At 49.3% G+C, this 57,671-nt stretch carries 53 protein-coding genes, 6 tRNA genes and 1 other RNA gene (2 of these 60 cut by a window edge); 32 read left to right on the forward strand and 28 right to left on the reverse strand.

Features of this window, described 5'->3' with window-relative positions:
* The 7 genes in view from D9597_RS06925 to D9597_RS06955 are tightly spaced (at most 14 nt apart) and all read left to right on the forward strand, a layout consistent with a single transcriptional unit that may run on beyond the window.
* Positions 1–365: the 3' end of an FAD-dependent oxidoreductase gene (locus D9597_RS06925; protein ID WP_130221964.1), read on the forward strand. It extends 751 nt beyond the left edge of the window; only the last 365 of its 1,116 coding nucleotides appear in the window; the start codon falls outside the window, past its left edge; it ends in the stop codon at positions 363–365.
* 5 nt (positions 366–370) lie between these two features.
* On the forward strand, positions 371–1,408 hold the full coding sequence (locus tag D9597_RS06930) for a glycosyl transferase family 2 (RefSeq protein WP_130216897.1): 1,038 nt from the start codon (positions 371–373) through the stop codon (positions 1,406–1,408).
* Positions 1,396–2,163: an NAD-dependent epimerase/dehydratase family protein gene (locus tag D9597_RS06935; RefSeq protein WP_130221965.1), complete on the forward strand. Its 768-nt coding sequence runs from the start codon at positions 1,396–1,398 to the stop codon at positions 2,161–2,163. The genes D9597_RS06930 and D9597_RS06935 overlap by 13 nt, the downstream gene beginning before the upstream one ends.
* Before the next feature lies 1 nt (position 2,164).
* Entirely contained in the window at positions 2,165–2,980 is an 816-nt protein-coding gene (locus D9597_RS06940; protein WP_130221966.1) for a TIM barrel protein, read from the forward strand.
* A gap of 14 nt (positions 2,981–2,994) precedes the next feature.
* Positions 2,995–3,351, forward strand: a complete 357-nt coding sequence (locus D9597_RS06945) for a multidrug transporter (RefSeq protein ID WP_130216894.1) — start codon at positions 2,995–2,997, stop codon at positions 3,349–3,351.
* 5 nt (positions 3,352–3,356) lie between these two features.
* A complete protein-coding gene (locus D9597_RS06950; protein WP_130207322.1) occupies positions 3,357–4,175 on the forward strand; it encodes a glycosyltransferase family 2 protein in 819 nt (272 codons plus the stop codon).
* Positions 4,172–5,482, forward strand: a complete 1,311-nt coding sequence (locus tag D9597_RS06955) for a hypothetical protein (protein ID WP_130221967.1) — start codon at positions 4,172–4,174, stop codon at positions 5,480–5,482. The genes D9597_RS06950 and D9597_RS06955 overlap by 4 nt, the downstream gene beginning before the upstream one ends.
* A 922-nt stretch (positions 5,483–6,404) precedes the next feature.
* Here D9597_RS06955 and D9597_RS06960 read toward each other — a convergent pair.
* A complete protein-coding gene (locus D9597_RS06960; RefSeq protein WP_130216891.1) occupies positions 6,405–6,647 on the reverse strand; it encodes a YfdY family protein in 243 nt (80 codons plus the stop codon).
* 351 nt (positions 6,648–6,998) lie between these two features.
* Here D9597_RS06960 and lpxP point away from each other — a divergent pair, with 351 nt between their 5' ends.
* The gene (gene lpxP, locus D9597_RS06965) at positions 6,999–7,919 is read left to right on the forward strand and encodes a kdo(2)-lipid IV(A) palmitoleoyltransferase (RefSeq protein ID WP_064526419.1); all 921 of its coding nucleotides are present in this window, start codon (positions 6,999–7,001) and stop codon (positions 7,917–7,919) included.
* 322 nt (positions 7,920–8,241) lie between these two features.
* Positions 8,242–8,313, forward strand: a complete 72-nt coding sequence (ypdK, locus tag D9597_RS06970) for a membrane protein YpdK (RefSeq protein ID WP_010723117.1) — start codon at positions 8,242–8,244, stop codon at positions 8,311–8,313.
* Between the two features lie 64 nt (positions 8,314–8,377).
* On the opposite strand, the gene alaC is transcribed toward ypdK, so the two are convergent.
* Entirely contained in the window at positions 8,378–9,616 is a 1,239-nt protein-coding gene (gene alaC, locus D9597_RS06975) for an alanine transaminase (protein WP_000785951.1), read from the reverse strand.
* A gap of 375 nt (positions 9,617–9,991) precedes the next feature.
* Here alaC and ypdA point away from each other — a divergent pair, with 375 nt between their 5' ends.
* The 3 genes from ypdA to D9597_RS06990 are packed head-to-tail and all read left to right on the forward strand — an operon-like array spanning position 9,992 to position 13,308.
* A complete protein-coding gene (gene ypdA, locus D9597_RS06980; protein ID WP_130207334.1) occupies positions 9,992–11,689 on the forward strand; it encodes a two-component system sensor histidine kinase YpdA in 1,698 nt (565 codons plus the stop codon).
* A gap of 14 nt (positions 11,690–11,703) precedes the next feature.
* Positions 11,704–12,438, forward strand: coding sequence for a two-component system response regulator YpdB (gene ypdB / locus D9597_RS06985; protein WP_130221968.1), 735 nt, complete (start codon positions 11,704–11,706; stop codon positions 12,436–12,438).
* A 12-nt stretch (positions 12,439–12,450) separates the two neighbouring features.
* Complete coding sequence (locus D9597_RS06990; protein WP_130221969.1) at positions 12,451–13,308, forward strand: AraC family transcriptional regulator; 858 nt, start codon at positions 12,451–12,453, stop codon at positions 13,306–13,308.
* Positions 13,309–13,310: 2 nt separating this feature from the next.
* Here D9597_RS06990 and ptsP read toward each other — a convergent pair whose 3' ends face one another.
* The 6 genes from ptsP to glk form a co-directional block, all read right to left on the reverse strand.
* Complete coding sequence (gene ptsP, locus D9597_RS06995) at positions 13,311–15,806, reverse strand: phosphoenolpyruvate--protein phosphotransferase (RefSeq protein ID WP_130221970.1); 2,496 nt, start codon at positions 15,804–15,806, stop codon at positions 13,311–13,313.
* Between the two features lie 24 nt (positions 15,807–15,830).
* Entirely contained in the window at positions 15,831–16,868 is a 1,038-nt protein-coding gene (gene ypdE / locus D9597_RS07000; protein ID WP_130221971.1) for an aminopeptidase, read from the reverse strand.
* Positions 16,868–17,953 carry an aminopeptidase gene (gene ypdF / locus D9597_RS07005; protein WP_130221972.1) on the reverse strand — a complete coding sequence of 362 codons (1,086 nt, stop codon included), beginning with the start codon at positions 17,951–17,953 and terminating at the stop codon, positions 16,868–16,870. The genes ypdE and ypdF overlap by 1 nt, the downstream gene beginning before the upstream one ends.
* Before the next feature lie 15 nt (positions 17,954–17,968).
* Positions 17,969–19,216 (reverse strand): PTS fructose transporter subunit IIC, encoded by a 1,248-nt coding sequence (locus D9597_RS07010; protein WP_000985352.1) that lies wholly within the window; start codon positions 19,214–19,216, stop codon positions 17,969–17,971.
* A 21-nt stretch (positions 19,217–19,237) separates the two neighbouring features.
* A complete protein-coding gene (locus tag D9597_RS07015; protein ID WP_000038455.1) occupies positions 19,238–19,564 on the reverse strand; it encodes a PTS fructose transporter subunit IIB in 327 nt (108 codons plus the stop codon).
* Positions 19,565–19,782: 218 nt separating this feature from the next.
* Complete coding sequence (glk, locus tag D9597_RS07020) at positions 19,783–20,748, reverse strand: glucokinase (protein ID WP_130216883.1); 966 nt, start codon at positions 20,746–20,748, stop codon at positions 19,783–19,785.
* A gap of 204 nt (positions 20,749–20,952) precedes the next feature.
* Between glk and D9597_RS07025 the strand changes: the two genes are divergently transcribed.
* Both D9597_RS07025 and ypeC read left to right on the forward strand, forming a co-directional pair.
* The gene (locus D9597_RS07025; RefSeq protein ID WP_130221973.1) at positions 20,953–22,209 is read left to right on the forward strand and encodes an ion channel protein; all 1,257 of its coding nucleotides are present in this window, start codon (positions 20,953–20,955) and stop codon (positions 22,207–22,209) included.
* A gap of 114 nt (positions 22,210–22,323) precedes the next feature.
* Complete coding sequence (gene ypeC, locus D9597_RS07030) at positions 22,324–22,650, forward strand: DUF2502 domain-containing protein YpeC (RefSeq protein ID WP_130216879.1); 327 nt, start codon at positions 22,324–22,326, stop codon at positions 22,648–22,650.
* A gap of 143 nt (positions 22,651–22,793) precedes the next feature.
* On the opposite strand, the gene D9597_RS07035 is transcribed toward ypeC, so the two are convergent.
* Positions 22,794–24,032, reverse strand: a complete 1,239-nt coding sequence (locus D9597_RS07035) for an Nramp family divalent metal transporter (RefSeq protein WP_130216878.1) — start codon at positions 24,030–24,032, stop codon at positions 22,794–22,796.
* Positions 24,033–24,367: 335 nt separating this feature from the next.
* Here D9597_RS07035 and nupC point away from each other — a divergent pair, with 335 nt between their 5' ends.
* Complete coding sequence (gene nupC, locus D9597_RS07040) at positions 24,368–25,570, forward strand: nucleoside permease NupC (protein ID WP_064526382.1); 1,203 nt, start codon at positions 24,368–24,370, stop codon at positions 25,568–25,570.
* A 227-nt stretch (positions 25,571–25,797) separates the two neighbouring features.
* Here the strand turns inward: nupC and D9597_RS07045 are convergent, their stop codons facing one another.
* From D9597_RS07045 to D9597_RS07060, 3 genes are all read right to left on the reverse strand, one after another.
* Complete coding sequence (locus D9597_RS07045) at positions 25,798–27,987, reverse strand: sensor domain-containing phosphodiesterase (RefSeq protein ID WP_130221974.1); 2,190 nt, start codon at positions 27,985–27,987, stop codon at positions 25,798–25,800.
* A 208-nt stretch (positions 27,988–28,195) separates the two neighbouring features.
* Positions 28,196–28,271, reverse strand: a tRNA-Ala gene (locus D9597_RS07055).
* 39 nt (positions 28,272–28,310) lie between these two features.
* A tRNA-Ala gene (locus D9597_RS07060) sits at positions 28,311–28,386 on the reverse strand.
* A gap of 220 nt (positions 28,387–28,606) precedes the next feature.
* Here D9597_RS07060 and D9597_RS07065 point away from each other — a divergent pair.
* Positions 28,607–28,966: a YfeC-like transcriptional regulator gene (locus D9597_RS07065; RefSeq protein WP_130207360.1), complete on the forward strand. Its 360-nt coding sequence runs from the start codon at positions 28,607–28,609 to the stop codon at positions 28,964–28,966.
* Between the two features lies 1 nt (position 28,967).
* The gene (locus D9597_RS07070) at positions 28,968–29,360 is read left to right on the forward strand and encodes a YfeC-like transcriptional regulator (RefSeq protein WP_130216872.1); all 393 of its coding nucleotides are present in this window, start codon (positions 28,968–28,970) and stop codon (positions 29,358–29,360) included.
* Positions 29,361–29,411: 51 nt separating this feature from the next.
* On the opposite strand, the gene gltX is transcribed toward D9597_RS07070, so the two are convergent.
* Positions 29,412–30,827 (reverse strand): glutamate--tRNA ligase, encoded by a 1,416-nt coding sequence (gene gltX, locus D9597_RS07075; protein ID WP_130221976.1) that lies wholly within the window; start codon positions 30,825–30,827, stop codon positions 29,412–29,414.
* Between the two features lie 258 nt (positions 30,828–31,085).
* On the opposite strand from gltX, the gene D9597_RS07080 reads away from it, so the two are divergent.
* From D9597_RS07080 to D9597_RS07100, 5 genes are all read left to right on the forward strand, one after another.
* Positions 31,086–31,161 (forward strand) — tRNA-Val (locus D9597_RS07080).
* A 44-nt stretch (positions 31,162–31,205) separates the two neighbouring features.
* Positions 31,206–31,281 (forward strand) — tRNA-Val (locus D9597_RS07085).
* 46 nt (positions 31,282–31,327) lie between these two features.
* A tRNA-Val gene (locus tag D9597_RS07090) sits at positions 31,328–31,403 on the forward strand.
* 4 nt (positions 31,404–31,407) lie between these two features.
* Positions 31,408–31,483: transfer RNA gene (locus D9597_RS07095), tRNA-Lys, on the forward strand.
* A 30-nt stretch (positions 31,484–31,513) separates the two neighbouring features.
* Positions 31,514–31,639: non-coding RNA, RtT sRNA (locus D9597_RS07100), on the forward strand.
* 49 nt (positions 31,640–31,688) lie between these two features.
* On the opposite strand, the gene D9597_RS07105 is transcribed toward D9597_RS07100, so the two are convergent.
* From D9597_RS07105 to D9597_RS07125, 5 genes are all read right to left on the reverse strand, one after another.
* Positions 31,689–32,573 (reverse strand): LysR family transcriptional regulator, encoded by an 885-nt coding sequence (locus D9597_RS07105; RefSeq protein WP_130216870.1) that lies wholly within the window; start codon positions 32,571–32,573, stop codon positions 31,689–31,691.
* 72 nt (positions 32,574–32,645) lie between these two features.
* The gene (locus D9597_RS07110; protein WP_130221977.1) at positions 32,646–33,902 is read right to left on the reverse strand and encodes a nucleoside permease; all 1,257 of its coding nucleotides are present in this window, start codon (positions 33,900–33,902) and stop codon (positions 32,646–32,648) included.
* A 58-nt stretch (positions 33,903–33,960) separates the two neighbouring features.
* The gene (gene xapA / locus D9597_RS07115) at positions 33,961–34,794 is read right to left on the reverse strand and encodes a xanthosine phosphorylase (RefSeq protein WP_130221978.1); all 834 of its coding nucleotides are present in this window, start codon (positions 34,792–34,794) and stop codon (positions 33,961–33,963) included.
* Between the two features lie 231 nt (positions 34,795–35,025).
* Positions 35,026–35,955: a nucleoside 2-deoxyribosyltransferase gene (locus D9597_RS07120; protein WP_130221979.1), complete on the reverse strand. Its 930-nt coding sequence runs from the start codon at positions 35,953–35,955 to the stop codon at positions 35,026–35,028.
* A 54-nt stretch (positions 35,956–36,009) separates the two neighbouring features.
* Positions 36,010–37,263 carry a nucleoside permease gene (locus tag D9597_RS07125; RefSeq protein ID WP_130221980.1) on the reverse strand — a complete coding sequence of 418 codons (1,254 nt, stop codon included), beginning with the start codon at positions 37,261–37,263 and terminating at the stop codon, positions 36,010–36,012.
* A gap of 602 nt (positions 37,264–37,865) precedes the next feature.
* Between D9597_RS07125 and D9597_RS07130 the strand changes: the two genes are divergently transcribed.
* Positions 37,866–38,864: a bile acid:sodium symporter family protein gene (locus D9597_RS07130; protein WP_130207366.1), complete on the forward strand. Its 999-nt coding sequence runs from the start codon at positions 37,866–37,868 to the stop codon at positions 38,862–38,864.
* On the opposite strand, the gene D9597_RS07135 is transcribed toward D9597_RS07130, so the two are convergent.
* From D9597_RS07135 to zipA, 3 genes are all read right to left on the reverse strand, one after another.
* Positions 38,861–39,079, reverse strand: coding sequence for a DUF3820 family protein (locus D9597_RS07135; protein WP_111948453.1), 219 nt, complete (start codon positions 39,077–39,079; stop codon positions 38,861–38,863). The two genes, D9597_RS07130 and D9597_RS07135, sit on opposite strands and share 4 nt — an antisense overlap.
* Position 39,080: 1 nt before the next feature.
* Positions 39,081–41,096, reverse strand: a complete 2,016-nt coding sequence (gene ligA / locus D9597_RS07140; RefSeq protein ID WP_130221981.1) for an NAD-dependent DNA ligase LigA — start codon at positions 41,094–41,096, stop codon at positions 39,081–39,083.
* Between the two features lie 70 nt (positions 41,097–41,166).
* Positions 41,167–42,147: a cell division protein ZipA gene (gene zipA / locus D9597_RS07145; protein WP_130221982.1), complete on the reverse strand. Its 981-nt coding sequence runs from the start codon at positions 42,145–42,147 to the stop codon at positions 41,167–41,169.
* 229 nt (positions 42,148–42,376) lie between these two features.
* On the opposite strand from zipA, the gene cysZ reads away from it, so the two are divergent.
* From cysZ to crr, 5 genes are all read left to right on the forward strand, one after another.
* Positions 42,377–43,138, forward strand: coding sequence for a sulfate transporter CysZ (gene cysZ, locus D9597_RS07150; RefSeq protein ID WP_130207372.1), 762 nt, complete (start codon positions 42,377–42,379; stop codon positions 43,136–43,138).
* A gap of 184 nt (positions 43,139–43,322) precedes the next feature.
* Positions 43,323–44,294: a cysteine synthase A gene (cysK, locus tag D9597_RS07155; RefSeq protein ID WP_000034402.1), complete on the forward strand. Its 972-nt coding sequence runs from the start codon at positions 43,323–43,325 to the stop codon at positions 44,292–44,294.
* 382 nt (positions 44,295–44,676) lie between these two features.
* Positions 44,677–44,934, forward strand: a complete 258-nt coding sequence (gene ptsH / locus D9597_RS07165) for a phosphocarrier protein Hpr (RefSeq protein ID WP_000487600.1) — start codon at positions 44,677–44,679, stop codon at positions 44,932–44,934.
* A gap of 44 nt (positions 44,935–44,978) precedes the next feature.
* A complete protein-coding gene (gene ptsI / locus D9597_RS07170; RefSeq protein WP_000623129.1) occupies positions 44,979–46,706 on the forward strand; it encodes a phosphoenolpyruvate-protein phosphotransferase PtsI in 1,728 nt (575 codons plus the stop codon).
* A 40-nt stretch (positions 46,707–46,746) separates the two neighbouring features.
* Positions 46,747–47,256 carry a PTS glucose transporter subunit IIA gene (crr, locus tag D9597_RS07175; RefSeq protein ID WP_000522247.1) on the forward strand — a complete coding sequence of 170 codons (510 nt, stop codon included), beginning with the start codon at positions 46,747–46,749 and terminating at the stop codon, positions 47,254–47,256.
* Positions 47,257–47,297: 41 nt separating this feature from the next.
* Here crr and pdxK read toward each other — a convergent pair whose 3' ends face one another.
* Positions 47,298–48,149, reverse strand: coding sequence for a pyridoxine/pyridoxal/pyridoxamine kinase (gene pdxK, locus D9597_RS07180; RefSeq protein ID WP_130221983.1), 852 nt, complete (start codon positions 48,147–48,149; stop codon positions 47,298–47,300).
* 103 nt (positions 48,150–48,252) lie between these two features.
* Between pdxK and D9597_RS07185 the strand changes: the two genes are divergently transcribed.
* Positions 48,253–48,621, forward strand: coding sequence for a YfeK family protein (locus D9597_RS07185; protein WP_130221984.1), 369 nt, complete (start codon positions 48,253–48,255; stop codon positions 48,619–48,621).
* 2 nt (positions 48,622–48,623) lie between these two features.
* Here D9597_RS07185 and cysM read toward each other — a convergent pair whose 3' ends face one another.
* The 6 genes from cysM to ucpA form a co-directional block, all read right to left on the reverse strand.
* Positions 48,624–49,535, reverse strand: a complete 912-nt coding sequence (gene cysM, locus D9597_RS07190) for a cysteine synthase B (protein ID WP_130221985.1) — start codon at positions 49,533–49,535, stop codon at positions 48,624–48,626.
* Positions 49,536–49,668: 133 nt separating this feature from the next.
* The gene (cysA, locus tag D9597_RS07195; protein WP_130221986.1) at positions 49,669–50,766 is read right to left on the reverse strand and encodes a sulfate/thiosulfate ABC transporter ATP-binding protein CysA; all 1,098 of its coding nucleotides are present in this window, start codon (positions 50,764–50,766) and stop codon (positions 49,669–49,671) included.
* Entirely contained in the window at positions 50,756–51,631 is an 876-nt protein-coding gene (gene cysW / locus D9597_RS07200) for a sulfate/thiosulfate ABC transporter permease CysW (RefSeq protein ID WP_000852686.1), read from the reverse strand. Before cysW ends, cysA begins: the two co-directional genes overlap by 11 nt.
* Positions 51,631–52,464 carry a sulfate/thiosulfate ABC transporter permease CysT gene (gene cysT / locus D9597_RS07205; protein WP_032225900.1) on the reverse strand — a complete coding sequence of 278 codons (834 nt, stop codon included), beginning with the start codon at positions 52,462–52,464 and terminating at the stop codon, positions 51,631–51,633. The genes cysW and cysT overlap by 1 nt, the downstream gene beginning before the upstream one ends.
* On the reverse strand, positions 52,464–53,480 hold the full coding sequence (cysP, locus tag D9597_RS07210; protein ID WP_130221987.1) for a thiosulfate/sulfate ABC transporter substrate-binding protein CysP: 1,017 nt from the start codon (positions 53,478–53,480) through the stop codon (positions 52,464–52,466). Before cysP ends, cysT begins: the two co-directional genes overlap by 1 nt.
* A 157-nt stretch (positions 53,481–53,637) precedes the next feature.
* The gene (gene ucpA, locus D9597_RS07215) at positions 53,638–54,429 is read right to left on the reverse strand and encodes an SDR family oxidoreductase UcpA (protein WP_000517431.1); all 792 of its coding nucleotides are present in this window, start codon (positions 54,427–54,429) and stop codon (positions 53,638–53,640) included.
* A 229-nt stretch (positions 54,430–54,658) separates the two neighbouring features.
* Here ucpA and murQ point away from each other — a divergent pair, with 229 nt between their 5' ends.
* The 3 genes in view from murQ to pbp4b are tightly spaced (at most 3 nt apart) and all read left to right on the forward strand, a layout consistent with a single transcriptional unit that may run on beyond the window.
* The gene (murQ, locus tag D9597_RS07220; RefSeq protein ID WP_130221988.1) at positions 54,659–55,555 is read left to right on the forward strand and encodes an N-acetylmuramic acid 6-phosphate etherase; all 897 of its coding nucleotides are present in this window, start codon (positions 54,659–54,661) and stop codon (positions 55,553–55,555) included.
* A 3-nt stretch (positions 55,556–55,558) separates the two neighbouring features.
* Positions 55,559–56,983: a PTS N-acetylmuramic acid transporter subunit IIBC gene (gene murP, locus D9597_RS07225; protein ID WP_130221989.1), complete on the forward strand. Its 1,425-nt coding sequence runs from the start codon at positions 55,559–55,561 to the stop codon at positions 56,981–56,983.
* A gap of 2 nt (positions 56,984–56,985) precedes the next feature.
* Positions 56,986–57,671: the 5' portion of a penicillin binding protein PBP4B gene (pbp4b, locus tag D9597_RS07230; protein ID WP_130221990.1), read on the forward strand. 619 nt of this gene lie beyond the right edge of the window; the window shows 686 of its 1,305 coding nt (coding positions 1–686); the start codon lies at positions 56,986–56,988; its stop codon lies beyond the right edge, outside the window.

Genomic DNA, 57,671 nt, shown 5'->3' on the forward strand with positions numbered 1-57,671 from the left:
TCCCACCAGCTCAACTACATTCCTTCAGCCATGTTCGATACACCCCCCATTACCAATGGAATGACAGACCAAATAAACCTTACGAGGATGCATATAGAAAGTATGAACTGAATGAACGGCATTCGGCCTGGGGGCATATGATAAGAGATGCCACGCGTTATATCCCTTGTTTGAGTGAATGCCAATATCAAAGCTCTATCTGGGAAGTAAAAACAATCCTTCCACGAAGTGATAGCGATGATTCTCGCCCAATTTTATTTCGCCCGAATTATATATTGAAGGGGCTTCACTGCGTGATGGGTGGGAAAATTGACAATATTTATGATGCTCTACATGAAATAGAACGCGTGATCGAGTTGAGTTGATAAAAATGAAAAGTGAATCTTTTGTATCAGTCGTTATTGTCATTCCAGACCACTTGAATGATATCTATACTCCTTTATCTAAACTAGCCTCACTTCTGGATACGCTATACAGTGATTACGAATTAGTCGTTATAGCACCGGGGTTAGACAATACTAGTGCACAGGTAGAAGATCGTGTGTTGAAGGATATTCCTTGTGTACGAATAATCCAGCTATCCACTCCCGTATTTCATGATGTTGCGTTAGCGGCTGGATTAGAAAGTGCTATCGGTGATTTTGTTGTTTTATGGAATCCACTGGCCGATCCGGTAGAAGTCGTACCTCAAAGTGTTAACAAATGTCGTGAAGGTGCCGATGTCGTAATTGGTGTCTCGAATAGCGTTCGTTCACTACGTTATCGGATACTTCGTCGACTCATGAATGTTGCATTGCGCACCATAGATTATGAGATTCCTTCTAACTCAACGGGGTTACGTTGTTTAAGCCGTCGCGCTGTAAATGCCGTTACTCGAATCGGGCGATTTCACCACCAATTCTATCTTCGTATTCACAAAACCGGCTATCCAGCCGAAGCCCTCATCTACAAACCTCTGAAACAATCAGAGGGCGCCGGGGTAGTAAAATCATTGCATCGATTGATGCACTTGGTAATATTTAACTCCACGAAGCCGCTACGTTGGATGTCTATTCTCGGTTTCGGCGGAAGTCTTGCAGGTTTTCTATTTGCTTGTTATAGCGTGTTGATCCATCTGTTCAGTGGACTTGTTGTTGAAGGCTGGACAACGTCTATATTAGTTGTAACTTCATTATTTATAATTCAGTTCGTCATGATGGCTTTTTTTGGCGAGTATTTGGGACGCCTGCTGGATGAAAGCAACTCACAGGCAGAGTATGCAGTGGTTTATGAACGAACAAGTGAGGTCATGGTTAATACCGATAGGTTTAATGTTATGCACACTTCTCTGTCACCAGAGTCTAATTATGTACAAACTGGTCGTGATGGTTTAACACCACAGGCTATGGGGGAAGAATGGACGCATTGATTGGATATTCCGGTTTTGTCGGTACAACTTTATTAAGACAACGTCGTTTCGATGCACTATATCGCTCAACCAACATCGACGAAATTGTTGGAAAAACATTTGATACTGTAGTTTGTGCCGGTGCCCCTGCACAAAAATGGCTTGCAAATAAAGATCCTGCCGACGACATAAAAAAAATCAATAACCTAATTGAAAAATTAAAAACCATATCTTGTCAAAAATTTATTTTGATTAGTACTGTGGATGTATTTAAAGATCCAGTTAATGTTGATGAGACTACATCAATCGAAACAGAAGGATTGCATGCTTATGGTGCACACAGATATTATTTAGAACAATTTGTTAGCAAACAATTCCCTGACAATCTAATTATACGATTACCAGGCCTCGTTGGGCCAGGTCTCAAAAAAAACATTATCTATGATTTTTTGCATAAAAATAATATTTTACAAATTGAAAGTCGTAGTGTTTTTCAATTTTACCCGATGATCAACTTGTGGCATGACATTAACATTGCGCTACAACATAAATTATCACTGGTACATTTGACTGCGGCACCAATAAGCGTCGCTGATATAGCACAACATAGTTTTGGCTTCGAGTTTTGCAATCACATTCAGGATAAACCTGGATATTACGATATGAAAAGTTGCCATAGCCACCTATTTACTAACGATCATGACTATCAGTATAACCGTCGTGAATCATTGATGGCAATACGCGCTTATGCACAATCTGAAATAGGCAGTAATTAAAATGAGACTTTCAATCTCAGGTTTGGCCTGGAATATAACCAATGATGATTCTATCTGTCACCTACTACATTCCAGACAGATTGATGCAATAGACATTGTCCCTGGGAAATACTTCCCCAATCCGTTAGATGCTAGTGAACGCGAAATATTTGCCGTTCGTAATTACTGGCATGACAATGGAATTTCATTAGTTGGCATGCAATCATTATTATTTGGAACCCAAGGGTTAAATCTTTTTTCAACCAACGAAGTACAAAAAAAAATGTTGGTTCACTTACAGGCTATCAGTCGTATTGCTGCTGGTTTAGGAATTCCAGCATTAGTGTTTGGATCACCTAAAAACCGCGACCGAAAGGGATTATCAGATAGTATCACTATTGAAACTGCAATAAATTTCTTTAATCATCTTGGTGATATTGCACGGCAAGAAGGCGTTTATTTTTGCCTTGAACCTAACCCAGTCTGTTACGGGGCAAACTTTATGATTGACAGTGCTGAAACTGCTTTTGTTGTTCGGCAAGTAAATCACCCAGCAATTAAAATGCAGCTGGATACTGGTGCCATCATAATTAACAAAGAAAATATTAATGATATCCTTCAGCAAGACGCTGACATTATAGGTCATATTCATCTCAGTGAACCAGATCTGGCTCCTTTAGGCTGTAGTGGTGCGAACCATACACATATTGCTAATGCTCTCTATCACGCATTACCGAACTCTATTGCAACAATCGAAATGCTCGATCCACAAAATAAGCATTCGCTCTCCTCTATTGAGGATGCTCTTGATTTCGCAATTTCTCATTATCGCCAGTAGAAAGGGGGAATAGCATGAAGTGGCTCATTTTAATTCTTGGCATATTTTCTAATGCCTCGGCCAGTGTTCTTATAAAATTAGCAATAACCCCTCCCAGAAGGCTCCCAAGTCTGGCTGAACCTCTTGCCGCGCTTGCAAATTGGCCATTATGGTTAGGGATATTTCTATATGGAATTGCCTTTTTGTTATATGCTGTTACACTGGCATTTTTACCTTTGAATGTAGCACACCCAATACTGACCTCTGGTGCAATTGCCTGTGTCGCATTATTCTCTGTCATTATTTTCCGCGAACCAGTTTACTGGTCTACCATTACTGGAATTCTGTTGGTGATGAGTGGTGTCGCCCTTATTACCCTTAAAGTTAAGTAAACATTATGACTGAATTCATATCTCAAACACTTCGCGCCAAATGGCAAGTCCCTGCCTACGAAAACCAAATGTGGCTTGGTAAAAAACACAATTATTGCGTCGTTATCCCCGTAATTAACGAAGGCAATCGTATACATAACCTATTAGCAAGAATGGCTGCCATAAATGTATCAACTTATGCGGATATAATTATTGTTGATGGTGGTAGCACCGATGGTTCTCTGAATCCCAATATCCTACAGGAAAAAGGCGTTCGTGGTCTAATACTGAAAACAGCACCGGGTAAGCTAAGCGCACAGCTAAGATGTGCCTATGCTTTTGCTCTTGAGCGAGGTTATGAAGGCATTGTGACTATTGATGGAAATGACAAAGATGATCCTGTAGCTATTCCACAATTTATCACAGCTCTAAAAAATGGTGTACATTTCGTCCAAGCGTCTCGTTTCCTTAATGGTGGTTTAGCAGAAAATACTCCTCTCACCCGAGATATTGCAATACGTTTTATCCATGCGCCTATGCTTAGTTTCTTTTCAGGATTTAAATGGACAGATACCACTCAAGGATTTAGGGGTTATAGTAGTAAAATGTTGCTTGACGAGCGTGTTGCACCGTTCCGAGATATTTTCTCATCTTATGAACTACTGGCATATCTTTCATACCGAGTCCCACAACTTGGTTATCGTTGCTTAGAAATTCCGACCATTCGTCGTTATCCTAAAGGTGAAATACCTACAAAAATAAATGGAATCAAAGGAAATTTTTCCGTATTGATTGTCTTATTTAAAGCGTGTTTTGGATTTTATAATCAGAGAAAAGGAAAATGAGAAATATAAACATCAGCAGTTATATTATTTTAATAATATTTGGCATGCTAATTTTGGCTATGCGTTATACGACTCCAATCATCAACCCCTGGCTTTATGCGGAAGATGGCGTCTGGGTTGCTAATGCATTGAATCATGGTTGGCTAGAAACCTTCATTAATGCCAGAGAAGATTATTTTGTATTCTTTAATATTTTCTTTTTGTTTGTATCAACATCAATCAGCAGTATTATAAGCGGGAGCCCATTATTACTTCTTCCGCAATCCCTAGCTATAGTATCGTATTTTTTCTATAGTCTAATGGCCGTTATGGCTTTTCATTTAATCATTAAAATATCCAATCCATTATTTTCTATTTTAGCATACTTCATAGCTCTCTTATTGCCTTTAGGTCATTCTCAATCTGAAAATATCGGTCATTTGCTACAAATTGGTTTTTATATGCCAGCTATAGCGAGTGCTCTTATTATACAGAGAGAGTACGTCAATAAAAAAACTGCCAAAATTATTATTGACATAATGATCTGGTTAACTGCCGCAACAAACCCTGTCGTATTTATAATTGTAGGGGGTTATTATTTCTTCAAGTTATTGAATGTTAAAAATAAATATATTTTAATTAAGGATATGCTACCTTTAGCTATATCCATGGTCATATTAGCTTTATTTATACTTCCTCGACTCAATGGTTCTGGTGGACTTGGTGACTATGGTTATAATCCTAATAATATTATTGAAATGGTAACGGCTCGACTACTCCTTTATCCATTTATATTTCCGTGGTACGAAAAATTAAATGATTCAATATCGATAATCCTATCATTTGTATATATTATTTTTTGTACAACAATTATTTTTAAAACTAAAGATATAACAATAAAAAGACATTTACTTACTTTAGCGATCGCACTTTTCATTTGTCTTGTTACGACTGTTTTTGGTAGAATCGGTCTTAGCGATCTCCTGAATAACTATCAAACTACATTTCCCGATAGATATTTTGTAGGAACAAACTTTCTCTCTATCTTATTGTTCATAGCATGTTTATCTCAATGTAATTTCTCAAAGCTAATCAGTTATTTATCTTATTTTATTTCCGGAGTGTTATTGTGTATTTATATTGTGAATGCAGACCTAATATCAGAAAGTGAAATGGCGAAGAAAAACATTTTTTTAAATGATCATTTTTATTATTCAATATGTCACGCTGAAAAAATTGATAACGCACATTCAGCCATACAAATCAAACCAGCAAACTGGGTTATGATTGTTCCAACAAACTTAATTAGCGAAATTCACTGCCACTAAAGTATTGCATGATTTATGCCCCGAAGCAGGGGCTTTAATTTTACTGGTCACTTAATACAAATGACCAGAAACTAGCGATTCTTTTTTTAGCCGATACAGACTCAGAACTTCTTTTTACTTTCCAGATTCAGCTCTTGTATCGTCTTAACTGCTTTGTCCTGATAACGGTCATCTTCTGTATTTTATATTGAATGGCATCCAGACAGACGATAGAACTTTTCCAGCGGACGTTGTTGCCACTGGTTTAACTCAGAAATGGCCTTATTTGTCATGGCGATGATGGTCATAGCGGGCACGCTTAAAGCATATAAATCTTCAATCTCACTGCAGAGATCCTGCAGCGTCCCCCAGGCACAACAAGAGAATGATAATCCGTTCGAGCTTATCGGGGAACGTTATCTGGCGCCTTTTCACTAATTGGGAGTCAACCGAGTGATTAGAGTCGCGTGACGTAGTCCATTCGAAACTGCCCGTTGTGGCTTTAATAATCTTTTACTGGAACCGTTTTTAGATCTGGCTTCCAACTACTGAACCAGACGAGAGCCAAATTCCGCAGTCAATGCAGCTGAGGTTAACTGTTCGATTAAATGGTCTAAATGCCGTCTTCATCCGTTAGCTCCGGGCTGAAGCACCTAAGGGTTTTATCAAAATCGAAGGGCCGGTACATACGTCATTCCTTTCTGAATGCAATTTACTGAAATGCCATAGAATTTCTAACACTCTCTTTTTTCGTGTTTGTACACAATTCTATGCAAAGACCTTTTATCGGAAATGACGTAAAAACGGCCACTAACTCAACAATAACGATCATGTCCAGCCGATTGCTCTAAAGTGGCATTATATGTTCACGAAATGGATGGTCACAGGTGAACAATCTCTTCAGTTGGTGCTCTGAACACCTGCCATTAAAATTTTCGCTCCACTACCGCCTTCCATACCCCACCATAAAGCGAATCATCAATCCGCAGGCTGGTGCAAGAAACATAAATATTCCCGTGACCAACTCATTGCCACTGGTTAACCACATCGTGGAGTAATAAATGAGTGCGGCAAGGATGACCATGCCGAAGAATGAAGAGACAGCAGAAACTACATTTAATACCTGACCGATATATCCGCTAACGCAGACGATACACAGGGCGAGAAACATCCATAAATAAATCATAGCTCAACCTCCTGCCGTGCTAAAAAACGTGTTACTTCAATTGCTCCAATAGTAAGACAATTCTTAACCACTGGCAATTTCAGCAAAATATTAATAAAAACAATATATTATCGACATGACTGTAAATCACTGAAAAATATTCACTTGAGCAATAAATAATCACTAGCTGAAAATAATCAGCTAGTGATAAAATAGAAATACCGTATTCATGCTCCTCGTGGTTATGTCCTGACTAGTCTTTACACTCTTTACAGGAACCATTGTCGTACATGATGGCCCAATCAATTGAGTGTACCGCTGTAGACATGGAATCTTCTGCGATACAACAATTCGTATCTACAGAAGGTAACTATGTTTCCACAATGCAAATTTTCCCGCGAGTTCCTGCATCCTCGCTACTGGCTGACGTGGTTTGGTCTTGGCGTACTCTGGCTTTGGGTACAACTTCCTTACCCTGTTCTGTGCTTCCTTGGCACGCGTATCGGCACAATGGCCAGACCGTTCTTGAAACGTCGCGAATCCATCGCCCGCAAAAACCTTGAGCTTTGTTTCCCGCAGCTTTCCTCCGAAGAGCGCGAGAAGATGATTACCGACAACTTTCGCTCGCTCGGAATGGCGTTGGTAGAAACCGGAATGGCGTGGTTCTGGCCAGATCGTCGCGTGCGTAAATGGTTTGATGTCGAAGGGCTGGATAACCTGCAACGCGCGCAAATGCAAAATCGTGGCGTGATGGTTGTCGGTGTGCACTTTATGTCGCTGGAGTTGGGTGGCCGCGTAATGGGGCTTTGCCAACCGATGATGGCAACTTACCGTCCGCATAATAATCAACTGATGGAATGGGTACAAACCCGTGGTCGCATGCGTTCCAATAAAGCGATGATCGGTAGAAATAATCTGCGCGGCATTGTCAGTGCGCTGAAAAAAGGTGAAGCCGTATGGTTTGCACCTGACCAGGATTATGGTCGTAAAGGTAGCTCCTTCGCGCCGTTCTTTGCGGTAGAAAATGTTGCTACAACCAATGGCACCTACGTTCTCTCTCGCCTCTCTGGCGCAGCTATGCTAACTGTGACGATGGTACGAAAAACCGATTATAGCGGTTACCGTCTGTTTATTACGCCAGAAATGGAAGGCTATCCGGCTGATGAAATTCAGGCCGCCGCCTATATGAACAAAATTATTGAGAAAGAGATTATGCGCGCACCAGAGCAGTATCTCTGGATCCATCGCCGCTTCAAAACGCGTCCGGTGGGTGAAGCCTCGTTATACGTTTAACAAATAACCCAGGCTTTTTCCCTCCTCAGATAAGCCATAATAACATCATGGTTTTTATGGCTTTTTTCTTAAGAATTTTCCCTTCGCTGAATCGTGAATTATTACTTCCAGAAATCAATCTGTCGCCGATATGCGACACTCGTAAGTTACTAAAAGTAAATAAGAAAATGCCACTTGTTTCGATTTAGTTTTAGGCGTACATTAGCGCCGTCTCGAGCCAATATGCTCAGAATTCTGAGGTGATGCCCGCGGGTGTCAGCTCACTGTAACAGGTGTAATGAAGTCATTCAGGCGTAACAGTAATTACGCGGAGAGATGTAAAGTGAAATATTTCTTTATGGGCATTTCTTTTATGGTCATCGTTTGGGCCGGTACTTTTGCCCTGATGATCTAAAAGTAAACTGCGAAACGAAAAACAGGAGCCATCAGGCTCCTGTTTGCATTTCTGGCGATGGTGTTTATTCCGCGTTTTCGTGAATATGTTTGCTGCTGGCGGGCAGTAAACCGTCGGCACGGAACATCGCTTTAATCCCTCTGATGGCCTGACGAATACGATCACGGTTTTCAATCAGTGCAAAGCGTACATGCGTGTCGCCGTAGTCGCCAAAGCCGATGCCGGGTGAGACACAAACCTTCGCTTCGTTAAGCAGCTTCTTGGCAAATTCCAGCGAGCCCATTGCCGCATACGGTTCCGGGATTTTCGCCCAGACATACATCGAGGCTTTCGGCATTTCAACCATCCAGCCCGCTTCATGCAGCCCTTTTACCAGCACATCGCGGCGACGCTTATACTGTTCGGCAATATCACGCACACACTGCTGATCGCCTTCCAGCGCCGCGATGGCGGCAACCTGTAATGGCGTAAAGGTGCCGTAATCGTGATAGCTTTTGATGCGCGCCAACGCGCTGACCAGTGTTTTATTGCCGACCATAAAGCCGATACGCCAGCCCGCCATATTGTAGCTTTTCGACAGCGTAAAGAACTCGACCGCTACGTCACGTGCGCCCGGCACCTGCATGATTGACGGCGCTTTCCAGCCATCGTAGACGATATCCGCATAGGCCAGGTCATGGACCACCAGTACATCGTAGCGTTTCGCCAGCGCCACTACTTTTTCGAAAAACTCCAGTTCCACGCATTGCGCGGTTGGGTTTGACGGGAAGCCAAGGATCATCATCTTTGGTTTCGGATAACTTTCACGAATAGCGCGTTCCAGTTCGTTGAAAAAATCGACACCTTCCACCAGCGGCACTGAACGTACCTGAGCACCAGCAATCACCGCGCCATAAATATGAATGGGGTAGCTTGGATTCGGCACCAGCACCGTGTCACCGTGATCGAGCGTCGCCAGCATCAGGTGCGCCAGCCCCTCTTTCGAACCGATGGTGACGATGGCTTCTGATTCCGGGTCGATTTCAACGTCGTAACGTTCCTGATACCAGCGGGAAATCGCGCGACGTAACCGAGGAATACCGCGTGAGGTGGAGTAACCGTGTGTGTCCGGTCGCTGCGCCACAGTACATAATTTTTCGACAATATGCGGCGGAGTCGCGCCGTCTGGGTTACCCATGCTGAAATCGATAATATCTTCGCCGCGCCGACGCGCAGCCATCTTCAGTTCAGCGGTAATGTTAAAAACGTAGGGCGGGAGACGATCAATGCGCGTAAAGCGACGTTCAGGGCGAGTGTCAGCCATAATTTCCTCAGATTAACGTTAGCGCCCGGACCGTCCGAGCGACGCTGCCACGATGGTGGCTGTTTTGAAAATAGCCTGATTAATTTCTGTCTGTCCAGCGTTTTGGAAAATTTTTATCAATGCGAAAAAAGAGGAACAAAACCTTAAAAACAGGAAAGTCAGATTCGCCAACAAGAAAATTATCACCCATTACATTAACAATATAATTTCAATAAATTTACCTATTAGCTTGATGCTGACAAGAGATGTATTGCCTGTACACCATTTATCTTTCAATCCCCTTTTAAATTTGTGGTTTTTCCTCAAAAGTAGCGCACTGGTCATCAGCCTTCAGGTTACCTATCATAGAGGTTTAAACCTTATTCAGAGTCACCCGTGCACGAAATATTCAACATGCTGCTGGCGGTCTTCGATCGGGCAGCGCTAATGCTTATCTGCCTGTTTTTCCTCATTCGTATCCGCCTGTTTCGCGAGCTGTTGCACAAGTCGGCGCACTCAGCGAAAGAGCTGCTCGCTGTTACCGCCATTTTCTCGATGTTCGCCTTGTTCAGCACCTGGTCCGGCGTACCGGTGGAAGGTTCGCTGGTTAACGTGCGTATTATTGCGGTGATGTCGGGCGGGATTCTGTTTGGCCCATGGGTAGGCATTATTACCGGGGTAATCGCGGGTATTCATCGTTATTTAATTGATATCGGCGGCGTGACGGCTATCCCCTGTTTTATCACCAGTATTCTGGCGGGATGCATCTCTGGTTGGATCAACCTGAAAATCCCTAAAGCGCAGCGTTGGCGCGTCGGTATTCTCGGCGGCATGCTCTGTGAAACGTTGACCATGATTCTGGTGATTGTCTGGGCGCCGACCACTGAGCTGGGGCTGGATATCGTCTCCAAAATCGGTATCCCGATGATCCTCGGCAGTGTCTGTATCGGCTTTATTGTGCTGCTGGTACAAAGCGTTGAGGGAGAAAAAGAAGCCAGTGCCGCGCGCCAGGCCAAGCTGGCGCTGGATATCGCCAATAAAACCCTGCCGCTGTTTCGCCATGTGAATAGCGAATCATTACGTAAAGTTTGCGAAATTATCCGCGATGATATTCATGCCGATGCGGTAGCCATTACCAATACCGATCATGTGCTGGCGTATGTCGGCGTGGGCGAACACAACTATCAGAATGGCGATGACTTCATTAGCCCGACTACCCGCCAGGCGATGAATTACGGGAAAATCATTATTAAAAACAATGATGAAGCCCACCGCACACCAGAGATTCATTCCATGCTGGTGATCCCATTGTGGGAGAAAGGCGTGGTGACCGGAACACTGAAAATTTACTACTGCCACGCGCACCAGATTACGTCATCATTACAGGAAATGGCGGTCGGTTTGTCGCAAATCATCTCTACCCAACTGGAGGTTTCTCGCGCCGAGCAGCTACGGGAAATGGCAAATAAGGCAGAGCTTCGCGCCCTGCAAAGCAAAATTAATCCCCATTTTCTGTTTAACGCTCTGAACGCTATTTCATCGTCGATTCGTCTGAATCCAGACACTGCTCGCCAGCTAATCTTTAATTTGTCGCGCTATCTGCGCTATAACATTGAATTAAAAGACGATGAGCAAATTGATATCAAAAAAGAGCTGTACCAAATTAAAGACTATATCGCCATTGAGCAGGCCCGCTTTGGCGACAAGCTGACGGTTATCTATGATATTGATGAAGAGGTGAATTGCTGTATTCCCAGTCTGCTGATCCAGCCGTTAGTGGAGAACGCCATTGTCCACGGTATTCAGCCTTGCAAGGGAAAAGGGGTTGTCACCATCAGCGTTGCGGAGTGCGGTAATCGGGTCCGTATTGCGGTAAGAGATACCGGGCATGGCATCGATCCAAAGGTGATTGAGCGGGTCGAAGCGAATGAAATGCCGGGCAATAAAATCGGCCTGCTGAATGTGCATCATCGCGTGAAGTTGTTATATGGCGAGGGGCTGCATATCCGCCGCCTGGAACCAGGAACGGAAATTGCGTTTTACATTCCTAACCAACGCACCCCTGTCGCCTCACAGGCTACGTTATTGCTTTGAGCCGGAGTGATATTGTGAAAGTCATCATTGTTGAAGACGAATTCCTGGCACAACAGGAACTTAGCTGGCTTATTAAAGAGCACAGCCAGATGGAGATTGTCGGCACCTTTGACGACGGTCTGGACGTGTTGAAGTTTTTGCAGCATAACCGCGTCGACGCCATTTTTCTGGATATCAATATTCCGTCGCTGGATGGCGTGCTGCTGGCACAAAACATCAGCCAGTTCGCCCATAAGCCGTTTATTGTGTTTATCACCGCGTGGAAAGAACATGCGGTGGAAGCGTTTGAACTGGAGGCGTTTGACTACATTCTCAAACCGTATCAGGAGTCACGGATTACCGGGATGCTGCAAAAGCTGGAAGCCGCCTGGCAGCAACAACAAACCAGCAGTACGCCCACTGTGCCGTTAACGCGTGAGAATGACACCATCAATCTGGTGAAAGATGAACGCCTCATCGTGACGCCGGTTAATGATATCTACTACGCCGAAGCGCACGAGAAAATGACCTTTGTCTATACGCGGCGTGAATCTTATGTGATGCCAATGAACATCACCGAGTTTTGCAGCAAACTGCCGTCGTCGCACTTTTTCCGCTGCCATCGCTCGTTTTGCGTCAACCTGAACAAAATCCGCGAGATAGAACCGTGGTTTAATAATACCTATATTCTGCGGCTGAAAGATCTGGATTTTGAAGTGCCAGTCAGCCGCAGCAAAGTTAAAGAATTCCGCCAGTTAATGCATCTGTAATCGGGAACTTTCATGAAAGCAGCAGGCTTGCCCGCCGATCAACAATTTTTCGCCGATCTGTTCAGCGGCCTGGTGCTTAACCCGCAACTACTGGGGCGCGTCTGGTTTGCCTGCCTGCCCGCCTCACTGCCGGTAGGCAGTTTGTGTATTGATTTTCCCCGACTGGATATTGTGCTGCGCGGCGAATATGGCAATCTGCTGGAAGCAAAGCAGCAGCGTATGGTGGAAGGAGAAATGCTGTTTATTCCGGCGCGCGCGGCTAATTTACCGGTCAACCACAAACCGGTAATGCTGTTAAGCCTGGTGTTTGCGCCGACCTGGCTGGGGTTATCGTTTTACGATAGCCGCACCACGTCGTTGTTGCATCCTGCTCGCCAGATCCAGCTTCCCAGCCTGCAACGCTGCGAAGGTGAAGCAATGCTCACCGCCCTCACCCATCTCAGCCGTTCGCCGCTGGAGCAGAGTATCATTCAGCCACTGGTGTTAAGTTTGCTGCATCTTTGCCGCAACGTGGTCAACATGCCACCGGGCAATTCGCAACCGCGCGGCGATTTTCTCTACCACAGCATTTGTAACTGGGTTCAGGATAACTACGCCCAACCACTCACCCGCGAGAGTGTGGCGCAATTTTTTAATATCACGCCCAATCATCTGTCAAAACTGTTTGCGCAACATGGGACGATGCGTTTTATCGAGTATGTTCGCTGGGTACGAATGGCAAAAGCGAGGATGATTTTGCAAAAATATCATCTGTCGATTCATGAAGTGGCGCAGCGTTGCGGGTTTCCGGATAGCGACTATTTTTGTCGCGTTTTCCGGCGTCAGTTTGGTCTGACGCCGGGAGAGTACAGCGCACGTTTTCAGGGCTAAGTTTAGAAAGTTATTTCCGTTTCCAGCAGCGTCAGAATACTTTGTGCATCTTGCGCGGCGAACAGCGACTGGCGGAAATTTTTATTCACCAGTTTACGCGCCAGCTGCGAGAAGACTTTCACATGATTCATCCCTTCGTTAGCGCCCAGCGTCAGCATGATCACCAGTTCGACTTCGCCCATTTCTGACTGCCAGTCAACCGGTTTCACCAACCGGGCAATGCTGATACTGGAATGACGGATCCACTGTGATTTGGTATGCGGGATCGCCACGCCAAAACCAACGCCAGTGGTGACAATCTCTTCCCGCTGCCAGACATCCTCTTCCAGCTCGAACGGATGTTCAGTACGCCCGTTAACGCCGAGGTTGCCGCACAGAAACTGAATCGCCTGCTCTTTATTGCTAAAGTCCTGATCAACGAAGATATTCTCCAGCGCCAGCAGTGGGCGAACGTCTTCTTCCGGCGTAAACGCGGTGAGTAACGCTTCAATTTCCTGCGCGCTGCGGCATTCACATGCCTGACGCGCCAGTTCCCGACACGCCTCGCTATCCAGTTGACGAAGCTGGCTTTTCACCGCCGGAATGCGCGGGCTACTCATACTCAGCTCATCCAGGCCCAGCCCAAGCAGTAGCGGCAGATAACGGCTTTCACCGCCCAGTTCACCGCAAATGCCTACCCATTTGCCCCGCTGATGCGCAGTGGTAACTATTTGCTGCAACATGCGCAGGAACGATGGCGTAATCGGGTTATACAGCGGCGATACGCGCGGGTTATTACGATCGACCGCATACAGATACTGGGTCATATCGTTGGAGCCGATACTGAAGAAATCGACCTCATCGCAGAAGTGATCGATGATGTAGCACACCGACGGCACTTCCACCATGATCCCAAGCGTAATCGTCTCTGCATGACGCAGGCCATCGCGCTTAAGCTCAACGATCGCTTTCTGGATCTCACCTTTCACCCATAAGATCTGATCAAGGCTGTGGACCATCGGGATCATCAACTGGGCGTTGCCGAAACTGGCAGCGCGCAAAATCGCCCGCAGTTGAGTGCGGAACAGGCCAGCAAATTCCGGATAAATACGTACCGCGCGATAGCCGAGGAACGGGTTCTCTTCCTGGGGAATGTTGAGGTAAGGAATGCTTTTATCACCGCCGATGTCCATCGTGCGGAAGATAATCGGTTTGTCGCCCGCCGCCAGTAATACCTGCTGGTAGGCTTCAAATTGCTCCTGTTCGTCCGGCGCGCTGTCACGATCCATATAGAGCATTTCGGTACGAAACAGCCCGACGCCTTCCGCGCCGTTGGCAAACGCGCCTGGTGCTTCCAGAGCGGTGCCGATATTCGCCGCAATATCAATACGCTTGTTATCACGGGAATAGGCCAACTGCGCGGCGGCCTGCGCCTGTTGTTGCTGACGTTTATCCGCCAGCGTCTGCGCAACCTGATAATAACCGCTCACCGCGTCATCAGGATTTACCGCCAGTACGCCGCACTGGGCGTCAAGCACCGCCGGTTGCCCAGCATAACGGGCAATCGCATCCAGCGGCAGGCCGCTAAGAACGGGGATCGCCGAGGCGCGGGCCAGAATCAGAGTATGCGAGGTGCGCCCGGTTTTCTCCAGAATCATGCCTGCGAGATTTTTCAAATCGAGGCTCAAAAACTGGCTTGGGGTTAAATCTTCAGCCACCAGAATGGTCGGTTTTTCAAGCACCAGATTGTTGCGCGGCTTCAGTTCCGGCCAGGTAATATGCAGCAACTGTTCGCTGATATCACGAATGTCGCTGACCCGCTCGCGCAGATAATCGCTGGCAGAAGCAGAAAGCTTGTCACAAACCTGCTCCATATTGCTGATGATCGCCGCTCCCAGCCCCTGATGCTGTTCTGTCATCAGGCGACGGATATTGCCCGCGAATTCATCATCCTGAATCAGCGACAAATGGGCGCTTAGGATGGTTTTGCTTTCGCCGTCGCGCTCGCGCAGCTGCTGGTTCAGTTGCTCGGCAAGCGTTGCCAGGCTGTGTTCCAGCCAGGTGGAGTCTTGCGCACTGGCCGGGGTTGCCCGATAACTGTCGAGGCTGTTGCTCTGTAACAGAGTCAGCGTACCCACGCCGACGCCGCTTGCCAGCACATTGCCGTACAGTAAATCAGGATTCAGGCGGCTTAATGAACGCGGCAGCGGGTGCGCCGTCAGTTCTGCCTGCGTCGGCTGGACGCTGTCGCTGTCGATAAAGCGCACCTGGATGTACTCTTCCAGCACGCGCCGCGCCTGCTCTTCATCGCTGCCGCTAATGTTCAGGCTGCAACTGTCATTAAATAAGGTGCCGGTGCCAATCAGCGCCAGCGAGCTTTTGGCATCCGCCTTCGCGTTCTGGCGATGGTTGATGAAGGTGATTTCGCTTTGCCACTGGCTGCACTGTTCTTTAAGTTCCCACGCCGGACGGGCATGAAGACCGTTAGGCAAAGGACAGAGAAATTGAATCGTTAGCATAACCGCTCCGGGTTAATCAGGAGATCATCTGAAATCCGTCAGTTGAACAACCGTCTCACGCGTAAGACGTTGAATAAGGGCAGATAAAAGCTGCTGCATCTGCAAAATGTCGCGGCAGTCGGCAATCGATGCGGCGCAATGTCCATGGCGGGTTGCTGGCCCCATCACCACTGTTGGTATGCCAGTACCGGTTAAGTGCACCGCTCCGCCGTCCGTACCGCCGTTGCTGAACATATCGGCCTGCAACGGTACACCAATTTCTGCCGCCACGGTTTCAATCCACGCGGTGAGTTTTGGAGGCGCAATCAGTGACTTGTCGCTTAACACCAGCATCGGGCCGTTACCAATCTGGCGATGGTTAGCCGCGCCATAATCAAAGTTTTTCGCCCAGCAGGCGGTATCAAGCACAATGGCGACATCCGGCGACACCGCGCGGGTGGCAGTTTGCCCGCCGCGTAATCCCACCTCTTCGCTGGAACTTGCCACCAGCCACACTTCCGCAGGCAATTCGGCGCCGTGCAGTTCGCGCAGTAACGTCACCAGCAGATAGCAACCGAGGCGGTCATCAAAGGCTTTCCCCATCACCCGCTGGTGGGGGAGAACCTGAAAAGTAGTATCAAACGTGACGCGATCGCCTGGACGAATTCCCGCCTGCATCACTTCGTCATACGAGCGCGCGCCAATGTCCACGCGCATGGCGCTGACATCATTCCCCTGCCGCTCGCCATCAAGCAGACCGGGAATTTTGCACTCTTCACGGGTAGTGATCCGCACCGACTGCAGCTGGCGGGCAGCCATGCGCACATTGCCAACTGGCAGCACATCAATCGCCCCTTCGCGGGAGACGCTGCGCACCATAAATCCCACTTCATCCATATGGGCGCAGATCATCACTTTCGGACCTGTCGATTCATTGAGGCGGATCAGCACCGATCCCAGGCCGTCAAATCGCACTTCTTTTTGCAGGCGATCCGCTTCTTCCAGCAGGATCTGCCGCACTTCCTGTTCCGAGGAGGCGATCGCATCTGCCTCGCTCAACGCTTTTAATAGCGATAAATCCATTATGCCTCTCCCGTGAGCAACACTGTTTTCGGCATGGCGTAGAGCACTTCTGCGCCTTGCGGGGTGACCAGCACAACATCTTCGATGCGCACGCCCCCTTGCCCTGGCAAATAAATCCCCGGCTCCACGGTCAGTAACATGCCTGGCTGTAGCGTCGTGGTGTCCCGCGGTGAAAAGCGCGGATCTTCATGTACTTCAATGCCGATAGCATGACCGGTGTTGTGACCAAAATAGTCGCCATAACCGGCTTCTGTAATGACCCGGCGCGCGGCATCGTCAACCTGTTGGCAGCGCACGCCGGGGCGAATCGCGGAGATTGCCGCCAGCTGTGCTTGCAGGACAATCTGATACACGTCAAACAGCGGGTGAGATTCGGCGCTCACCCCTTCGCCATTCACCAGCAAGGTGCGCGTCATATCAGAGCAGTAACCCTGATACAGCGCACCGAAATCGAGAGTGACAAACTCGCCTGCTGCAACAATCTTGTCGCTGGCTTTACCGTGCGGCAGCGCCCCACGCCAGCCGCTGGCGACAATGGTGTCAAAAGAGGCTTTTTCTGCGCCCTGCTGGCGCATAAACCACTCCAGTTCAGCGGCTATCTCGCATTCGCTCATCCCCGCCTGAATAAAGCGGCGAATATGCTCTGCGCCACGATCGGCAATCCCACAGGCGAGGCGGATTTTCTCCACCTCCTCTGGCGTTTTGATTTGCTGCAGCACATCCGGCGTGGCGCTTACCAGCTTCGCATTGAGTTCAGACTGCCAGCGGTGCGCGGTTTCCCAACTCACCTGCTGGCCTTCAAAACCGAGCGTTTGCAACTGCTCATCGGCAATGATTTGCCTGACGATGGTGGCAAGCGTGTGCATCGCGTCGAGCAAATGCAGCTGGTAACCTTGCGTGCGGGCTTCTACCTCCGCGTAATAGCGCGAGTCCACCAGAATGTGCGCACTTTCACGGCTAATCACCACATAACCTGATCCGGTGGAGATCCCCAGATGCGGCTGTTTGTTCTGCCGTGAGGAGAGAAGCACCGCATCCAGTTGTTGCGCCTTAAGCCAGTCGCGCAGCGAAGCGAGTAATGTCATCTGGATTTTTCCTTCTTACAGGCTATCGATTAACAATTTGCCTTTGCGGAACATCATCAGACGCAGGAACACCACCATCAGCGCAGTAATGATTGCTCCCAGCGCGATCCCCGCCATATAGACGCCCAGATTAGTGACCAGCGGCCACGCCCAGATAGCGGATTCCGGGAACCATTGCACTGCACCCAGCCAGACAGCAGCGGTGGAACCGACAATCGCGCCAACCATATAGGACGGAATGGCGGTGATGGGGCTTTCCAGCGCAAACGGAATCGCACCTTCACTGATCCCCATAAACGCCAGGAACATCGCGGTTTTACCCTGCGGATAAAGCTGGGCGTTGAACAGGCGTTTGCCGGTTAAACGACGGTCGATAATGGTCGCCAGACCCAGACCAATCGGCGGAATAACGATAGCGATAGAACGCGCGGTGACTGGTAATACATGGTCGGTGGTAAAGCTAAAGGCGACGAAACCAGCTGCTTTGTTGATTGGACCGCCCAAGTCGATTGCGGTCGCCGCAGCAATGCCCATTGCGTACATCAGCGCGCCCTTCTCACCTGCGGCAGTCAGCACGGTACGGATACCGCCGTTGATCCAGCCACCAAATGGGGTGATGACGTAGTACATCGCCAGCATGACAAAAATGGCGGAAAGAATCGGTAGCAAAAATGTGGTTTTGAACGCTAACAGGAAATCCGGTAACTGGATTTTCTGGTTCATCCATTTCACGAGGTAACCCGCGACGATAGAAATAATCAGCGCACCAATGAAGGTAGACGGGACTGGTGAAGAGGTCGCCCACTGCATAGTGCTGGGATCAAAGTTCAGCAGTTGCGTGGGTTGGGTAGACATCAAGCCGCCGATAAACCCAGCCGGGAACGCCAGTTTTCCGCCAATAGAGTTCGCCACAAAAGCGGCAAACATCGGAATGGCAAAACCAAACAATACGCCGCCGAAGGACTGCGACAGCCAGGCAAATTTCAGTAAGGAGAGGTCGAAACCGGAGAATTTCCCGCTATTAAGAGCATCCATGATGCCGATGTCTGCGGGAATTTTAAGCCAGCTATAAGCAATCAGCTGGCTGAAAGCGAGGATCACACCGCCCATAATTAAGGTCGGCACCATGCGTGAAATCCCTGACATCACATGCTGCGGGAGTTCACCCCAGAAGCTGGTTTTAGAGGCCTGCGGATTCTTAACTGCCGCTGCCGCACCGGATGCGCCAGGCACAACGGTTGCACTGCGTTTTTTAATGGCCATAATAATTATCCCTGTCGAATATTACTGTTGTTCAGCGGCAATCATCTCTTCGATTTCTTTGATGATGCCCGCAGCGTTTTTAATTGCGTCCTGCAAAGTGATTTCATAAACGTCGCGTGATTCGAAACGTTCGTTATCTTCTGGTGTTACTGCCACGGAATGAATGATGATGGTCGCTTCGGCGATATCCTGCGCCGTCAGGCGGTTCTGGATACCATCCGCGCCCTGAGTTTCAATTTTCACTTCATAGCCGGCTTCCACCGCCGCTTCTTCCAGCGCCTGGGCGGCCATAAAGGTGTGAGCCAGGCCCATTGGGCAGGCACATAAGGCAATCAGTTTCTTACTCATCGTTATTTCCTCGTTCGTTTATAGTTGACGAATGAAATTATGAACGTGCAAAACAAATTGCCGTTACCAGATAAATAATGCATTTACTGGAGAATTAATCCCGTAGTGCGGAAGTGTGACGCAGGTCGGCCTTGTGAAGAGACACAAAGAAAAATTGAATTAACTGTTTGATTTAAAAGATTATCGGGAGAGTCACCTCCCGATATGACAGGAAGGATTTACAGAATGTGGCCTAAGGTCTGGCGTAAATGTGCACCGGAACCGAGAAGCCCAGGGTTATCGTGCACAATTAAATAGACCGGAATATCATGAACATAATCTTTAAAGCGCCCTTTGTCTTCAAAAGCGGCACGGAAACCGGAGGCTTTGAAGAACTCAAGGAAACGCGGAACGATACCGCCCGCAATATAGACGCCGCCAAATGTTCCGAGATTGAGCGCCAGATTGCCGCCAAAACGCCCCATAATGACGCAAAACAGTGACAACGCACGACGGCAATCAGTGCAGCTGTCAGCCAACGCGCGTTCGGTAATATCTTTTGGCTTGAGATTTTCCGGCAGGCGGTTGTCCGCTTTCACAATCGCGCGATACAGATTTACCAGACCAGGGCCAGAGAGCACGCGTTCAGCCGAGACATGGCCAATTTCCGCGCGCAGTATTTCAAGGATAATGGCTTCTTCTTCACTGTTTGGCGCAAAATCAACGTGACCACCTTCACCAGGCAGGCTTACCCAGCGTTTATCGACATGGACCAGATGTGCAACCCCAAGCCCTGTCCCGGCACCGTACACCGCGACAGGTTTACCTTCAACCGGTTCTGCGCCGCCAAACTGGATCAGATGCTCTTTTTTCAGCATCGGGATCGCCATCGAAACCGCCGTAAAATCGTTAATAATCTCCAGGTGGCTAAAACCGAGATTCTTTTTCATTTCGGCAATCGAAAACGCCCAGGTGTGGTTGGTCATTGCCACCCAGTCACCAGTAATTGGGCAAGCAATGGCGATGCAGCCATCTTTCACCTCGACTTTATGCTCTTCAAGATAAACGCGAATGACCGCTTCCAGGCTGGGATAATCAAGCCCTGAATAGGTTTTAGCCTGCGAGATTTCACCACTGGCAATATCACACAGAGCAAGACGTGCGTTAGTACCGCCCACATCACCGACTAATGCATACTTTGTCATTCTTCAACTGCTCCGCTAAAGTCAAAATAATTCTTTCTCACACTGTAAGTTCATGGGGGCATAACAACAACGCCGTAGAGGCGGGCTCCCTGTAAATATCGATCTGGGTCACACATTTACTTTATCGTTTCAGCACCAATTGCAGCGATGTCTTTATGCAAGCTGGGCAAACTAAACATCTGAACCCGCATAAAGGAATAGAACATGCTCCATCCGCGAGCCAGAACCATGTTGTTATTATCGCTCCCCGCTCTGGCAATTGGGATTGCGTCCAGTCTTATTCTGATGGTGGTAATGAAAATCGCCTCGGTATTACAGAATCTGCTCTGGCAACGACTGCCGGGAAGTCTGGGGATAGCCCAGGATTCACCGCTCTGGATCATCGGAATTTTAACGCTGACAGGGGCTGCTGTTGGGCTAGTCATCCGTTTCAGCCGGGGTCATGCCGGGCCGGATCCTGCCTGTGAAGCGCTGATTGGCGCGCCAGTCCCCCCCTCTGCGCTACCTGGACTGATCGTAGCATTAATTCTCGGTCTTGCGGGCGGCGTCAGTCTTGGGCCGGAACATCCCATTATGACCGTCAATATCGCCCTCGCGGTGGCGATTGGCGCGCGTCTGTTACCACGAGTGAACCGGATGGAGTGGACTATTTTAGCCTCTGCGGGCACCATCGGCGCACTGTTTGGCACTCCTGTTGCGGCGGCGTTGATATTTTCGCAAACCTTAAATGGCAGCCACGACGTTCCACTTTGGGATCGTCTCTTTGCGCCGTTAATGGCAGCGGCGGCTGGCGCACTAACCACCGGATTGTTTATCCATCCTCATTTTTCGCTGCCCATTGCTCATTACGGACAGATGCAGTTAGCAGACATCATCAGTGGTGCAATTGTGACGGCGATCGCCATTGCGGCAGGTATGGTTGCAGTGTGGTGTTTCCCACGGGTGCACGCGATGATGCATCAGATTAAAAATCCGGTCCTCATGCTGGGGGTTGGCGGCTTTATTCTCGGTATTCTGGGTGTTATTGGTGGGCCTGTTTCGCTATTTAAAGGGCTGGACGAGATGCAGCAGATGGTGACAAATCAGGCTTTCAGCACCAGCGATTACTTATTGCTGGCGGTAATCAAACTTGCCGCCCTGGTCATTGCCGCCGCCAGCGGGTTTCGCGGCGGGCGAATCTTCCCGGCGGTATTTGTCGGCGTAGCGTTAGGTTTGATGCTGCATGCGCACGTTCCCGCCGTTCCAGCGGCCATTACCGTTTCCTGCGCGATTCTCGGCCTCGTACTGGTGGTAACGCGCGATGGCTGGCTAAGTTTGTTTATGGCGGCGGTCGTTGTACCTGATTCCACATTGTTACCGCTACTGTGTATCGTCATGCTTCCGGCATGGTTATTACTGGCAGGTAAACCGATGATGATGGTGAATCGTCCAAAACAACAGCCACCCCACGATAACCTTTAGCAAAAAATGCTCTCCCTTATGATTTAAGAGTTATGGCGATGAAACGGGGCTTTACCTCCCCGTAATATTGCGTTAACAGGCCGCTGACGGCTTCGATCGTGAAGGAGAATAACAATGTTCAGGTCACTGTTTCTGGCGGCCGCCCTGATGGCATTTATCCCGCTTGCAGCAAACGCAGGTGAAATTACCTTACTGCCATCAATTAAATTACAAATTGGCGATCGCGATAATTATGGTAACTACTGGGACGGCGGCCACTGGCGCGATCGTGACTACTGGCACCGTAATTATGAATGGCGTAAAAACCGCTGGTGGCGTCATGATAATGGCTATCACCGTGGTTGGGATAAGCGTAAAGCGTATGAGCGTGGCTATCGCGAAGGCTGGCGCGACCGTGATGATCATCGCGGAAAAGGCCGTGGACATGGGCATCGTCATTAAACACATTCGCTAATGGAGCGCAATGCCTGATGCGACGCTTGCGCGTCTTATCAGGCCTACAAACCCGCTCCATTTAACGCGTAGGGCGGATAAGGCGTTTTACGCCGCATCCGCCACTGGTGCCTGATGCGACACTCATTCAACTACAGCCCCAATGCCGTTCCCACCAACAACCAGATATTCAGCGTTACCACCAGCACCACAATCATCCAGCCGATTTGTTTAACCCATTTGCTATTCACCAGATCGCCCATCAACTTGCTGTCACTGGTGAAAATCAGCAGCGGCACCAGCGCCAGAGCAATACCAAAACTGAGCAGCACCTGGCTCATAACCAGAATCCGTGTCGGATCTAATCCCATCAGAATGACAATAAATGACGGCAGCATGGTTACCGTACGGCGTACCCACAGCGGAATATGAAAGCGAATGAACCCCTGCATCACCACCTGCCCTGCCAACGTACCCACTACCGTTGACGAAAGCCCCGCCGCCACCAGACTTAAACCAAAAACCGTTGCCGCAGCATTGCTTAACAGCGGTTGCAGCGTAAGGTAAGCCTCATCAAGGTCGGCAACACCAGTATGACCAGAAAAGTGAAACGCGGCGGCAGCCGTTGCCATCATCGCCAGATTGACAAAGCCAGCGATGGTCATGGCAATCGCCACATCCCATTTGGTCGCAGAGTAACGTTGCTGGCGTGAACCACCGTGTAGATGCTGGGTAAGCGAAGAGTGAAGATAAATCACGTGCGGCATAATCGTCGCCCCTAACACGCCAGCCGCCAGGAAGACCGCTTCCGAGGTCGGTAAACTCGGTATCGCCATACCTTTGCTCAACTGCACCAGATTCGGTTGGGAGAAAATCAACTCAACAATGTAAGCCGCGGCAACAAACAACAGAAGCCCACCAATCACTTTCTCCAGCGGTTTTTGCCCGCGACGTTGCAGCATTAAAATCAAGAAGGTGGCGATACCTGTCAGCACTGCCCCCTGCAATAAAGAAACACCAAGAATGAGTTTGAAACCGATCGCCGCACCAATAAATTCCGCCAGATCGGTCGCCATCGCAATAATTTCCGCCTGGACCCAATAGAACCAGACTACCGGACGTGGGTAGTGGTCGCGAATTTGCTCCGCCAGATTTTTACCAGTGGCAATCCCGAGTTTGGCCGAGAGGATCTGAATCAGCATCGCCATCAGGTTGGCCCAGACAACCACCCACAGCAGTTGATAGCCGAAGCTGGCGCCCGCCTGAATATTGGTCGCAAAGTTACCGGGATCGATATAACCAATTGCCGCAATGAACGCAGGTCCCATTAATGCGAGCCTCATCTTGCGCGCTGCCCGACCGCTGCTACTCTCAACGCGATAGTTCGTCATCTTGTGCCTCTAAAACATAGCCTTTGCTATGTTTCATGCTATGTCAAACGAGAATGATTATCAAATTCATTTAAATGGATTATGGTGATTTCTCTGATAGACCAGGATTATGACTACGAAAAGATTGATGATTTGAATGTTATAATTATGTTTAATGTTAGCACATTTACATAACTTTCAGCTTCCATACACAACATAGAAAAAATGTATGACAGGTCACTATTTTTGAAGCTTGTCACAGGACGTCATTATAGTGTGTGTCAGATCTCGTTTTCCTTACCCATGTTACATAGAATGTGCACGGAAATTTAACCTGCCTCATATTTGGAGCAAATATGGACCGCGTCCTTCATTTTGTACTGGCACTTGCCGTTGTTGCGATTCTCGCACTGCTGGTAAGCAGCGACCGCAAAAAAATTCGTATCCGTTATGTTATTCAACTGCTTGTTATCGAAGTGTTACTGGCGTGGTTCTTCCTGAACTCCGACGTTGGTCTGGGCTTCGTGAAAGGCTTCTCCGAAATGTTCGAAAAACTGCTCGGATTTGCCAACGAAGGGACTAACTTCGTCTTTGGTAGCATGAATGATCAAGGCCTGGCATTCTTCTTCCTGAAAGTGCTATGCCCAATCGTCTTTATCTCTGCGCTGATCGGTATTCTCCAGCACATTCGCGTGTTGCCGGTGATTATCCGTGCAATTGGTTTCCTGCTCTCCAAAGTCAACGGCATGGGCAAACTGGAATCCTTTAACGCCGTCAGCTCCCTGATTCTGGGTCAGTCCGAGAACTTTATCGCCTATAAAGATATCCTCGGCAAAATCTCCCGTAATCGTATGTACACCATGGCAGCCACGGCGATGTCCACCGTTTCTATGTCCATCGTTGGTGCATACATGACCATGCTGGAACCGAAATACGTCGTTGCTGCGCTGGTACTGAACATGTTCAGCACCTTTATCGTGCTGTCGCTGATCAACCCTTACCGTGTTGATGCCAGCGAAGAAAACATTCAGATGTCCGACCTGCACGAAGGCCAGAGCTTCTTCGAAATGCTGGGTGAATACATTCTGGCAGGCTTCAAAGTAGCCATTATCGTTGCCGCAATGCTGATCGGCTTTATCGCCCTGATCGCTGCACTGAACGCTCTGTTTGCTACCGTGACTGGCTGGTTTGGCTACAGCATCTCCTTCCAGGGTATTCTGGGCTACATCTTCTATCCAATTGCATGGGTGATGGGTGTTCCTTCCAGTGAAGCACTGCAAGTAGGCAGCATCATGGCAACCAAACTGGTTTCCAACGAGTTCGTTGCAATGATGGATCTGCAGAAAATTGCTTCCACGCTCTCTCCGCGTGCTGAAGGTATCCTCTCTGTGTTCCTGGTATCCTTCGCTAACTTCTCTTCTATCGGGATTATCGCGGGTGCCGTTAAAGGCCTGAACGAAGAGCAAGGTAACGTGGTTTCTCGCTTCGGTCTGAAACTGGTTTACGGCTCTACGCTGGTGAGTGTGCTGTCTGCGTCAATCGCAGCACTGGTACTGTAAGCGAATCCATTAAAAAAGCCGGGGATAATTCCCCGGCTTCAGTTTGTTGACAACGTGCGCTTTGTTTATGCCGGATGCGGCGTAAATGCCCTACCAAGCTGACAAAACAACGTAAATTCAATAGATTGTGTTTCCATGCAGGCCCGATAAGCGCAGCGCATCAGGCAATTGTCCGTTTGTCATCAACCTCAAATGCCGGGGATAATTCCCCGGCTTTTTTACGCCTGTTAATCAACTAATGGTTGCGGGCGACCAATTAAATACCCTTGCAGATATTGCACCCCGAGCTTATGCAATAGCGCCTGCTGCTGTTGCGTCTCGACAAACTCCGCGACCACACTCAATGACTTCGCTTTCGCCAGATCGGTAATTGATCTCACTATCATCGCATCCAGTGTATTAGTGACGATATCCTTAACGAAGACGCCATCAATCTTGATGATATCAGCCTGCAAACGTTTTAACCGTTCGTAGTTGGCATAGCCTGTGCCAAAGTCATCAATCGCAATACGGAAGCCAAACTTATGCAGTTGTTCGATATTGTACATACTGCTTTCTGCGTTAGAAAACGCCTGCTCCTCAGTGATCTCAATAATCACAGCCTCCGGGGAGACACGGTAACGTTTAAACAGACGAATAATTCGCCCGGCGATATTCTTTTGCAGCAGAGTGAGCGGCATTAAATTGACTGAAAAGCGCGGGCCTTTCTTGTCGCAAGGGTGGGTTGCCAGCCACTTCAGCAGGGATTCCAGCACCTGTAAATCGAATCGCGCGCTAAGGTTAAATTGGGCAATAAGCGGCAAAAATTTATCAGGCGTCATTATGCCGCCGTCGTATTTCAGACGCGCAAGGATTTCATCGTAACCTTCTCCATCCTTGTTGCGAATTGGCTGGGCATAGAGCAGCAAATCACCCTTATCTAACGCCTTACGGATTGTATTGAGTAACAACACCTGTTTGGTTGTCTGCCCGGATGCAATCTCTTCTCGATTATCCAACGCCAGCACGTGATGATGAACGCAGGATTGTTCTGCCAGCCAGCTTAACTGCCCCAGCATTGGCTGCAGGGTATCCTGATTACCGTCAAAACGTCCCCAGGCAGCACCATAGCCCATATCCAGCCCGGTGTTGTTCCAGTGGATTTGCCGACTGTTGAGAACGTTAACCATATGCTGTAGCCGCCCTTCCGTTTCCGGCCCGGTCAGTACCAACAGCAATTCGCTCCCCGGCAATTGATACAACTTTTCGTTTTCCTGCATCAATGGCAGCAATGTACGGTAAATTGAGCGGATACAATGAACGCGCATTACTAACCCGTAATGGCGACTCATAAACTCAAGATTATCAATGCGCAGACAGCAAAAACTCTTACCAGCCTCTTGCTCCTGCGATTGCTCCAGTGCACGAAAGTTGGGTAATAGCGTTAACGGATCGGTCAGTGCCTGCAAATGCCAGCGACGGTTAAGCCATTCGCTACGATAATAAATGCGTACCATGTAAAGCAGGCAAACGCTAAAGGAAATCAGCACCGCGAGAATAAATGCTAGCGAATATTCTGTTTCCACCCCTTGTAAAAAATTCTGGTTGTAATTCAGGAGGAAAAGCGTCGATACAGCCCAGGTAAGATTTAAAAACGGATAACGAAGTTTACCGACACCAAGGGTAAAGATGATAAAGAAAACAGGTACCAGATAACCGGCGATAAAGTCGTTTTCATAAGGCGTGCACATCAAAAGTAGCAGAACGCTAAGAGCCGCCAGCCAACTTAAGGTAAATGTGCGTTTTTCTTTACTCAGTGACGGTGCGATATCTCTGCGCCACAATATCTGCGCAAAGTGAGGACTTACAATCATGCGAGTGAGATAGTAAAAGAGCATGTTGTAAATCAACACGGCGGTGAAAAGGCTTAGTAAATCAACGACCGTGAAAATCGCGTCGGCATCGCCGAAAAAGGTCGATATCTTTAGTGGGAAATCAAAGAACCTGCCCACCAGATACATGCTGCCTTTGATGCCGAACGGCGTCACCAAACCAAGCCAGAAGAGACGTTTCCATACGTTTCGGGTGGTTAATCCATAGCGCCAACGCGTTCCCAACTGGCAGCGTAATATTGCGCAGGCACACAGCACAGCAAACGTCTGGCTGCCAAGCATGACGGCGGTTTGCAAAAATGAGAGATGAAAATTCCACAGATTGGTGCAAAACATTCCACATAAAACGGGAACGACACCGCGCCAGCCGAAGATAAAGAATATTGATAGCATTACGCACAGCGGCATCCACGCCAGGAAAATATAGCTGGAATGGATAACAGCAAGTGGCGAGATAAAACGGGATAGCTGAATAAGTACCACGGTGAGCGTAAACGCTAGTGCAAATATCTTGATATTTTTTATCAGGTTATGCTCCACAAACATGAGTACACTACTCTCACTGATCGGGGTTTTAAGGCACACAAATAATAAGTTTATTCGCATCGCGAAGCAAACAGGGACCGACCTGTTGCCGATATTTCATCCAATGATGTTTCCAACAGGCAACACTAACCTGGGAGGTAGACTGTATTACAAAAGCGGCAAAAAGCAGAGACAAAAAACCCCCGCTTCGCAGCGAGGGTTTGAAATTTGGTGGAGCTAAGCGGGATCGAACCGCTGACCTCTTGCATGCCATGCAAGCGCTCTCCCAGCTGAGCTATAGCCCCACGAGTCGTTTACGTACCAAATTTGCTGGGTGCAAAATTTGGTGGAGCTATGCGGGATCGAACCGCAGACCTCCTGCGTGCAAAGCAGGCGCTCTCCCAGCTGAGCTATAGCCCCATCACGTAAAGCTTGTCGAGTTGACGGGCGGCATCATATGAATTCCGCCCGAATGTGTCAACGGCAAATTGCAAGGCGTAGTTTCAATCGCTGAAAAATCAGGCAAATGAACTATTTTGGATAGTCGCTCGTATTCAGTAGTTATTCCTGTCACGGTTTCTTGTAAAGTGGTGTTATAAAATGAACCACTAATAGACCCGCAATCATTCAGGGAATTGTTATGTTCAAGGAGAGGATGACGCCAGATGAACTTGCCAGGCTGACCGGTTATAGCCGCCAGACCATTAATAAATGGGTACGCAAGCAAGGCTGGACGACATCACCAAAACCAGGTGTCCAGGGTGGCAAGGCCCGACTGATTCACGTCAATAAACAAGTTCGTGAATATATTCGTAATGCAGAACGTCCGGACGATCAAAGAGAAGCTCCTGAACTGTCTGCCGATACGCCGCTTGAAGTGCTGCTGGTGACGCTGGCGAAAGAGATGACGCCTCTTGAACAAAAACAGTTTACATCCTTGCTTCTGCGGGAAGGGATTATCGGATTATTACAACGCTTAGGGATTCGCGACAGCAAATAATATGAAAAGATTACGTAATAAAATGACCACCGAAGAGCTGGCGGAATGCCTGGGTGTGGCTAAACAAACTGTTAACCGTTGGATCAGAGAAAAAGGCTGGAGAACGGAAAAATTTCCCGGCGTGAAAGGAGGTCGTGCCAGACTTATTCTGGTCGATTCGCAGGTTTGCGAGTTTATTCAGAACACGCCTGCGTTCCATAACACACCAATGTTGATGGAAGCTGAAGAGAGAATTGCTGAATACGCTCCTGGAGCACGCGCCCCGGCGTATCGACAAATCATCAACGCGATAGATAATATGACAGACATTGAGCAGGAAAAAGTCGCGCAATTTTTGTCACGTGAAGGAATTCGCAATTTCCTCGCCCGTCTCGATATTGACGAATCAGCATAAATAAAAAACGGCAGGATATTATCTCCTGCCGTTTATCTTTTTACACGCTAATTACTGCTGATTTTCGCGTTCAGCAATAAAGGCCAGCGCTTTGTTGATACGCTCAATGCTACGTGTCTTACCGATCGCGTGAACGGTAACATCCAGTGCCGGGGACTGCCCTGCACCGGTAACGGCGACACGCAGCGGCATCCCAACTTTACCCATGCCCACTTCCAGTTCATCCGCCGTTGCCTGAATCGCGTGGTGAACATTTTCCGCCGTCCAGTCAGTGATAGCAGACAGTTTATCGCGCACTACTTCCAGCGGCTGACGCGCTACCGGACGCAGATGTTTTTTCGCAGCTTCGGCATCAAACTCAGCAAAATCTTCGTAGAAATAGCGGCAGCTTTGCGCCATCTCTTTGAGCGTTTTGCAGCGTTCGCCCAGCAGTTTCACCAGCTCAGCAAGCTGCGGGCCGTTACGGGTATCAATATTTTCCTGCTCGATGTGCCACTGTAAGTGAGTAGCCACATACTCCGGCGGCAGCGCGTTAATATAGTGATGGTTCAACCACAGCAGTTTATCAGTGTTGAACGCACTGGCAGATTTGCTGACGGCATTCAGGGTGAAGTATTTGATCATCTCTTCACGAGTGAAGATTTCCTGATCGCCGTGGGACCAGCCCAGACGCACCAGATAGTTCAGCAGTGCTTCTGGCAGATAGCCGTCGTCGCGGTACTGCATTACGCTGACTGCACCGTGACGTTTGGACAATTTTTTACCGTCATCACCGTTGATCATAGAAACGTGCGCGTAAACCGGCACTGGCGCTTTCAGGGCCTTAAGAATGTTGATCTGGCGCGGCGTGTTGTTGATATGGTCCTCACCACGGATGACGTGAGTAATTTCCATATCCCAGTCGTCGACAACCACACAGAAGTTATAGGTCGGAGAACCATCGGTACGGCGGATAATCAGATCATCCAGCTCCTGGTTGCTGAACTCGATCGGACCACGGATCTGATCGTCAAAAACAACGGAACCTTCCTGTGGGTTAGCAAAACGTACAACGCACGGTTCATCATCAGCGTGATGCTCATGGCTGTGGCGGCAACGGCCGTCATAACGCGGCTTCTCGCCTTTTGCCATCTGCTCTTCACGCAGCGCTTCGAGGCGCTCTTTAGAGCAGTAGCATTTATAGGCAGTACCCTCTTCCAGCATCTGATCGATAACCGCGTTATAGCGATCGAAACGTTTGGTCTGGAAATACGGGCCTTCATCCCACTCCAGACTCAGCCAGTTCATGCCATCCATAATGGCTTCGATAGCTTCCGGCGTGGAACGCTCAAGATCGGTGTCTTCAATACGCAGCACGAACTCACCGCCGTGGTTACGTGCAAAAAGCCAGGAGTAAAGAGCAGTACGCGCGCCGCCAACGTGCAGATAGCCTGTTGGGCTTGGCGCGAAGCGAGTTTTGATTTTCATGAAATGGCCTTACGTTTAGAAAGATGCCGACAACCGGCAAATCCTGGAAAAATTGAGTGGGCGATATTCTATCACTCCCGCCTGATTCCTCAATGTAGTTCGGGTTGCTACCTTACGCATTATTGTTTTCGTTGACAAATTGCGCAACGCGGTCTGTTTTGCGATCACCTTGCTTAAATTTACGACGAACAAACAATTTCTTTAGAAAATGCGTTGACTCATTTCCAACTCTCCCTATAATGCGACTCCACACAGCGGGGGTGATTAGCTCAGCTGGGAGAGCACCTCCCTTACAAGGAGGGGGTCGGCGGTTCGATCCCGTCATCACCCACCAACTACTTTATGTAGTCTCCGCCGTGTAGCAAGAAATTGAGAAGTGGGTGATTAGCTCAGCTGGGAGAGCACCTCCCTTACAAGGAGGGGGTCGGCGGTTCGATCCCGTCATCACCCACCACTTTCTCGCCAGCTAAATTTCTTGTAACAATGTGAAGTACCGAAGTGGGTGATTAGCTCAGCTGGGAGAGCACCTCCCTTACAAGGAGGGGGTCGGCGGTTCGATCCCGTCATCACCCACCACTTCGGGTCGTTAGCTCAGTTGGTAGAGCAGTTGACTTTTAATCAATTGGTCGCAGGTTCGAATCCTGCACGACCCACCAATGTAAAAAAGCGCCCTAAAGGCGCTTTTTTGCTATCTGCAATACTCAAAGATTCGAACCTGCAGCAGGTTCGAGTTGAGCGCAGCGAAACAACGGAGCCGCTTGCGGCGACGGCCCGAAGGGCGAGCGAAGCGAGTCATCCTGCACGACCCACCAATGTAAAAAGGCGCCCTAAAGGCGCCTTTTTGCTATCTGCGATATTCCTTCACGCGATCAAAGCATTAACCAACCTCTCCAGCGCAGGCGTCGCGTGTTGCTGTTCATAGACAATATACAGATCTGCCGGAATACGTTCTTCCAGTGGACGAAATACCACACCGGGCCAACTCATCTGGGCATAGCTATCTGCCATTAATGTCACGCCCAATCCCATACTGATCATCGCCAGCACAGTTTGCGGCTCTACGGCCTCCCGGACGATCATCGGTGAAAAACCTGCCTGCTGACAAACGCGCTGTAAAAACGCCCAGTCAGAATGGACGGAAGGCAGCGTTACAAAGTATTCATTGCGTAATGCGGTTAGCGGGATGGCATCTCGCGATGCCAGATGATGGTCTTGCGGAATAGCAACCAGAAAAGAGGATTCATGTAAGCGTAAGCTGGTAAACCCCGTGGTTGGTTCAATCGCCATCCGCCAGATACCCGCATCCAGTTCCCGCCGCTCCAGCAACGCCATTTGCATGCCTGGTGATTTTTCACGAAATGAGACATGAACATTGGGGCATTCTTTCAGAAAGCACCGCATCGCCGGACGCATTCGCCCCCACATTGCTGTTCCCACCACGCCCAACTCAATCCGCCCTGCCTCACCGCGACCAATCTGCTCAACCCGTGCCATCGCCTGACTGGCATTCGCCAGTAACCGTCGTGATTCTTCCAGTAAAATTTTTCCCGCATGAGTGAGCGCCACACTGCGCGAATGACGAACGAACAGCAACGTGCCCAGTTGTTGTTCCAGATCTTTAATATGAATACTTAATGGCGGCTGCGACATATTGAGCCGCGCAGCCGCCCGCCCAAAGTGAAGTTCTTCTGCAACCGCAAGAAAATAGCGCAATAACTTGAGATCAATACGATGCGTACTTTCCATGATTATTGCGCTCCATAAGTTTGGTAAGGCTCCAAATCTAGCACATTGCAATAAAGGTCAACCCCGTTTACATCAGTGAGCTAATGATTTTTGTGCCATTTTTTCAGGTTCATGCTTATAACGGAAAAACAGGGCAAAGATCACTGCCAGGGCCAGCGCATACGCAGCAAATACCAACCAGATAGTTTGCCAGTCTTTCACACCATCAACCGTGAAATAGTCAACCGCCATACCACTCAGAAGAGAGCCGATCCACGCCCCAACGCCGTTGACCATCGTCATAAATAAGCCCTGAGCGCTGGCGCGAATACTGGAATCCACTTCCTGTTCGACAAACACTGAACCTGAGATATTAAAAAAGTCGAACGCACAGCCATACACAATCATCGATAACAACAATAATACAAAGCCACCTGGCGATGGGTCGCCAAAGGCAAAGAAGCCAAAGCGTAATGTCCACGCGACCATACTCATCAACATGACGGTTTTTATGCCAAAACGCTTCAGGAAGAAGGGAATAGTAAGAATGAAGCCGACTTCCGCCATTTGCGAAACAGAGAGCAGGATGGAAGGATATTTCACCACGAAGCTATCAGCAAATTCAGGGTTACGGGCAAAATCATGCAGGAACGGGTTACCAAAAACGTTAGTAATTTGTAGTACCGCACCTAATAACATGGCAAATAAAAAGAAAATCGCCATACGCGGATTTTTAAATAACACAAACGCATCCAGACCTAATTTACTGGAAAGCGTAGTGCTAATTTTATGCTCCGCCACTGGAATTTTCGGTAGCGTTAATGCATAGATCGCTAACACTAAAGAAGCGCCAGAAGCAATATACAGCTGCAAACTACTTAACTCCAGATGCAATAAACTCACCAGCCACATGGCGACAATAAATCCCACAGTGCCATAAACACGGATTGGCGGAAAACAGGTTACCGGATCTAATCCGGCCAGGGCCAGACACGAATAAGAAACACTATTGGATAATGCAATAGTGGGCATGAACGCCATTGCGTTAAGCAACATTATCCAGAACATCATATTCGGTTCAGTCACGGAGGCAGCATAAAAAAGTACCCCGGCGCAAATAAAGTGGCACAGCATATAGGTACGTTCAGCTCGTAACCATTTATCTGCAATAATACCCATAATGGCTGGCATAATAATAGCCGCAATGCCTTTAGAGCTGTATGCCATACCAACATCAGCCCCGGTAAAATGTAAGGTGTTTATCATGTAAGAGCCGAGAGTAACTAACCAACTCCCCCAGATAAAATATTGCAGAAAAGACATAATCTTTAAACGCGTTGCGATATTCATTTTTGGTTTCCTTATCGCAGTGAGATGGCCCCATCCGCGAGGCCATTTTTTATTGCTTTCAGGCGATTTTGCGTAAGAATCCGCAAATCAGATTGATAAAGTTTTGCCGGGATAATTCCGCTGCAGCCAGCGTTTGGGCATGTGACAATTTCACATCGCTTAAACCTTCCGCCATATTAGTTATTGCAGACACAGCAACGACTTTCATTTCGCTATGACGTGCGGTAATCACTTCAGGCACTACGGACATACCCACAACGTCACCGCCAATCATCTGCATCATTCGAATTTCTGCCGCCGTTTCGAAGTTAGGCCCTGGATAAGAAACAAAAACGCCCTCTGTGAGCGGAAAACCTTCTTCCTGCGCGACGGACTGCAAAACGGCCCGATAATCAGCATCATAAGCGTTCGCTAATGAGAAAAAACGCTCGCCGAAGCGATCATCATTAAGACCTGTCATCGGTGTGCCTGGCATCGTGTTGATGTGATCTTTCAGCGCAACCAAACTGCCCGCCCTCACTTCCGGGCGAAGCGAGCCTGCAGCATTAGTGCAGAACAACAACTCACAGCCCAGCAACTTGAACGTGCGAATCGCATCAGTCATGACTGTCATTCCGCGGCCCTCATAAAAATGGCCACGATCTTTCATGCAAGCTACAGGCACACCAGAGAGCATGCCGAGGACCAACTCTCCTGCGTGACCATGTACGGTGCTCACCGGAAATCCCGGCAAATCGCTATAAGAAATAGCGACCGCGCCTTCAATCTGTTCAGCCAACGCACCCAGCCCCGAACCAAGAATAAACGCAACACGTGGGGTAAAGTTTGGTTTGTGGCGACGAATGATATCTGCGCAATACCACGGGTTTTGTGAAAAATGAGATTGGGTCATGGAAAGTCCTTGTAATAAACATTATTCGTTAAATATGTGTCACTTCTTCTTATAACGAGAAAAAGTCGTGACTGACCAATACATTTACCAGAGATATTCAATATATTTTTTAAATCGATCATACCGTCCCCCGGCAGAGAGATATAACGACGGTATAATTTATTTTGGTAGTTAATTTAAAAAGTTGATTATCAGGCAATCACTCACCTGATAATCAAGAAGAATAAACTATTACATTTCTTTGTTGTCAATCAATGCTTCAAGCTCTGCAAATGAATGTGCCACCGTTGATGACCAGGTTATCATTAAATTTAGATAATCGGTCGTCAGTGCAGACTGATATTTTTGTTGCTTACTACAATAAATAATCGATTGCTGCCCTAATGCATAGGCAATGCCATTCATAATACCGGTGTCAACATTCGGCTCAAAGGTATCAGAATAAAAAATGGCTTGTCTGGATTTTCTTAAATTATCAATATCAGTCGCAATATCATTCATGTTGTCACCAACGATAAATGTTTTACCCACACTAACGATCGCGTCTTTGATATTCTCCAGTAAGCCCCGAGATGGTTCTGTATACATAAAGTTAGGATCAAGATAATAATCATACTCAATGGGCAGTGGAGTAACGGGTATAGCTGGAGTAATCGTCGTGCCGAAGTCGGCAATTAAATTTTGCTGAAATATTTGCAATGCACGATTGATGATGTCTGATGTTTGTTCACGATAGTTGCTGATACTGGCATCAGAATCTGACACTGATACAACTTTTGCTACATAATTTATCAGCTTACTTATAGGGTAAAACTCTGAAGAGTTACCTGCCGCCCATAAGAGAAAGTCGGTCGTAACCAGATGTACCGGCATTCCTGAAGCCCATGCATAGCCCACTTCCCACGCACAACCGGAATCATAGGTTCCGCCATCGAAATAACCGATAACCCCAACGCTGTTGTCCATATTCGCGACATCGTTAACAAAAATCTCCTCTTCACTGGAGGCACCGGCATCATCACGATAAGGAAGAAAAGTATGGATCAGGGGCGGTAACAGACCATCGTCAATCCATTGATCGATGATGTCATTTAAATTTAAAGCATCTAATCGCCAGGGTGCACAATAGACCCGACATTGGTTATACAATTGATTTGCCATAACATCCTCCTTTACGAATCCTGTAAAACATTATTAATTTTGATAAATACCGTATCAGGCGTAATGACTGGACGTCGTCGTGGCACCGTTGTGTTTATATTTAAACAACACCATAAATGCGAGAGCAAGAACCAGTGAATACCCAGCAAATACCAGCCAAATGGTTGCCCATTGCGGGTTACCATCCGTTGTTAAATAATCGACGACTTTGCCACTAATAAAACCGCCCAGAATACAACCAAAACCATTGGCCATCATCAGGAATACGCCCTGAGCACTATTACGAATCGAGGGATCAACTTCTTGTTCAACAAATACCGAGCCAGATATATTGAAAAAGTCAAAGGCACAGCCATAAACAATCATCGAAAGAATTAACAGAATAGTACCGCCGAATGAAGGATCGCCATAAGCGAATAAACCAAAGCGCAGCATCCAGGCAATCATGCTCATCAGCATGACATTTTTAATACCATATTTTTTCAGAAAAAAGGGAATAGCAAGAATGAAACAAACTTCGGATATCTGAGAAATCGATAACAAAATAGAAGCATGGGTGACAACAAAACTATTGGCAAACTCTGGAACACTCTCGAAGCTGTGGAGAAAAGTATTTCCAAACATTCCGGTAATCTGTAATTCTGCCCCAAGCAGCATGGCAAAGATAAAGAAAATAGCCATTTTGCTATTTTTGAACAGTGCAAATGCACGCAGCCCGAGAACGTCTATTATTCCTTGGGCCTGGTTAGATTTAGCCACCGGTACAACGGGTAATGTCAACGTAAACAGACTTAACCCTAATGAAGCCGCCGCTCCGATATACAATTGCATATGACTTAATTCAAAACCAGCCAGACTTACTGCCCACATCGCAACAATAAATCCGATCGTTCCCCAGATGCGTATTGGTGGAAACTCAGTCACAATATCCATACCCGCATTTTGTATACGGTAATAGGAAATCGTATTACTCAAGCCAAGCGTTGGCATATAAACGAGAGAGTTAAGTAAAATGACAATGAACATTGCCGAAGGTGTTGTAACAGATGCCGCGATAAATAATGTTACCGCGCCAAAAAAGTGACAAGCGGCATAAATCCATTTAGCGCTAATCCATTTATCTGCCACAATGCCAAATAGTGTTGACGTTATCACCGCTGCAATACCCAATGTACTGTAGACTGCACCAATATCTTCTCCTTTGAAGCGCAGCGTAATAAACATATAAGAACCCAATGTGTTTAGCCAACTTCCCCACAAAAAGAATTGCAGAAATGAAAGAACTTTTAACTGTAGTTTTAGATTCACCGTCGTCCCCTTCGATTTGAGCCTCCCCTTTAAATATCCTGAAACACATCAAATTTACCAATATTTTTTATTGTGATGATCAATTGCGATTTGATATCGATTCTGAAAACATTAAGAAAGCCACCCTATTATTGCGTAACGATCATGAGTTTTTAGATAAACCACTAACCCAGTAACAGCAACACTAAACAATCACATCAAAAATATATGAATCAATCACATTCATGATATTTATTGTTCGCGTGAAATATACAATTAAAAGGCAGTTCCTGTTATTAAACCTGAGTCTGCCCTCATAGTTTTACCGCACCGTTAATAATAAAGTGAGTGAAACGCTCTCTCCGGGTGACATTCTTTATTCAATAAAATACCCGTTCTAAAACCAGCGCTGATCATGCTAAAACTGCTATGTACATCAGTAGTAATAACCTTCTGTGATTTTTTCGGCTGTCACATAGTTCCCTCAGTTAACGGCCCCTATTTGCCAACCAGGCGAAGCTCCCCCCTGACTTCCCATTACCACGCACAAATTGATAAGCAATTCAGTTTTATTTATCAATCAGAACAACGCACAATGAAAGCATCGGTCATCTGGAGTCTTTATGAAACTTTTTCGTATCCTCGATCCTTTCACTTTAACCCTGATCACGGTGGTATTGCTGGCTTCTTTCTTTCCGGCCAGAGGCGGTTTTGTCCCCTTCTTTGAAAATCTGACCACGGCAGCTATTGCCCTGTTGTTCTTTATGCACGGTGCGAAGCTGTCGCGTGAGGCGATAATTGCTGGCGGTAGTCACTGGCGATTGCATTTGTGGGTAATGTGCAGCACCTTCGTACTGTTTCCGATTCTGGGCGTACTGTTTGCCTGGTGGAAACCGGTAAATGTCGATCCGATGCTCTATTCCGGTTTTCTCTATTTGTGCATTCTCCCGGCTACCGTGCAGTCTGCAATCGCCTTTACTTCAATGGCGGGCGGTAATGTCGCGGCGGCGGTTTGTTCTGCGTCGGCATCCAGCCTGCTGGGGATTTTCCTTTCGCCGTTGCTGGTCGGTCTGGTAATGAATATCCACGGTGCAGAAGGCAGTCTGGAACAGGTCGGTAAGATTATGTTGCAACTACTGCTGCCGTTCGTGCTGGGACATCTTTCTCGCCCGTGGATTGGTAACTGGGTAGCACGCAATAAAAAGTGGATAGCAAAAACCGACCAGACATCCATTCTTTTGGTCGTTTATACGGCATTCAGCGAAGCCGTCGTTAACGGCATCTGGCACAAAGTCGGTTGGGGTTCGCTGCTGTTTATTGTGGTAGTTAGCTGCGTATTGCTGGCTATTGTGATTGTGATTAACGTCTTTATGGCGCGTCGACTGGGTTTCAATAAGGCGGATGAAATCACTATCGTCTTCTGTGGCTCGAAAAAGAGTCTGGCGAATGGTATTCCGATGGCGAACATTCTGTTCCCCACATCGGTGATCGGTATGATGGTACTGCCGTTGATGATTTTCCATCAGATCCAACTGATGGTTTGCGCGGTACTGGCGCGTCGTTATAAGCGCCAGACCGAGCAACTGCAGGCGCAGCAGGAAAGCAGCGCCGGAAAAGTTTAAAGCGGACGTTTCAGGGGCTGGACCAGTTGTGTCAGCCCCTCGGTTTTAATCAGCAACGTGATTTGCATTAACTCACCAAGTTTGCCTGCCGGAAACTCATCTTTGCGGGCAAACCACAGCAGATACTCTTCCGGCAGGTCAATTAAGCGACGCCCTTTGTACTTGCCAAACGGCATCACCGTATTGGCAATTTCAATCAGCTGCTCTTTCTCCACCTCAGCTCCCCAGCAAACGCAGCATTTCCGCTTCGTCGATGACTTCAATACCCAGTTCCTGCGCTTTCGCCAGTTTAGAGCCTGCAGCTTCTCCGGCAATCACCAGATCGGTTTTCTTCGACACGCTGCCCGCCACTTTCGCGCCCAGCTCGATCAGTCGAGCTTTAGCGTCATCACGCGACATCTGACTTAAGCTACCGGTGAGCACCACAGTTTTACCGGCAAACGGGCTGTCGATCTCTTCCGCGTTAATCACCACCGGCGCAGGCCAGTAAACGCCTTCCGCCAACAGCTCGCTGATGACATTGCGGTTGCTTTCTTCGGCAAAGAAGTTGTGAACATGAGATGCCACCACGATCCCGACGTCTGGCACTTTTTGCAGCTCTTCAATCGAGGCTGATTCCAGCGCTTCCAGCGTGCCAAAATATGCCGCCAGACCGGCTGCGGTAGCCTCACCGACTTCACGGATGCCAAGGGCATAGAGGAAGCGGGCAAAGGTGGTTTCTTTCGCTTTTTCTAGCGCGTTAACCACATTTTGTGCCGATTTCGGCCCCATTCGCTCCAGCCCGGTAAGTTTGCCTGCGGTGAGTTTGAACAGGTCCGCCGGAGTGTGGACGTATTCTTTTTCAACTAGTTGGTCGATAATTTTGTCACCCATGCCATCAACGTCCATCGCACGACGGGAAACAAAGTGTTTCAGCGATTCTTTACGTTGAGCACCGCAAATCAGGCCACCAGTACAGCGAGCCACGGCTTCGCCTTCTACACGTTCCACGTCAGAACCACATACCGGACAATGCGTCGGGAATACAACCTCACGGGTATCTTCCGGTCGTTCAGAAAGCACAACGTTAACCACTTGTGGGATCACGTCACCTGCGCGGCGAATCACCACTTTATCGCCAATGCGTAAACCGAGACGTTCAATTTCGTCGGCGTTATGCAGTGTGGCGTTGCTCACCAGCACGCCTGCAACATGGACAGGTTCCAGACGCGCAACGGGCGTAATCGCACCTGTACGCCCAACCTGAAACTCTACATCACGCACAAAAGTCATTTGTTCCTGCGCAGGGAATTTAAACGCAACAGCCCAGCGCGGGGCGCGGGAAACAAAGCCAAGTTGCTCCTGCTGCGCCAGCGAGTTGACCTTAATGACTACACCGTCAATATCAAAGCCCAGCGTCGGGCGGTCTTCTTCCACTTTGTGGTAAAACGCCAACACATCTTCTGCTGATTCGCAAAGCGTTACCCGATCGCTGACTGGTAATCCCCATGCTTTAAACTGCATTAAGCGGCCCAGATGAGTGTCCGGCAATTCGCCACCTTCCAGTACGCCAACGCCATAGCAGAAGAAAGTAAGCGGTCGCTTCGCAGTGATACGCGGATCAAGCTGGCGCAGAGAACCTGCCGCCGCATTACGTGGGTTAGCAAACACTTTTCCGCCCGTGCGTCGCGCCTCTTCGTTAATCTTCTCAAAGCCCGCCTGCGGCAGGAACACTTCACCACGCACTTCCAGACGTGCTGGAATATTCTCACCATGCAGTTTCAGCGGAATGGCGCGAATGGTACGCACGTTAGACGTGATGTCTTCCCCGGTGGTGCCATCGCCACGGGTCGCAGCGCTTACCAATACACCATTCTCATACAGAATGCTGACGGCAAGCCCATCGAGCTTTAACTCGCAGCACCAGGTCACTTTTTCGTTGCTTTTCAGACGATCCTGTACGCGTTTGTTGAAAGCGAGAAAACTCTCTTCATCAAATACGTTATCCAGCGACAGCATTGGCACTTCATGACGGATCTGGCTAAAGGCTGCCAGCGGCGCAGCACCTACACGTTGGGTAGGTGAATCAGGGGTAATCAGCTCTGGATGCTTGGCTTCCAGCTCACGCAACTCGCGCATCAGCCTGTCGTATTCAGCGTCGGGAATTTCCGGCGCATCCATCACATGATAAAGATATTCATGGTGGCGAAGCGTCGTTCGCAGTTCTGTCAGTTGTTGTTCGATTGATTCCATATCGCACCATCAATGCTAAAAACCCCCGACAAGCGGGGGTTCGAAAAGAAGTTAATTTGCCCTAAGTGTATCAGGCGTTGGCGTCTTTGACTTCGCGGATGATGTCCTGATACTCGCGCAGTTTCTGCGGAGTCATCATACGGCGCTGATCGTCAAGCACTACGCCGCCTACTTCATCGGCAATATGCTGCGCGGATTGCAGCATCAGCTTGAAGTTTTGCAGTTCATCACCGTAAGACGGCACCTGCATGAAGATAGTGACACCCGGAGTTGTGAAATCCTTCATTTCAGGATCAAAGGTTCCCGGTTTCACCATATTCGCCAGGCTGAATAACGCCGGGCCGCTGCCATCCGGGCTAAGATGGCGATGATAAATATTCATATCGCCAAAGATAAAGCCCGCCTGTTGAATGCTATTAAGAAGCAGTTCGCCGTTCAGCTCGCTACCGTGATGCGCAGCGACGTTCATGATGATCACCGCTTCTTTGCGCTTCGGCTTATCCATCACAGGCGCTGGTTCAGCTACAGGTTCAGGCTGCGGTGCCGCTACAGGTTCCGCGGTCTGGAAAGTAGGCTGCGGAGCTGGAGGCACCTGCGAAGCAACCGGCTGTTCAGGCTGCGGCGGGTAAGCCGGCTGCTGTACTGGCTGCGGTTGTTGCACTGGCTGCGGTTGCTGAACAGGCTGCGCTGAATGCGGAGCATGTTGCGGCGGTACCTGCGCTTCAGGCGGCTGCTGAACCGGTTGACGCGGTTGCGCAGACGCATAAGGCGGTTGGTACTGGTGTTGCGGCGACGGACGAGCAGCCTCATGCTCCTGGGCGTTAGCCGGGGCATGATTTACGCGGTGAACACGAACCTCACCAACGCCCTCATCATCTTCGACATCCTCGTCATAAGAATCGTCGTCACGTTTTGACTTCATTCGTTTTAGTGGCCGATCGCGAAACATAGAAGATCGTTCTTTACGGCTGGTCCAGAAACCATGTACCAGTAAAGCGATTATGGCGATCGCGCCAACAATGATTAATATCAGACGCAAATCCTGCATCATTATATTCTCTGTTGTTCTAACACCTTGCCACCACGGCAAACATTTACTCACTAAGAGTATTTGTCGATTACCTCAAGTGCAAGTGCACTATTAACTTTCACAGCACAAAGATAGATGAAATCGTGCTTTTTGCTGGTTTTTCGAACATATCCTAACTGTCCATTGCGCAAATACCCGGTAAAATACGCAGAACTTTCCTGGGATTGGTCAAAAGGAGCATATCCTGATTATGGTTTCAACATTCACATCTGCCTCACGCAGCGGTTTTTACTATTTTGCGCAAGGCTGGAAGCTCGTCTCGCAACCTGGGATTCGCCGTTTTGTCATCTTACCGCTGTTGATCAATATCTTGTTGATGGGAGGCGCGTTCTGGTGGCTCTTTAGCCAGCTGGATGTTTGGATTCCGTCGTTAATGAGTCACGTACCTGACTGGCTGCAATGGTTGAGCTATTTGCTGTGGCCTGTAGCGGTTATCTCCGTGCTACTGGTTTTTGGCTATTTTTTCTCCACCATCGCCAACTGGATTGCCGCACCATTTAACGGTTTGTTGGCTGAACAACTGGAAGCAAGGCTGACTGGCGCTACGCCACCGGATACCGGCATTTTCGGCATCATGAAAGATGTGCCGCGGATTATGAAACGTGAATGGCAAAAGTTTGCCTGGTATCTGCCGCGCGCGATTGTATTGCTGATCCTTTACTTCATCCCTGGCATTGGGCAAACCGTCGCACCGGTGCTGTGGTTCCTGTTCAGTGCCTGGATGTTAGCCATCCAGTACTGCGACTATCCGTTCGATAACCACAAAGTGCCATTCAAAGAGATGCGCACTGCCCTGCGCACGCGCAAAATCACTAATATGCAGTTTGGTGCTTTAACCAGTTTGTTCACGATGATCCCGGTACTCAACCTGTTCATCATGCCGGTGGCCGTTTGTGGCGCTACGGCGATGTGGGTCGATTGCTACCGCGCTAAACATGCATTATGGCGGTAACAATTTACCGATTATTTTGTAAACATTATGTGTGGAACAGGGGTGGCTTATGCCGCCCCTTATTCCATCTTGCGAGCCATTATTTCCCTTCTGCATATAGATATGCTAAATCCTTACTTCCGCATATTCTCTGAGCGGGTATGCTACCTGTTGTATCCCAATTTCATACAGTTAAGGACAGGCCATGAGTAAGATTTTTGAAGATAACTCGCTGACTATCGGTCACACACCGCTGGTTCGCCTGAATCGCATCGGTAACGGACGTATTCTGGCGAAGGTGGAATCCCGAAACCCCAGCTTCAGCGTTAAGTGCCGTATCGGTGCCAATATGATTTGGGATGCCGAAAAGCGCGGCGTACTGAAGCCGGGCGTTGAGTTGGTGGAGCCAACCAGCGGCAATACCGGGATTGCACTGGCGTATGTGGCTGCCGCTCGCGGTTATAAACTCACCCTGACCATGCCGGAAACCATGAGTATTGAACGCCGCAAACTGCTCAAAGCGTTAGGTGCAAACCTGGTGCTGACCGAAGGTGCTAAAGGCATGAAAGGTGCGATTCAAAAAGCGGAGGAAATTGTTGCCAGCAATCCAGAAAAATACTTGCTGCTGCAACAATTCAGCAACCCGGCGAATCCGGAAATTCACGAAAAAACCACCGGCCCGGAGATCTGGGAAGATACTGACGGTCAAGTCGATGTGTTTATTGCTGGTGTCGGCACTGGCGGTACGCTGACCGGCGTCAGCCGCTACATTAAAGGCACCAAAGGCAAGACTGACCTCATCTCTGTTGCCGTAGAACCAACCGACTCTCCCGTTATCGCCCAGGCGCTGGCAGGTGAAGAAATCAAACCCGGGCCGCATAAAATCCAGGGCATCGGTGCTGGCTTTATCCCGGCTAACCTTGATCTCAAACTGGTCGACAAAGTTATTGGCATCACAAATGAAGAAGCCATCTCTACTGCGCGTCGCCTGATGGAAGAAGAAGGCATTCTTGCCGGGATCTCTTCCGGCGCGGCTGTTGCTGCGGCGTTGAAACTACAAGAAGATGAAAGCTTTACCAATAAGAATATTGTGGTTATTCTACCATCATCGGGTGAGCGTTATTTAAGCACTGCACTGTTTGCCGATCTCTTTACCGAGAAAGAACTGCAACAGTAATGCCAGCTTGTTAAAAATGCGTAAAAAAGCACCTTTTCAGGTGCTTTTTTGTGGCCTGCTTCAAACTTTCACCCCTCCTGGCATTGATTCAACTTGTCGGAACTGGTATTTAACCTGACTAATTATTTTGATGCGCGAAATTAATCGTTACAGGAAAAGCCTTAGCTGAATCGATTTTATGATTTGGTTCAAGTCTTCCTTTAGCGGCATAATGTTTAATGATGAACGAAACGTCAGCGGCCAACATCCGCCAGCAATGGACTGTATAGAGCACTTCGTGCGTCGCGTCTGTTAAAACTGGCGCTAACAATACAGGCTAAAGTCGAACCGCCAGGCTAGACTTTAGTTCCACAACACTAAACCTATAAGTTGGGGAAATACAATGTTCCAGCAAGAAGTTACCATTACCGCTCCGAACGGTCTGCACACCCGCCCTGCTGCCCAGTTTGTAAAAGAAGCTAAGGGCTTCACTTCTGAAATTACTGTGACTTCTAACGGCAAAAGCGCCAGCGCCAAAAGCCTGTTCAAACTGCAGACTCTGGGCCTGACTCAAGGCACTGTTGTGACTATCTCTGCAGAAGGCGAAGACGAGCAAAAAGCGGTTGAACATCTGGTTAAACTGATGGCGGAACTCGAGTAATTTTCCGGGTTCTTTTAAAAATCAGTCACAAGTAAGGTAGGGTTATGATTTCAGGCATTTTAGCATCCCCGGGTATCGCTTTCGGTAAAGCTCTGCTTTTGAAAGAAGACGAAATCGTCATTGACCGGAAAAAAATTTCTGCCGACCAGGTTGATCAGGAAGTTGAACGTTTTCTGAGCGGTCGTGCCAAGGCATCTGCCCAGCTGGAAACGATCAAAACGAAAGCTGGTGAAACGTTCGGTGAAGAAAAAGAAGCCATCTTCGAAGGGCATATTATGTTGCTCGAAGATGAGGAGCTGGAGCAGGAAATCATAGCCCTGATTAAAGATAAGCACATGACCGCTGATGCAGCTGCTCATGAAGTTATCGAAGGTCAGGCTTCTGCCCTGGAAGAACTGGATGACGAATACCTGAAAGAGCGTGCGGCTGACGTACGTGATATCGGTAAGCGCCTGCTGCGCAACATCCTTGGGCTGAAGATCATCGACCTGAGCGCCATTCAGGATGAAGTAATCCTGGTTGCCGCTGACCTGACGCCGTCTGAAACCGCACAGCTAAACCTGAAGAAGGTGCTGGGTTTCATCACCGACGCGGGTGGCCGGACTTCCCACACCTCTATCATGGCGCGTTCTCTGGAACTGCCAGCCATCGTGGGTACCGGTAGCGTCACCTCTCAGGTGAAAAACGACGACTATCTGATTCTGGATGCCGTAAACAATCAAGTTTACGTCAATCCAACCAATGAAGTTATTGATAAACTGCGCGCCGTTCAGGAGCAAGTTGCTTCTGAAAAAGCAGAGCTTGCTAAACTGAAAGATCTGCCAGCAATTACGCTGGACGGTCACCAGGTCGAAGTGTGCGCTAACATCGGTACTGTTCGTGACGTTGAAGGTGCAGAGCGTAACGGCGCTGAAGGCGTTGGTCTGTATCGTACCGAATTCCTGTTCATGGACCGTGACGCGCTGCCAACCGAAGAAGAACAGTTTGCGGCTTACAAAGCGGTGGCTGAAGCGTGTGGCTCACAGGCAGTTATTGTTCGTACCATGGACATTGGCGGCGATAAAGAGCTGCCGTATATGAACTTCCCGAAAGAAGAGAACCCGTTCCTCGGCTGGCGTGCTATCCGTATCGCGATGGATCGTAAAGAGATCCTGCGCGATCAGCTTCGCGCAATCCTGCGTGCCTCTGCTTTCGGTAAATTGCGCATCATGTTCCCGATGATCATCTCTGTTGAAGAAGTGCGTGCACTGCGCAAAGAGATCGAAATCTACAAACAGGAACTGCGCGACGAAGGTAAAGCGTTTGACGAGTCAATTGAAATTGGCGTAATGGTGGAAACACCGGCTGCCGCGACAATTGCGCGTCATTTAGCCAAAGAAGTTGATTTCTTTAGTATCGGCACCAATGATTTAACGCAGTACACTCTGGCAGTTGACCGTGGTAATGATATGATTTCACACCTTTACCAGCCAATGTCACCGTCCGTGCTGAACTTGATCAAGCAAGTTATTGATGCTTCTCATGCTGAAGGCAAATGGACAGGTATGTGTGGTGAGCTTGCTGGCGATGAACGTGCTACACTTCTGTTGCTGGGGATGGGTCTGGACGAATTCTCTATGAGCGCCATTTCTATCCCGCGCATTAAGAAGATTATCCGTAACACGAACTTCGAAGATGCGAAGGTGTTAGCAGAGCAGGCTCTTGCTCAACCGACAACGGACGAGTTAATGACGCTGGTTAACAAGTTCATTGAAGAAAAAACAATCTGCTAATCCACGAGATGCGGCCCAATTTACTGCTTAGGAGAAGATCATGGGTTTGTTCGATAAACTGAAATCTCTGGTTTCCGACGACAAGAAGGATACTGGAACTATTGAGATCATTGCTCCGCTCTCTGGCGAGATCGTCAATATCGAAGACGTGCCGGATGTCGTTTTTGCGGAAAAAATCGTTGGTGATGGTATTGCTATCAAACCAACTGGTAACAAAATGGTCGCTCCGGTTGACGGCACCATTGGTAAAATCTTTGAAACCAACCACGCGTTCTCCATCGAATCTGATAGCGGCGTTGAGTTATTCGTTCACTTCGGTATCGACACTGTTGAACTGAAAGGCGAAGGCTTCAAGCGTATTGCTGAAGAAGGTCAGCGCGTGAAAGTTGGCGATACTGTGATTGAATTCGATCTCCCGCTGCTGGAAGAGAAAGCCAAGTCTACCCTGACTCCGGTTGTTATCTCCAACATGGACGAAATCAAAGAACTGATCAAACTGTCCGGTAGCGTGACTGTGGGTGAAACCCCGGTTATTCGCATCAAGAAGTAATTCTTGCCGCAGTGAAAAATGGCGCCAATCGGCGCCATTTTTTATGCTTCCGCCAACGGCGGCAAAATCAATTCATCGCTCTCATGTTGCTGGGTGTAGCGCATCACCTCCAGCACGCGTAAGCCTGCGCTATGTACCGCGTCAGTCAATTCCTTACCTTTCAACAATCCACTGATAAGCTGGGCGCAAAACAGATCGCCTGTACCTTTCAGATCGTTTTTTACCCGAGAATGGGAAATGACATTCACGCTGTCGGCACTGACCACCACCACCTGCATCTCCTGATTTTCTTCATTACCGGAGGCGCTGGTAATAACCACCCATTTTAATGTGTCTGAAAGCAAACTTTTTGCTGCGGCAATGGCGCTGTCGAGATCGCGGCAGTTTTTACCGGTCAAGATTTCCAGCTCAAAGATATTTGGCGTAATTCCCTGCGCCAGTGGCAACAAATATTGCCGATACGCATCGGGCAGGTCAGGTTTGACGTAGATACCGCTATCAATATCGCCAATCACTGGATCAACCATAATCAATAAGTCAGGATGATTTTCGCGTAATACAGTCAGCCACTCGGCAAGTATTTTGATTTGCGACGCGGTTCCCATATAACCGGTGGTGACAGCGCGCAGCTGGCGCAGCGCATCACGCTCCTGTAGTGCACGTAAATAGCCGCTAAACCATTCGTCCGGAATCGCACCACCGTAGAACGTATCATAATGTGGCGTATTGCTGAGCAACACGGTCGGCACGGCAAAGACATTCAGGCCGTTCTGTTTAATAGCAGGCACGGCAATGCTGTTGCCTACGCTGCCATACACCACCTGCGACTGCACAGCGACAATATCCGCCTGCAACGCTCTGCTCTTATCGTTAAACAACAACAAACTACTCATTTAATTTTTCTCCTTGCCGATGATCCTCATCGCATCCCAACCGAAACTTTACCTGATTTTGGCAGTCAAATCGGCTATCACAAAACAAGGATATGGTAATTCAGTGAAGAAAATCATTTGTCTGGTCATTACGCTGCTAATGACACTCCCCGCTTACGCGAAGTTAACTGCCCACGAAGAAGCCCGCATCAACGCCATGCTGGATGGATTAGCACAGAAAAGGGATTTGATATTTGTGCGCAACGGTGATGAACATACCTGCGATGAAGCAGTTTCGCATCTGAAGTTGAAGCTCGGCAACACACGCAACCGCATTGATACCGCCGAGCAGTTTATTGATAAGGTGGCTTCGTCATCATCGATTACCGGTAAGCCGTATATCGTGAAGATGCCCGGTAAGAGCGATGAGAATGCACAGCCTTTTTTACATGCGTTAATTGCGCAGACGGATAAAACAGTGCCTGCGCAATAATCTTAAATCCCCGCCCCCTGGCTAAAATGCTCTTCCCCGAATACCCCGGTAGAAAGGTAACGATCGCCGCGATCGCAGATGATCGCCACCACTACCGCGCCGGGGTTAGCTCTTGCCACGCGTATCGCGCCAGCGACCGCGCCGCCTGAACTCACACCGCAGAAAATCCCCTCCCGCACCGCCAGTTCGCGCATGGTGTTTTCCGCATCGCGCTGATGAATATCCAGCACCTCATCCACCAGCGAAGCGTTGAAAATCCCCGGCAGATATTCCGCAGGCCAGCGGCGGATGCCGGGAATGCTGCTGCCCTCTTCCGGTTGCAGGCCAACAATTGTCACAGTACTGGATTGCTCGCGCATAAACCGTGACACGCCGGTAATGGTGCCGGTCGTCCCCATGCTGGAGACAAAATGGGTAATGCGACCGCCAGTTTGCTGCCAGATTTCCGGCCCGGTGGTGGTGTAATGGGCGTAGGGATTATCAGGATTATTGAACTGATCGAGCAGCTTGCCTTCACCACGATTCGCCATTTCAAGCGCCAGATCGCGCGCCCCTTCCATACCCTGTTCTTTGGTAACCAGAATCAGTTCCGCGCCGTAAGCCAACATCGCCGCACGGCGTTCCTGGCTCATGTTGTCCGGCATCAGCAATTTCATGCGATAGCCTTTTAGCGCGGCAATCATCGCCAGCGCAATGCCAGTATTGCCACTGGTGGCTTCAATCAGCACGTCGCCCGGTTTAATTTCCCCGCGCTTTTCCGCCTCGGCGATCATCGATAGCGCCGCACGATCTTTCACCGAGCCTGCCGGGTTATTGCCTTCCAGTTTTAACCACACTTCACTGCCGTTATCCGGCCCCATTCGCTGCAACTTCACCAGAGGCGTATTGCCAATTGTTTGTTCTAATGTACTCACGATCTCTGTCCATACGTGGTGTTGCCTGATGCGACGCTTGCGCGTCTTATCTGGCCTACAGGTTACAAACCTTGCCATTAAAAAGCCCGGATCGCGGGAAGCGCCTCCGGGCGTTTAACATTCACTCAACCTATCAGGCGCTTTGTGCGAGAGCAAGTTCCTCATCGCGGGTTTCAATACGCTCGTCGCCGTTATACAGCCGCGCATGTTGCAGACCAACGAATAAACGCTCGCCACGCTGCGGGGCATCGTCGCCATGCATCACGACCGTCAGCGGTTCGTTGTACCACCCCAGCGGCTGCACGACTAATTGGGTGTAGTGGCCTTTCGGGCTGGCTTCCAGCACCTGGACCGGCAGTGGCGATTCAAGGCTGGTGCGGCGGCTGATATCCACTTCCCACGGGCGCAGGAAGAGATCCACCGGCCCCTGATACGCAGGCGTGTAGCCCAGCGGCCAGCGATGTGCGCCAACGTGGAACTGCCCACCGCGAATGGTGCCACGCAGACGGTTCACTTCGCCCATAAACTCGAGCACAAAACGGGTCGCTGGTTCGCGCCATACCTGGTCCGGCGCATCAGCCTGTTCGATATTGCCCTGGCTCATCACCACTACACGATCGGCTACTTCGGTCGCTTCTTCCTGGTCGTGGGTCACGAACACGCTGGTGAATTTCAGTTCTTCATGCAGTTGACGCAGCCAGCGACGCAGCTCTTTACGCACCTGCGCATCCAGCGCGCCAAACGGTTCATCGAGCAGCAGAATTTGCGGTTCCACAGCCAGCGCGCGCGCCAGTGCCACACGCTGTTTCTGCCCGCCGGAAAGCTGCGCCGGATAACGATCCGCCAGATGGGCAAGCTGCACCATCTCCAGCAATTTTGTCACTTTCGCTTTGATAGCTGCGGCATTCGGGCGCTCGCGACGCGGCAGCACCGTCAGGCCAAAGGCGATATTGTCGAACACCGTCATATGGCGGAACAGCGCGTAATGCTGAAACACGAAACCGACTTTACGATCGCGCGCGTGCAGGCGGCTGACGTCGGTGCCGTGGAAGCGAATATGCCCACTGGTTTGATGCTCCAGCCCGGCAATAATGCGCAGCAGCGTGGTTTTCCCGGAACCGGACGGCCCCAGCAACGCGACCATCTGACCAGAAGGAATATCCAGTGAGATATCGTTCAGCACCTGGGTGCGACCAAAAGACTTCTTAATATTGGCAATCTCAATGCTCATGATGTTCCTCCTGCTGCGCGCGTTTTTCCTGATTTTCCAGGCGCCACTGCAACATACTCTTTAAAAACAGGGTGATAATCGCCATCAGCGTCAACAGCGCAGCAGCGGTAAAGGAGCCGACGGTGTTGTAGTCCTGCTCCAACAATTCAATCTGTAACGGCAGCGAAAGTGTTTCGCCGCGAATCGAACCGGAAACCACCGATACCGCGCCAAACTCGCCAATCGCGCGGGCGTTGGTCAACACCACGCCATAAAGCAGCGCCCAGCGAATATTCGGCAATGTGACGCGGCGGAACATTTGCCAGCCAGACGCGCCAAGCAAAATCGCCGCTTCGTCTTCCTGGCTGCCCTGGCTTAACATCACCGGCACCAGTTCGCGCACCACAAACGGACAGGTGACGAAGATGGTGACCAGCACCATTCCCGGCCAGGAGAACATAATTTGCAGATTATGTTCATCAAGCCAGCCGCCCAGCGGGCCGTTAGAGCCGTAGAACAGCAGATAAACCAGACCGGCAACCACCGGTGACACTGCAAACGGAATATCCAGCAGCGTCAGCAGCAACTGGCGTCCGGGGAAGTTAAAGCGCGTCACCAGCCACGCCAGCAGAATGCCGAACACCAGGTTTACCGGTACGGCAATCAGCGCGATCATCACCGTCAGCCAGATGGCGTGCAGCATGTCCGGGTCAGCCAGATTCTGTAAAACCGGCATCAACCCTTTGCTGAATGCCTGCACGAAGATATAAATCATCGGCACCAGCAGGATGAACGCCGAAACCAGCATCCCGATGCCAATCAGAAACCATTTGCCCCAGTTAATCGGGCGCGCGTCATAACGCTTCAACTGTGTCACTTCCGCCATTAATGACCTACCACACGCCGACCAAAGCGACTTTGCAGAGTGTTAATTGAGAACAGCAGCAGCAGGGATGCCGCGAGGATCACCGAGGCAATCGCGCTCGCTGCCGGGTAATCAAACTCCTGTAAGCGAACGAAAATCATCAGCGACGTCACTTCTGTTTTCCAGGCGATGTTCCCGGCGATAAATATCACCGCGCCAAACTCACCAAGACTACGGGTAAACGACAGCGCCACGCCCGCTACCAGCGCCGGAGAAAGTTCCGGCAGCACCACTTTGCAGAAACTCTGCCAGCGCGTTGCGCCAAGCGTTTCTGCCGCTTCTTCATATTCCGGGCCTAACTCTTCCAGCACCGGCTGCACGGTACGCACCACAAACGGAATGCTGGTAAAGGCCATCGCCACCGCAATCCCGAGCCAGGTGTAGGTGACTTTGATATCAAACTTCGCCAGCCATTCACCGTAAAAGCCGTTCACGGAAAAGAGCGAGGCCAGCGTTAAACCGGCCACTGCCGTTGGCAGCGCAAAGGGTAAATCCATCAGCGCATCAAGCAGCGTGCGGCCAGGGAAGCGATAACGGGTTAAGATCCACGCCATCAGCAGGCCGAAAACACCGTTAAAAATCGACGCGACAAACGCCGACAGCAGCGTCACTTTATAGGCCGCGACCACCTGCGGATTGGTGATCACTTCCCAGTACTGCGCCCAGCTCATCTCAGAGAGCTGCATCACAAGCGCGGAGAGCGGCAGCAGCAAAATCAGGCAAACAAACAGCAGACTGGTGCCAAGGCTTAAGGTAAAGCCCGGCAGCACGCGTCTGGAGGCGACGGCAAACATCAGTTACGCCCCGCCGCTAACAGCTTGTCTAACTCGCCGCCGCTGGTGAAGTGGGTTTTCATCACTTCCGGCCAGGAGCCAAACTTGTCTTCCACGCGGAACAGTTCGGTCTGCGGGAATTTGTCTTTCAGTTTGTCCATGACTTCCGGGTTATTCACGCGGTAGTAATAATCGGTGATGATGGTTTGCGCCTGTGGGCTGTAGAGCCAGTTCAGGTAGGCTTTGGCGGCTTTTTCCGTACCGTTGGCCTGCACATTTTTATCGACCCACGCCACCGGAAATTCCGCCAGAATGTTGGTTTTCGGAATCACCACTTCGAAGCCCTGCGCTTCATACTGTTTACGGATATTGTTCACTTCCGACTCGAAGCTGATCAGCACATCGCCCAGGCCACGCTCGGCAAAAGTGGTGGTTGCGCCACGACCACCGGTATCGAACACTTCAACGTTTTTCAGGAACTGAGTCATAAACTGTTCGGTTTTGGCTTTATCGCCACCGTCAGCTTTATCCGCTGCGCCCCACGCGGCTAAATAGGTGTAACGCGCGTTACCGGACGTTTTCGGGTTCGGGAAAATCAGCTTCACGTCGGAGCGCACCAGATCGTTCCAGTCGTGGATATTCTTCGGGTTACCCTTACGCACCAGGAAGCCCATGGTGGAGTAGAACGGCGAGCTATTATTCGGCAGGCGCGACTGCCAGTCCGCCGGGATCAGCTTGCCTTTGTCGTGCAGGATTTGTACGTCGGTCACCTGGTTATAAGTGACAACGTCTGCTTTTAAGCCCTGTAAAATCGCCAGCGCCTGTTTTGATGACCCGGCATGAGATTGTTTTATCGTCAGTTTGTCGCCGCCGTTATCTTTGGCCCATTGCTGTTCAAACGGCGGGTTCAGGGCGGCAAACAGCTCTCGGGAGACGTCATAAGAACTGTTCAGCAGTTCTGTTGCCTGTACATGGCCTGCCAGCAGCAGAGAAGCAACCAGCGCGAGATATTTCTTTTTCAGTAAGTTAACGGCCATTGCGCACCCTTATATATTTAATGACTTTCTAATAGCCATCATATTTATAACGGGCATGAAAGGAGTAACGGTTTTATATACCGTTTGGTGATTTGGAAGTTGAAAAGGGAATAAGACGAAATCCTCCCCACACATGCAGGGAGGAAACAGAGGTGAATCAGATGCCGACGCTAACCGTCTCCGGCAGTGTGCTGCCGCCATCGATCACATTCTGTGTACCGGTTAAATAGCTGGATTCATCGGATGCGAGGAAGGCCGCGAGTTCGCCGACTTCCAGCGGATCGGCGAGGCGACGCATCGGGATTGCTTTTGCCATTTCAGTCAGCACCGATTCTGGATCTTCCGGGTTCGACTGGCGGGCAATGCTTTCCGCCATTGGCGTGCGGACGTATCCCGGGCAGATGGCGTTAACGCGAATACCAGACTGCGCGTACTCCACCGCCAGCGATTTTGTCAGGCCAACAATCGCCGCTTTCGTTAAGGCGTACGCCGTTTCACCAGGATCGGCCACCATATCGCCAGTGACCGAAGACATCATCACAATGCGGCCATCTTTGCGGGCAATCATCTCCGGCAGCACCGCCTTTGTGACGTTCCATACGCCTTTAATATTGATATCAATATGGAAATCGCGATCGTCATCGCTCATATCGAGGAAACTGCCCAGGCGACAAACGCCTGCGTTATTCACCAGGATATCAATGCGCCCTTCTTTTTCCTTCGCGCGCTTGATAGCAGCGGCTACCGACGCCGGGTCACGCACATCGGCAACAACCGCCGTACAGCGATGACCACGACCACACAGTTCGTCCGCCAGCTTTTCGATCTCAGGGGAGATATCCAGCAAGATTAGGTTCGCGCCATGACGTGCAAAAGTTCTGGCAATTCCTTCGCCAATTCCCTGCAATGCGCCTGTAATCAGTGCTGTCTTGCCCGTGAGTTTACCCATTTCAAGTTTCTCCTTTTGAATACAGAGCATTACGCTCTATTGTCCTTACCATACCTGAATGACAGATCAATGCTGAGGAGTGGATCTAAATTCAGGAAAATCTTAAGTAAAATCTTCCATAACCACAACGCTGTCATTGTACACATTCACTGCTGTACATAATCAGGCAGGGAGATATGATTCACTCCAGATGAAATTATTCGAAGGCAAATATTTAAGGTGATTGTATATGCAACTTGAAAAGATGATTACCGAAGGCTCGAACGCCGCCTCGGCTGAAATTGACCGCGTTTCGACGCTGGAAATGTGCCGGATTATCAACGATGAAGATAAAACCGTACCACTCGCCGTTGAGCGCGTACTGCCGGATATTGCAGCGGCGATCGATGTTATTCACGCCCAGGTGAGCGGCGGCGGCCGTCTGATTTACATCGGTGCGGGGACCTCTGGTCGTCTGGGTATTCTTGATGCCAGTGAATGTCCGCCGACCTACGGCGTGAAACCAGGCCTGGTGGTTGGTTTGATTGCTGGCGGCGAATATGCCATTCAGCACGCGGTGGAAGGCGCGGAAGATAACCGGGAAGGCGGCGTTAACGATCTGAAAAATATTAATTTAACGGCACAGGATGTGGTGGTCGGTATTGCCGCCAGCGGTCGTACGCCGTATGTGATTGCCGGACTGGAATACGCCCGCCAGCTCGGTTGCCGCACGGTGGGTATCTCCTGTAATCCGGGGAGCGCCGTTTCAACTACCGCAGAGTTTGCTATTACGCCGATTGTTGGGGCTGAAGTGGTTACCGGTTCTTCGCGAATGAAAGCCGGCACGGCGCAGAAACTGGTGCTCAACATGCTCTCCACCGGGCTGATGATTAAGTCAGGCAAAGTGTTCGGTAACCTGATGGTTGATGTGGTCGCTACCAATGAAAAACTGCATGTGCGCCAGGTCAATATCGTCAAAAACGCCACCGGATGTAGCGCTGAGCAAGCGGAAGCGGCATTGGTTGCCTGCGACCGCCACTGTAAAACGGCTATTGTGATGGTGCTGAAAAATCTCGATGCCGCAGAAGCTAAAAAACGCCTGGATCAACACGGCGGCTTTATTCGCAAAGCTCTGGAAAAGGAATAACCCGTGGCTAAAGAGATCAGCAGTGAACTTCTGAACACCATTCTTACCCGGGTCGGCGGTCCGGGAAACATCGCCAGCTGTGGTAACTGTATGACGCGTCTGCGTCTGGGTGTACATGACAGTTCACTGGTTGATCCCGATATCAAAACCCTGGAAGGCGTAAAGGGCGTCATTTTGACCAGCGATCAGGTGCAGGTGGTTTTTGGGCCAGGCAAAGCGCATCGTGCCGCAAAAGCCATGAGCGAGTTGCTGGGCGAAGCACCGATACAGGATGCCGCGGAAATCGCAGCCCTGAATAAACGCCAGTTAAAAGCCAGACAAACTTCCGGCGTGCAACAATTTCTCGCCAAATTCGCCACCATCTTTACGCCGCTGATCCCCGGTTTTATTGCTGCGGGTCTGTTGCTGGGGATAGCGACGCTAATCGCCACGGTGATGCACGTTCCGGCAGATGCTCAGGGAACGCTGCCCGACGCGCTGAATTTTATGAAGGTGTTCAGCAAAGGCTTGTTCACCTTCCTGGTAATTCTGGTGGGCTATAACGCGGCCCAGGCGTTCGGCGGCACGGGCGTCAATGGCGCAATTATCGCCGCGCTCTTTTTGCTCGGTTATAACCCTGCTGCCACCACTGGTTACTACGCCGGATTTCACGATTTCTTCGGTCTGCCCATCGATCCGCGCGGCAATATTATCGGCGTGTTGATTGCCGCCTGGGCCTGCGCCCGCATTGAAGGCATGGTGCGCCGCTTTATGCCGGACGATCTCGACATGCTGCTGACCTCGTTAATCACTCTGTTGATCACCGCTACGCTTGCGTACCTGATCATTATGCCGCTGGGCGGCTGGTTATTCGAAGGTATGTCGTGGCTGTTTATGCACCTGAACAGTAATCCGCTCGGTTGTGCGGTTTTAGCCGGGCTGTTCCTGATCGCCGTGGTGTTTGGCGTGCATCAGGGCTTTATTCCTGTTTACCTCGCGTTAATGGACAGTCAGGGGTTCAACAGCTTATTTCCCATCCTTTCGATGGCGGGCGCGGGCCAGGTGGGCGCGGCGTTGGCGCTCTACTGGCGGGCGCAACCGCACAGTGCATTACGCAGTCAGGTACGCGGGGCGATTATTCCCGGCCTGCTGGGCGTTGGTGAACCGCTGATTTACGGTGTCACCCTGCCCCGCATGAAACCGTTTGTTACCGCCTGTTTAGGCGGCGCGGCGGGCGGTTTGTTTATCGGGCTGATAGCCTGGTGGGGTCTGCCGATGGGCTTAAACAGCGCTTTCGGGCCGTCTGGCCTGGTGGCGCTGCCGCTGATGACTTCCGCGCAAGGCATCCTTCCGGCAATGGCGGTATATGCAGGTGGGATTCTGGTGGCATGGGTTAGTGGGTTTATTTTCACCACGCTCTTTGGCTGCCGTAACGTCAATCTGGACTGATTATGAAACGGACAATGCTCTATCTTTCTCTGCTGGCTGTCAGCTGTAGCGTCAGCGCCGCAAAATACCCTGTTCTGACAGAAAGTTCGCCAGAGAAAGCAGGGTTCAATATCGAACGGCTTAACCAGATGGATCGCTGGATTAACCAGCAAGTTGATGCCGGTTATCCCGGCGTAAACCTACTGATTATTAAAGATAATCAGATTGTGTATCGCAAAGCCTGGGGGATGGCGAAAAAGTACGATGGCAGCGTGTTGATGGCGCAGCCTGTAAAAGCCACCACCGGGACGCTGTATGACCTGGCCTCAAACACCAAGATGTACGCCACAAACTTCGCTCTGCAAAAGCTGATGAGCGAAGGCAAACTGCATCCCGACGATCTGATTGCGAAATATATTCCAGGGTTTGCCGACAGTCCAAATGACACCATCAAAGGCAAAAACACGCTGCGGATTTCTGATCTGCTGCATCACAGCGGCGGTTTCCCGGCGGACCCACAATATCCGAATAAAGCGGTCGCGGGCGCGTTATATTCGCAGGATAAAGGCCAGACGCTGGAGATGATCAAGCGCACGCCACTGGAGTATCAGCCCGGCAGCAAACATATCTACAGCGATGTCGATTATATGTTGCTTGGATTTATCGTCGAGTCAGTTACTGGCCAGCCGCTTGACCGCTATGTTGAAGA

Source organism: Escherichia sp. E13S3, assembly GCF_004212325.1.
Classification (GTDB): Bacteria; Pseudomonadota; Gammaproteobacteria; order Enterobacterales; family Enterobacteriaceae; genus Escherichia.

Excerpts from the sequence above, each read along its gene's own strand:
- D9597_RS06930 (WP_130216897.1), top strand. The coding sequence starts at position 371 with ATGAAAAGTGAATCTTTTGTATCAGTCGTTATTGTCATTCCAGACCAC.
- D9597_RS06935 (WP_130221965.1), top strand. The coding sequence starts at position 1,396 with ATGGACGCATTGATTGGATATTCCGGTTTTGTCGGTACAACTTTATTA.
- D9597_RS06940 (WP_130221966.1), top strand. The coding sequence starts at position 2,165 with ATGAGACTTTCAATCTCAGGTTTGGCCTGGAATATAACCAATGATGAT.
- D9597_RS06945 (WP_130216894.1), top strand. The coding sequence starts at position 2,995 with ATGAAGTGGCTCATTTTAATTCTTGGCATATTTTCTAATGCCTCGGCC.
- D9597_RS06950 (WP_130207322.1), top strand. The coding sequence starts at position 3,357 with ATGACTGAATTCATATCTCAAACACTTCGCGCCAAATGGCAAGTCCCT.
- D9597_RS06955 (WP_130221967.1), top strand. The coding sequence starts at position 4,172 with ATGAGAAATATAAACATCAGCAGTTATATTATTTTAATAATATTTGGC.
- D9597_RS06960 (WP_130216891.1), bottom strand. The coding sequence starts at position 6,647 with ATGATTTATTTATGGATGTTTCTCGCCCTGTGTATCGTCTGCGTTAGC.
- lpxP (WP_064526419.1), top strand. The coding sequence starts at position 6,999 with ATGTTTCCACAATGCAAATTTTCCCGCGAGTTCCTGCATCCTCGCTAC.
- alaC (WP_000785951.1), bottom strand. The coding sequence starts at position 9,616 with ATGGCTGACACTCGCCCTGAACGTCGCTTTACGCGCATTGATCGTCTC.
- D9597_RS06990 (WP_130221969.1), top strand. The coding sequence starts at position 12,451 with ATGAAAGCAGCAGGCTTGCCCGCCGATCAACAATTTTTCGCCGATCTG.
- ptsP (WP_130221970.1), bottom strand. The coding sequence starts at position 15,806 with ATGCTAACGATTCAATTTCTCTGTCCTTTGCCTAACGGTCTTCATGCC.
- ypdE (WP_130221971.1), bottom strand. The coding sequence starts at position 16,868 with ATGGATTTATCGCTATTAAAAGCGTTGAGCGAGGCAGATGCGATCGCC.
- ypdF (WP_130221972.1), bottom strand. The coding sequence starts at position 17,953 with ATGACATTACTCGCTTCGCTGCGCGACTGGCTTAAGGCGCAACAACTG.
- D9597_RS07010 (WP_000985352.1), bottom strand. The coding sequence starts at position 19,216 with ATGGCCATTAAAAAACGCAGTGCAACCGTTGTGCCTGGCGCATCCGGT.
- D9597_RS07015 (WP_000038455.1), bottom strand. The coding sequence starts at position 19,564 with ATGAGTAAGAAACTGATTGCCTTATGTGCCTGCCCAATGGGCCTGGCT.
- glk (WP_130216883.1), bottom strand. The coding sequence starts at position 20,748 with ATGACAAAGTATGCATTAGTCGGTGATGTGGGCGGTACTAACGCACGT.
- D9597_RS07025 (WP_130221973.1), top strand. The coding sequence starts at position 20,953 with ATGCTCCATCCGCGAGCCAGAACCATGTTGTTATTATCGCTCCCCGCT.
- ypeC (WP_130216879.1), top strand. The coding sequence starts at position 22,324 with ATGTTCAGGTCACTGTTTCTGGCGGCCGCCCTGATGGCATTTATCCCG.
- D9597_RS07035 (WP_130216878.1), bottom strand. The coding sequence starts at position 24,032 with ATGACGAACTATCGCGTTGAGAGTAGCAGCGGTCGGGCAGCGCGCAAG.
- nupC (WP_064526382.1), top strand. The coding sequence starts at position 24,368 with ATGGACCGCGTCCTTCATTTTGTACTGGCACTTGCCGTTGTTGCGATT.
- D9597_RS07045 (WP_130221974.1), bottom strand. The coding sequence starts at position 27,987 with ATGTTTGTGGAGCATAACCTGATAAAAAATATCAAGATATTTGCACTA.
- D9597_RS07065 (WP_130207360.1), top strand. The coding sequence starts at position 28,607 with ATGTTCAAGGAGAGGATGACGCCAGATGAACTTGCCAGGCTGACCGGT.
- D9597_RS07070 (WP_130216872.1), top strand. The coding sequence starts at position 28,968 with ATGAAAAGATTACGTAATAAAATGACCACCGAAGAGCTGGCGGAATGC.
- gltX (WP_130221976.1), bottom strand. The coding sequence starts at position 30,827 with ATGAAAATCAAAACTCGCTTCGCGCCAAGCCCAACAGGCTATCTGCAC.
- D9597_RS07105 (WP_130216870.1), bottom strand. The coding sequence starts at position 32,573 with ATGGAAAGTACGCATCGTATTGATCTCAAGTTATTGCGCTATTTTCTT.
- D9597_RS07110 (WP_130221977.1), bottom strand. The coding sequence starts at position 33,902 with ATGAATATCGCAACGCGTTTAAAGATTATGTCTTTTCTGCAATATTTT.
- xapA (WP_130221978.1), bottom strand. The coding sequence starts at position 34,794 with ATGACCCAATCTCATTTTTCACAAAACCCGTGGTATTGCGCAGATATC.
- D9597_RS07120 (WP_130221979.1), bottom strand. The coding sequence starts at position 35,955 with ATGGCAAATCAATTGTATAACCAATGTCGGGTCTATTGTGCACCCTGG.
- D9597_RS07130 (WP_130207366.1), top strand. The coding sequence starts at position 37,866 with ATGAAACTTTTTCGTATCCTCGATCCTTTCACTTTAACCCTGATCACG.
- ligA (WP_130221981.1), bottom strand. The coding sequence starts at position 41,096 with ATGGAATCAATCGAACAACAACTGACAGAACTGCGAACGACGCTTCGC.
- zipA (WP_130221982.1), bottom strand. The coding sequence starts at position 42,147 with ATGATGCAGGATTTGCGTCTGATATTAATCATTGTTGGCGCGATCGCC.
- cysZ (WP_130207372.1), top strand. The coding sequence starts at position 42,377 with ATGGTTTCAACATTCACATCTGCCTCACGCAGCGGTTTTTACTATTTT.
- cysK (WP_000034402.1), top strand. The coding sequence starts at position 43,323 with ATGAGTAAGATTTTTGAAGATAACTCGCTGACTATCGGTCACACACCG.
- ptsH (WP_000487600.1), top strand. The coding sequence starts at position 44,677 with ATGTTCCAGCAAGAAGTTACCATTACCGCTCCGAACGGTCTGCACACC.
- ptsI (WP_000623129.1), top strand. The coding sequence starts at position 44,979 with ATGATTTCAGGCATTTTAGCATCCCCGGGTATCGCTTTCGGTAAAGCT.
- crr (WP_000522247.1), top strand. The coding sequence starts at position 46,747 with ATGGGTTTGTTCGATAAACTGAAATCTCTGGTTTCCGACGACAAGAAG.
- pdxK (WP_130221983.1), bottom strand. The coding sequence starts at position 48,149 with ATGAGTAGTTTGTTGTTGTTTAACGATAAGAGCAGAGCGTTGCAGGCG.
- cysA (WP_130221986.1), bottom strand. The coding sequence starts at position 50,766 with ATGAGCATTGAGATTGCCAATATTAAGAAGTCTTTTGGTCGCACCCAG.
- cysW (WP_000852686.1), bottom strand. The coding sequence starts at position 51,631 with ATGGCGGAAGTGACACAGTTGAAGCGTTATGACGCGCGCCCGATTAAC.
- cysT (WP_032225900.1), bottom strand. The coding sequence starts at position 52,464 with ATGTTTGCCGTCGCCTCCAGACGCGTGCTGCCGGGCTTTACCTTAAGC.
- cysP (WP_130221987.1), bottom strand. The coding sequence starts at position 53,480 with ATGGCCGTTAACTTACTGAAAAAGAAATATCTCGCGCTGGTTGCTTCT.
- ucpA (WP_000517431.1), bottom strand. The coding sequence starts at position 54,429 with ATGGGTAAACTCACGGGCAAGACAGCACTGATTACAGGCGCATTGCAG.
- murQ (WP_130221988.1), top strand. The coding sequence starts at position 54,659 with ATGCAACTTGAAAAGATGATTACCGAAGGCTCGAACGCCGCCTCGGCT.